Origin of the sequence: Corynebacterium pollutisoli, assembly GCF_900177745.1 — a bacterium.
Taxonomy (GTDB): domain Bacteria; phylum Actinomycetota; class Actinomycetes; order Mycobacteriales; family Mycobacteriaceae; genus Corynebacterium; species Corynebacterium pollutisoli.
This window is the reverse complement of sequence record NZ_FXAR01000005.1, coordinates 113,080-168,843: the sequence shown is the minus strand read 5'-3', so window position 1 is coordinate 168,843 and position 55,764 is coordinate 113,080. Positions and strand designations below refer to the sequence as shown.

57 protein-coding genes (2 of these 57 cut by a window edge) are annotated in these 55,764 nt (G+C 69.9%); 39 read left to right on the top strand and 18 right to left on the bottom strand.

Features of this window, described 5'->3' with window-relative positions:
- The 10 genes from B9Y70_RS08355 to B9Y70_RS08310 all read left to right on the top strand — a co-directional run.
- On the top strand, positions 1-347 hold the end of the coding sequence (locus tag B9Y70_RS08355) for a F0F1 ATP synthase subunit delta (RefSeq protein WP_085549805.1). It extends 472 nt beyond the left edge of the window; 347 of the gene's 819 nt are visible here — the last part of the coding sequence; its start codon lies beyond the left edge, outside the window; it ends in the stop codon at positions 345-347.
- A 59-nt stretch (positions 348-406) separates the two neighbouring features.
- On the top strand, positions 407-2,050 hold the full coding sequence (gene atpA, locus B9Y70_RS08350; RefSeq protein ID WP_085549804.1) for a F0F1 ATP synthase subunit alpha: 1,644 nt from the start codon (positions 407-409) through the stop codon (positions 2,048-2,050).
- Positions 2,051-2,106: 56 nt separating this feature from the next.
- Positions 2,107-3,081: a F0F1 ATP synthase subunit gamma gene (locus B9Y70_RS08345; protein ID WP_085549803.1), complete on the top strand. Its 975-nt coding sequence runs from the start codon at positions 2,107-2,109 to the stop codon at positions 3,079-3,081.
- Between the two features lie 3 nt (positions 3,082-3,084).
- Positions 3,085-4,530, top strand: coding sequence for a F0F1 ATP synthase subunit beta (gene atpD / locus B9Y70_RS08340; protein ID WP_085549802.1), 1,446 nt, complete (start codon positions 3,085-3,087; stop codon positions 4,528-4,530).
- Between the two features lie 12 nt (positions 4,531-4,542).
- The gene (locus B9Y70_RS08335) at positions 4,543-4,914 is read left to right on the top strand and encodes a F0F1 ATP synthase subunit epsilon (protein ID WP_085549801.1); all 372 of its coding nucleotides are present in this window, start codon (positions 4,543-4,545) and stop codon (positions 4,912-4,914) included.
- 371 nt (positions 4,915-5,285) lie between these two features.
- Positions 5,286-5,750, top strand: coding sequence for a DUF2550 domain-containing protein (locus B9Y70_RS08330; RefSeq protein WP_085549800.1), 465 nt, complete (start codon positions 5,286-5,288; stop codon positions 5,748-5,750).
- Between the two features lie 21 nt (positions 5,751-5,771).
- Positions 5,772-6,464 (top strand): endonuclease NucS, encoded by a 693-nt coding sequence (nucS, locus tag B9Y70_RS08325; protein WP_085549799.1) that lies wholly within the window; start codon positions 5,772-5,774, stop codon positions 6,462-6,464.
- Positions 6,464-6,763, top strand: a complete 300-nt coding sequence (locus tag B9Y70_RS08320; protein ID WP_085549798.1) for a hypothetical protein — start codon at positions 6,464-6,466, stop codon at positions 6,761-6,763. The genes nucS and B9Y70_RS08320 overlap by 1 nt, the downstream gene beginning before the upstream one ends.
- Positions 6,764-6,773: 10 nt before the next feature.
- The gene (locus B9Y70_RS08315) at positions 6,774-7,070 is read left to right on the top strand and encodes a thiamine-binding protein (protein ID WP_085549797.1); all 297 of its coding nucleotides are present in this window, start codon (positions 6,774-6,776) and stop codon (positions 7,068-7,070) included.
- 11 nt (positions 7,071-7,081) lie between these two features.
- Positions 7,082-7,993, top strand: coding sequence for a tetratricopeptide repeat protein (locus B9Y70_RS08310; RefSeq protein WP_085549796.1), 912 nt, complete (start codon positions 7,082-7,084; stop codon positions 7,991-7,993).
- A 184-nt stretch (positions 7,994-8,177) separates the two neighbouring features.
- Here the strand turns inward: B9Y70_RS08310 and glgB are convergent, their stop codons facing one another.
- Together glgB and B9Y70_RS08300 are read right to left on the bottom strand one after the other, a co-directional pair.
- A complete protein-coding gene (glgB, locus tag B9Y70_RS08305; protein ID WP_085549795.1) occupies positions 8,178-10,385 on the bottom strand; it encodes a 1,4-alpha-glucan branching protein GlgB in 2,208 nt (735 codons plus the stop codon).
- 104 nt (positions 10,386-10,489) lie between these two features.
- Positions 10,490-12,508 carry a maltotransferase domain-containing protein gene (locus tag B9Y70_RS08300; protein ID WP_085549794.1) on the bottom strand — a complete coding sequence of 673 codons (2,019 nt, stop codon included), beginning with the start codon at positions 12,506-12,508 and terminating at the stop codon, positions 10,490-10,492.
- Positions 12,509-12,602: 94 nt separating this feature from the next.
- On the opposite strand from B9Y70_RS08300, the gene B9Y70_RS08295 reads away from it, so the two are divergent.
- From B9Y70_RS08295 to B9Y70_RS08265, 7 genes are all read left to right on the top strand, one after another.
- The gene (locus B9Y70_RS08295; RefSeq protein ID WP_085549793.1) at positions 12,603-13,463 is read left to right on the top strand and encodes an ABC transporter ATP-binding protein; all 861 of its coding nucleotides are present in this window, start codon (positions 12,603-12,605) and stop codon (positions 13,461-13,463) included.
- 57 nt (positions 13,464-13,520) lie between these two features.
- Entirely contained in the window at positions 13,521-14,336 is an 816-nt protein-coding gene (locus B9Y70_RS08290) for an NUDIX hydrolase (RefSeq protein ID WP_085549792.1), read from the top strand.
- Positions 14,336-15,493 (top strand): THUMP-like domain-containing protein, encoded by a 1,158-nt coding sequence (locus tag B9Y70_RS08285; protein ID WP_085549791.1) that lies wholly within the window; start codon positions 14,336-14,338, stop codon positions 15,491-15,493. The genes B9Y70_RS08290 and B9Y70_RS08285 overlap by 1 nt, the downstream gene beginning before the upstream one ends.
- Before the next feature lie 79 nt (positions 15,494-15,572).
- Complete coding sequence (locus B9Y70_RS08280; protein ID WP_085549790.1) at positions 15,573-16,379, top strand: electron transfer flavoprotein subunit beta/FixA family protein; 807 nt, start codon at positions 15,573-15,575, stop codon at positions 16,377-16,379.
- Between the two features lie 29 nt (positions 16,380-16,408).
- Positions 16,409-17,359: an electron transfer flavoprotein subunit alpha/FixB family protein gene (locus B9Y70_RS08275; RefSeq protein WP_085549789.1), complete on the top strand. Its 951-nt coding sequence runs from the start codon at positions 16,409-16,411 to the stop codon at positions 17,357-17,359.
- Complete coding sequence (locus B9Y70_RS08270) at positions 17,360-18,475, top strand: cysteine desulfurase family protein (RefSeq protein WP_085549788.1); 1,116 nt, start codon at positions 17,360-17,362, stop codon at positions 18,473-18,475. It begins immediately after the preceding gene.
- Between the two features lie 70 nt (positions 18,476-18,545).
- Complete coding sequence (locus B9Y70_RS08265; protein WP_085549787.1) at positions 18,546-19,568, top strand: glycoside hydrolase family 25 protein; 1,023 nt, start codon at positions 18,546-18,548, stop codon at positions 19,566-19,568.
- Here B9Y70_RS08265 and B9Y70_RS08260 read toward each other — a convergent pair.
- Positions 19,543-20,463 carry a spermidine synthase gene (locus B9Y70_RS08260; protein WP_085549786.1) on the bottom strand — a complete coding sequence of 307 codons (921 nt, stop codon included), beginning with the start codon at positions 20,461-20,463 and terminating at the stop codon, positions 19,543-19,545. The genes B9Y70_RS08265 and B9Y70_RS08260 overlap by 26 nt on opposite strands.
- 162 nt (positions 20,464-20,625) lie before the next feature.
- Between B9Y70_RS08260 and mnmA the strand changes: the two genes are divergently transcribed.
- From mnmA to B9Y70_RS08245, 3 genes are read left to right on the top strand one after another with little or no spacing between them, the layout of a single operon-like run.
- Entirely contained in the window at positions 20,626-21,720 is a 1,095-nt protein-coding gene (gene mnmA / locus B9Y70_RS08255; RefSeq protein WP_085549785.1) for a tRNA 2-thiouridine(34) synthase MnmA, read from the top strand.
- A complete protein-coding gene (locus tag B9Y70_RS08250) occupies positions 21,717-22,709 on the top strand; it encodes a uroporphyrinogen decarboxylase/cobalamine-independent methonine synthase family protein (RefSeq protein ID WP_085549784.1) in 993 nt (330 codons plus the stop codon). The genes mnmA and B9Y70_RS08250 overlap by 4 nt, the downstream gene beginning before the upstream one ends.
- A gap of 10 nt (positions 22,710-22,719) precedes the next feature.
- Positions 22,720-23,607: an SLAC1 family transporter gene (locus tag B9Y70_RS08245; protein WP_085549783.1), complete on the top strand. Its 888-nt coding sequence runs from the start codon at positions 22,720-22,722 to the stop codon at positions 23,605-23,607.
- Positions 23,608-23,623: 16 nt separating this feature from the next.
- On the opposite strand, the gene B9Y70_RS08240 is transcribed toward B9Y70_RS08245, so the two are convergent.
- The 4 genes from B9Y70_RS08240 to B9Y70_RS08225 are packed head-to-tail and all read right to left on the bottom strand — an operon-like array spanning position 23,624 to position 26,046.
- Positions 23,624-24,304 carry a 3'-5' exonuclease gene (locus tag B9Y70_RS08240; protein WP_240309180.1) on the bottom strand — a complete coding sequence of 227 codons (681 nt, stop codon included), beginning with the start codon at positions 24,302-24,304 and terminating at the stop codon, positions 23,624-23,626.
- 10 nt (positions 24,305-24,314) lie between these two features.
- A complete protein-coding gene (locus B9Y70_RS08235; RefSeq protein ID WP_085549782.1) occupies positions 24,315-24,590 on the bottom strand; it encodes a hypothetical protein in 276 nt (91 codons plus the stop codon).
- A complete protein-coding gene (locus tag B9Y70_RS08230) occupies positions 24,587-25,579 on the bottom strand; it encodes a serine hydrolase domain-containing protein (RefSeq protein ID WP_085549781.1) in 993 nt (330 codons plus the stop codon). The genes B9Y70_RS08235 and B9Y70_RS08230 overlap by 4 nt, the downstream gene beginning before the upstream one ends.
- A complete protein-coding gene (locus B9Y70_RS08225; RefSeq protein WP_085549780.1) occupies positions 25,579-26,046 on the bottom strand; it encodes an ArsR/SmtB family transcription factor in 468 nt (155 codons plus the stop codon). The genes B9Y70_RS08230 and B9Y70_RS08225 overlap by 1 nt, the downstream gene beginning before the upstream one ends.
- A gap of 65 nt (positions 26,047-26,111) precedes the next feature.
- Here B9Y70_RS08225 and ligA point away from each other — a divergent pair, with 65 nt between their 5' ends.
- Positions 26,112-28,136: an NAD-dependent DNA ligase LigA gene (ligA, locus tag B9Y70_RS08220; protein WP_143337583.1), complete on the top strand. Its 2,025-nt coding sequence runs from the start codon at positions 26,112-26,114 to the stop codon at positions 28,134-28,136.
- A 126-nt stretch (positions 28,137-28,262) separates the two neighbouring features.
- Here the strand turns inward: ligA and B9Y70_RS08215 are convergent, their stop codons facing one another.
- On the bottom strand, positions 28,263-28,616 hold the full coding sequence (locus tag B9Y70_RS08215) for a hypothetical protein (protein ID WP_085549778.1): 354 nt from the start codon (positions 28,614-28,616) through the stop codon (positions 28,263-28,265).
- Between the two features lie 93 nt (positions 28,617-28,709).
- On the opposite strand from B9Y70_RS08215, the gene B9Y70_RS08210 reads away from it, so the two are divergent.
- Positions 28,710-30,731 (top strand): gamma-glutamyltransferase family protein, encoded by a 2,022-nt coding sequence (locus tag B9Y70_RS08210; protein WP_085549777.1) that lies wholly within the window; start codon positions 28,710-28,712, stop codon positions 30,729-30,731.
- Between the two features lie 108 nt (positions 30,732-30,839).
- Here B9Y70_RS08210 and B9Y70_RS08205 read toward each other — a convergent pair whose 3' ends face one another.
- Positions 30,840-31,511, bottom strand: coding sequence for an ACT domain-containing protein (locus B9Y70_RS08205; RefSeq protein ID WP_085549776.1), 672 nt, complete (start codon positions 31,509-31,511; stop codon positions 30,840-30,842).
- 162 nt (positions 31,512-31,673) lie between these two features.
- On the opposite strand from B9Y70_RS08205, the gene gatC reads away from it, so the two are divergent.
- The 6 genes from gatC (at position 31,674) to B9Y70_RS08175 (ending at position 38,376) form a co-directional block, all read left to right on the top strand.
- The gene (gatC, locus tag B9Y70_RS08200) at positions 31,674-31,970 is read left to right on the top strand and encodes an Asp-tRNA(Asn)/Glu-tRNA(Gln) amidotransferase subunit GatC (RefSeq protein WP_085549775.1); all 297 of its coding nucleotides are present in this window, start codon (positions 31,674-31,676) and stop codon (positions 31,968-31,970) included.
- A gap of 5 nt (positions 31,971-31,975) precedes the next feature.
- Complete coding sequence (gatA, locus tag B9Y70_RS08195) at positions 31,976-33,463, top strand: Asp-tRNA(Asn)/Glu-tRNA(Gln) amidotransferase subunit GatA (protein WP_085549774.1); 1,488 nt, start codon at positions 31,976-31,978, stop codon at positions 33,461-33,463.
- Between the two features lie 187 nt (positions 33,464-33,650).
- Entirely contained in the window at positions 33,651-34,832 is a 1,182-nt protein-coding gene (locus B9Y70_RS08190) for a P-loop NTPase family protein (protein ID WP_240309179.1), read from the top strand.
- 109 nt (positions 34,833-34,941) lie between these two features.
- On the top strand, positions 34,942-36,090 hold the full coding sequence (locus B9Y70_RS08185; protein WP_240309178.1) for a DUF1611 domain-containing protein: 1,149 nt from the start codon (positions 34,942-34,944) through the stop codon (positions 36,088-36,090).
- Complete coding sequence (locus B9Y70_RS08180; protein WP_085549773.1) at positions 36,090-37,577, top strand: ABC transporter transmembrane domain-containing protein; 1,488 nt, start codon at positions 36,090-36,092, stop codon at positions 37,575-37,577. Before B9Y70_RS08185 ends, B9Y70_RS08180 begins: the two co-directional genes overlap by 1 nt.
- A 40-nt stretch (positions 37,578-37,617) precedes the next feature.
- A complete protein-coding gene (locus B9Y70_RS08175; RefSeq protein ID WP_085549772.1) occupies positions 37,618-38,376 on the top strand; it encodes a siderophore-interacting protein in 759 nt (252 codons plus the stop codon).
- Between the two features lie 13 nt (positions 38,377-38,389).
- Here the strand turns inward: B9Y70_RS08175 and B9Y70_RS08170 are convergent, their stop codons facing one another.
- On the bottom strand, positions 38,390-38,713 hold the full coding sequence (locus tag B9Y70_RS08170; RefSeq protein WP_085549771.1) for a hypothetical protein: 324 nt from the start codon (positions 38,711-38,713) through the stop codon (positions 38,390-38,392).
- Between the two features lie 51 nt (positions 38,714-38,764).
- On the opposite strand from B9Y70_RS08170, the gene B9Y70_RS08165 reads away from it, so the two are divergent.
- The 4 genes from B9Y70_RS08165 (at position 38,765) to B9Y70_RS08150 (ending at position 43,124) form a co-directional block, all read left to right on the top strand.
- A complete protein-coding gene (locus B9Y70_RS08165) occupies positions 38,765-39,967 on the top strand; it encodes an MFS transporter (RefSeq protein WP_240309177.1) in 1,203 nt (400 codons plus the stop codon).
- A gap of 111 nt (positions 39,968-40,078) precedes the next feature.
- Positions 40,079-41,494 (top strand): DHA2 family efflux MFS transporter permease subunit, encoded by a 1,416-nt coding sequence (locus B9Y70_RS08160; RefSeq protein WP_085549769.1) that lies wholly within the window; start codon positions 40,079-40,081, stop codon positions 41,492-41,494.
- Positions 41,495-41,504: 10 nt separating this feature from the next.
- Positions 41,505-42,536, top strand: coding sequence for a 6-phosphofructokinase (locus B9Y70_RS08155; protein ID WP_085549862.1), 1,032 nt, complete (start codon positions 41,505-41,507; stop codon positions 42,534-42,536).
- 78 nt (positions 42,537-42,614) lie between these two features.
- Positions 42,615-43,124, top strand: a complete 510-nt coding sequence (locus B9Y70_RS08150) for a mismatch-specific DNA-glycosylase (protein ID WP_085549768.1) — start codon at positions 42,615-42,617, stop codon at positions 43,122-43,124.
- Here B9Y70_RS08150 and B9Y70_RS08145 read toward each other — a convergent pair.
- The 4 genes from B9Y70_RS08145 to B9Y70_RS13145 all read right to left on the bottom strand — a co-directional run bounded on the left by B9Y70_RS08145 (position 43,121) and on the right by B9Y70_RS13145 (position 45,102).
- Positions 43,121-44,065 (bottom strand): PrpF domain-containing protein, encoded by a 945-nt coding sequence (locus B9Y70_RS08145; protein WP_085549767.1) that lies wholly within the window; start codon positions 44,063-44,065, stop codon positions 43,121-43,123. The genes B9Y70_RS08150 and B9Y70_RS08145 overlap by 4 nt on opposite strands.
- Positions 44,062-44,379 carry a hypothetical protein gene (locus B9Y70_RS08140; RefSeq protein ID WP_085549766.1) on the bottom strand — a complete coding sequence of 106 codons (318 nt, stop codon included), beginning with the start codon at positions 44,377-44,379 and terminating at the stop codon, positions 44,062-44,064. The genes B9Y70_RS08145 and B9Y70_RS08140 overlap by 4 nt, the downstream gene beginning before the upstream one ends.
- Positions 44,340-44,573, bottom strand: coding sequence for a TRAP transporter large permease subunit (locus B9Y70_RS12795; RefSeq protein WP_275886736.1), 234 nt, complete (start codon positions 44,571-44,573; stop codon positions 44,340-44,342). Before B9Y70_RS12795 ends, B9Y70_RS08140 begins: the two co-directional genes overlap by 40 nt.
- Positions 44,574-44,733: 160 nt before the next feature.
- A complete protein-coding gene (locus B9Y70_RS13145) occupies positions 44,734-45,102 on the bottom strand; it encodes a 6-carboxyhexanoate--CoA ligase (RefSeq protein ID WP_085549764.1) in 369 nt (122 codons plus the stop codon).
- A 96-nt stretch (positions 45,103-45,198) separates the two neighbouring features.
- Here B9Y70_RS13145 and gatB point away from each other — a divergent pair, with 96 nt between their 5' ends.
- The 4 genes from gatB to B9Y70_RS08115 all read left to right on the top strand — a co-directional run bounded on the left by gatB (position 45,199) and on the right by B9Y70_RS08115 (position 48,682).
- Positions 45,199-46,704 carry an Asp-tRNA(Asn)/Glu-tRNA(Gln) amidotransferase subunit GatB gene (gatB, locus tag B9Y70_RS08125; RefSeq protein ID WP_085549763.1) on the top strand — a complete coding sequence of 502 codons (1,506 nt, stop codon included), beginning with the start codon at positions 45,199-45,201 and terminating at the stop codon, positions 46,702-46,704.
- Between the two features lie 438 nt (positions 46,705-47,142).
- Positions 47,143-48,222, top strand: a complete 1,080-nt coding sequence (gene mgrA / locus B9Y70_RS08120) for an L-glyceraldehyde 3-phosphate reductase (RefSeq protein WP_085549762.1) — start codon at positions 47,143-47,145, stop codon at positions 48,220-48,222.
- Entirely contained in the window at positions 48,222-48,521 is a 300-nt protein-coding gene (locus B9Y70_RS12645; RefSeq protein WP_143337575.1) for a GNAT family N-acetyltransferase, read from the top strand. The genes mgrA and B9Y70_RS12645 overlap by 1 nt, the downstream gene beginning before the upstream one ends.
- On the top strand, positions 48,458-48,682 hold the full coding sequence (locus tag B9Y70_RS08115) for a GNAT family N-acetyltransferase (protein WP_159449798.1): 225 nt from the start codon (positions 48,458-48,460) through the stop codon (positions 48,680-48,682). The genes B9Y70_RS12645 and B9Y70_RS08115 overlap by 64 nt, the downstream gene beginning before the upstream one ends.
- On the opposite strand, the gene B9Y70_RS08110 is transcribed toward B9Y70_RS08115, so the two are convergent.
- Entirely contained in the window at positions 48,669-49,361 is a 693-nt protein-coding gene (locus B9Y70_RS08110) for a LysE/ArgO family amino acid transporter (RefSeq protein ID WP_085549760.1), read from the bottom strand. The two genes, B9Y70_RS08115 and B9Y70_RS08110, sit on opposite strands and share 14 nt — an antisense overlap.
- Before the next feature lie 69 nt (positions 49,362-49,430).
- Here B9Y70_RS08110 and B9Y70_RS08105 point away from each other — a divergent pair, with 69 nt between their 5' ends.
- On the top strand, positions 49,431-50,294 hold the full coding sequence (locus B9Y70_RS08105) for a LysR family transcriptional regulator ArgP (RefSeq protein ID WP_085549759.1): 864 nt from the start codon (positions 49,431-49,433) through the stop codon (positions 50,292-50,294).
- Here the strand turns inward: B9Y70_RS08105 and B9Y70_RS08100 are convergent.
- The gene (locus B9Y70_RS08100; protein WP_085549758.1) at positions 50,291-51,370 is read right to left on the bottom strand and encodes a glutathione S-transferase C-terminal domain-containing protein; all 1,080 of its coding nucleotides are present in this window, start codon (positions 51,368-51,370) and stop codon (positions 50,291-50,293) included. The genes B9Y70_RS08105 and B9Y70_RS08100 overlap by 4 nt on opposite strands.
- 68 nt (positions 51,371-51,438) lie before the next feature.
- Here B9Y70_RS08100 and B9Y70_RS08095 point away from each other — a divergent pair, with 68 nt between their 5' ends.
- On the top strand, positions 51,439-52,176 hold the full coding sequence (locus B9Y70_RS08095) for an HNH endonuclease family protein (RefSeq protein ID WP_085549757.1): 738 nt from the start codon (positions 51,439-51,441) through the stop codon (positions 52,174-52,176).
- Positions 52,177-52,254: 78 nt separating this feature from the next.
- Positions 52,255-53,247 carry a DoxX family protein gene (locus B9Y70_RS08090; protein ID WP_085549756.1) on the top strand — a complete coding sequence of 331 codons (993 nt, stop codon included), beginning with the start codon at positions 52,255-52,257 and terminating at the stop codon, positions 53,245-53,247.
- Positions 53,248-53,532: 285 nt separating this feature from the next.
- Here the strand turns inward: B9Y70_RS08090 and B9Y70_RS08085 are convergent, their stop codons facing one another.
- Complete coding sequence (locus B9Y70_RS08085; protein ID WP_240309176.1) at positions 53,533-54,768, bottom strand: glycosyltransferase family 87 protein; 1,236 nt, start codon at positions 54,766-54,768, stop codon at positions 53,533-53,535.
- Positions 54,769-54,778: 10 nt separating this feature from the next.
- Positions 54,779-55,764, bottom strand: partial view of a dihydroxy-acid dehydratase gene (gene ilvD / locus B9Y70_RS08080; protein ID WP_085549755.1) — the 3' portion only. The gene runs 853 nt beyond the window's last position; the window shows 986 of its 1,839 coding nt (coding positions 854-1,839); its start codon lies beyond the right edge, outside the window; it ends in the stop codon at positions 54,779-54,781.

Genomic DNA, 55,764 nt, shown 5'->3' with positions numbered 1-55,764 from the left:
TCGCAAGTGTTCTGTACGGCAAGGTCAACATGATCACCGAGGCGCTCGCGCTTCAGGTCATCGGCCGCCCCGAGAAGAACCCGATCGACGACATCGCCAACCTGGTCGGCACCGCAGCCCAGCTGCAGGGCCGTTCCGTGGCACACGTCGTCTCTGCCGAGCAGCTGAACGAGGGCCAGCAGGCGGCGCTCGCCGACAAGCTGGGACGAATTTACGGTCGTGCGATGTCCATCCACTCTGAGGTTGACCCCAGCCTCCTCGGTGGCATGACCATCCGCGTCGACGACGAGATCATCGACGGCAGCCTGGCGGGCAAGCTCGCCAAACTCCGCGCGAACCTCGCGTAAGACACGACTACAGACGAAATAAAAATATGCTGGAAGATACAACCGAGAGCAGGAAGAACATGGCGGAGCTGACGATCTCCTCCGATGAGATCCGTAGCGCGATAGCGAACTACACCTCGAGCTACTCCGCGGAGGCCTCCCGTGAGGAGGTCGGCGTGGTCATTTCGGCAGCTGACGGTATTGCCCAGGTTTCGGGCCTCCCGTCGGTCATGGCGAATGAGCTGCTTGAGTTCCCGAACGGCGTCATCGGCGTCGCACAGAACCTTGACACCGACACCGTGGGTGTCGTTGTGCTGGGTAACTTCGAGACCCTCGCCGAGGGCGACGAGGTCAAGCGGACCGGTGAGGTCCTCTCCATCCCCGTCGGCGAGGAGTTCCTCGGCCGAGTAATCAACCCCCTGGCACAGCCCATCGACGGTCTGGGCGCCATCGCAGCTGAGGAGAACCGCGTTCTCGAGCTGCAGGCCCCCTCCGTGCTGCAGCGTCAGCCCGTCGAGGAGCCGCTGGCCACCGGTATCAAGGCCATCGACGCGATGACCCCGATCGGTCGTGGTCAGCGCCAGCTGATCATTGGCGACCGTAAGACCGGTAAGACCGCGGTCTGCATCGACACCATCCTCAACCAGAAGGCGAACTGGGAGTCCGGCGACAAGACCAAGCAGGTCCGCTGTGTCTACGTCGCCATCGGTCAGAAGGGCTCCACCATCGCAGCGGTCCGCAAGACCCTCGAGGAGCACGGCGCCCTGGAGTACACCACCATCGTGGCTGCTCCGGCATCCGACTCCGCCGGCTTCAAGTGGCTGGCCCCGTTCACCGGTGCCGCCCTGGCTCAGCACTGGATGTACCAGGGCAACCACGTCCTGGTCATCTACGATGATCTGACGAAGCAGGCCGAGGCCTACCGTGCGATCTCCCTGCTGCTGCGCCGCCCGCCGGGCCGCGAGGCATACCCGGGTGACGTGTTCTACCTGCACTCCCGTCTGCTGGAGCGCGCCGCCAAGCTGTCCGACGACATGGGTGCCGGTTCCATCACCGCCCTCCCGATCATCGAGACCAAGGCGAACGACGTGTCGGCCTTCATTCCGACCAACGTCATCTCCATCACCGACGGCCAGGTCTTCCTCGAGTCCGACCTGTTCAACCAGGGTGTCCGTCCGGCCATCAACGTCGGTGTCTCCGTCTCCCGTGTCGGTGGTGCCGCACAGACCAAGGGCATGAAGAAGGTCGCAGGTTCCCTGCGTCTGGACCTCGCCGCCTACCGTGACCTCGAGGCTTTCGCCACCTTCGCCTCTGACCTGGATGCTGCATCCAAGGCTCAGCTGGAGCGTGGCCAGCGTCTCGTCGAGCTGCTCAAGCAGGCCGAGAACTCCCCGCAGGCCGTCGAGTACCAGATCATCTCGATCTGGCTCGCCGGTGAGGGTGCCTTCGACGTCGTTCCCGTCGAGGACGTCCGCCGCTACGAGACCGAGCTGCACGAGTACATCCGCGCCAACAACCCGGAGGTCTACGACCAGATCGCCGGCGGCGCCGCTCTGTCCGACGAGTCCCAGGCTGCTCTGCTGGCCGCCAACGACGACTTCGCGAAGTCCTTCCAGACCACTGACGGCCGCCCGGTCATCAATGAGCCGGAGGTCGACGCACTGTCCGAGGCTGACCACAAGAAGACCCAGCTCACCGTCCCCCGCAAGACGGCCAAGAAGTAGGGCTTCGATGCCCACTGTCGAAACCGTCAACAATAACGAAGGGAGGAGTGTGAACCATGGCTAATCTTCGCGAATTGCGTGACCGTATCCGGTCCGTCAACTCGACCAAGAAGATCACCAAGGCTCAGGAGCTGATCGCCACCTCGCGCATCACCAAGGCTCAGGCCAAGGTCGAGGCATCCCTGCCGTACGCGCAGGAGCTGTCCGACATGATGGAGCGTCTGGCGTCGGCGAGTTCGCTCGACCACCCGATGCTGCACGAGCGTGAAGACGGCAACGTGGCCGCCATCCTCGTGGTCTCTTCTGACCGCGGCATGGCCGGTGGCTACAACCACAACGTCTTCAAGAAGGCTGCCGAGCTGCAGAAGAAGCTCGAGGAAGCCGGCTACGAGGTCGTCCGTTACGTGACCGGTGGCAAGGCCGTCGGCTACTACAAGTTCCGCGATGACTTCGTCGCGGGCCAGTGGACCGGCTTCTCGCAGGATCCGTCCTGGGACGCCACCCACGACGTCCGCCACCACCTCATCGAGGGCTTCAACGCCGGCTCCAAGGGCGAGGCCAAGTTCCGCGCAGGCGTCAACTCCGACGACCAGCCGGTCCGTGGCTTCGACCAGGTGCACGTGGTGTACACCGAGTTCGTCTCCATGCTGTCCCAGGTTCCGGTGGCGCACCAGCTGCTGCCGATCGAGCCTGTCATCCGCGAGGATGAGCTCAACACCGGTGAGTCCATGCAGGATACCGGCGGCGAGATCGGGCCGGACGTCGAGTTCGAGCCGGATGCAGACTCGCTCATGGACGCGCTTCTGCCGAAGTACGTCTCGCGTCGTCTGTTCGCGATGTTCCTCGAGGCTTCCGCAGCCGAGTCCGCATCGCGCCGTAACGCCATGAAGTCTGCGACTGACAACGCGTCGGCACTGGTCAAGGACCTGTCGCGCGTGGCCAACCAGGCCCGTCAGGCACAGATCACCCAGGAAATCACAGAGATCGTCGGTGGCGCTGGCGCGCTCGCCGAAAGCGGAGAAAGTGACTAGAAAATGACTACAGCTCTCGCAGAGCAGAACGCACAGCAGGCGTCCACCGCCGGCCGTGTCGTGCGTGTCATTGGTCCGGTCGTCGACGTGGAGTTCCCGCGCGGCGAACTGCCGGCCCTGTACAACGCACTGACTGTCGAGGTCACCCTCGAAGCAGTCGCCAAGACCATCACCCTCGAGGTTGCCCAGCACCTCGGTGATAACCTCGTCCGCGCCGTCTCCATGGCGCCGACCGACGGCCTCGTTCGCGGCGCCCAGGTCGCGGACTCCGGCAAGCCGATCTCTGTTCCAGTCGGCGACGTCGTCAAGGGCCACGTGTTCAACGCCCTCGGTGACTGCCTCGATGAGCCGGGCCTCGGCCGCGACGGCGAGCAGTGGGGCATCCACCGCGAGCCGCCGGCATTCGACCAGCTCGAGGGTAAGACCGAGATCCTGGAGACCGGCATCAAGGTCATCGACCTGCTGACCCCGTACGTCAAGGGCGGCAAGATCGGTCTGTTCGGTGGTGCCGGTGTCGGCAAGACCGTTCTGATCCAGGAGATGATCACCCGTATCGCGCGTGAGTTCTCCGGTACCTCCGTGTTCGCCGGCGTCGGCGAGCGCACCCGTGAGGGCACCGACCTCTTCCTCGAGATGGAGGAGATGGGAGTTCTCCAGGACACCGCCCTCGTGTTCGGCCAGATGGATGAGCCGCCGGGAGTCCGTATGCGTGTCGCCCTGTCCGGCCTGACCATGGCCGAGTACTTCCGCGACGTGCAGAACCAGGACGTTCTGCTGTTCATCGACAACATCTTCCGTTTCACCCAGGCCGGTTCCGAGGTCTCGACCCTGCTGGGTCGTATGCCCTCCGCCGTGGGTTACCAGCCGACCCTGGCTGACGAGATGGGTGTCCTCCAGGAGCGAATCACCTCGACCAAGGGTAAGTCGATCACCTCTCTGCAGGCCGTTTACGTCCCTGCCGATGACTACACCGACCCCGCCCCGGCGACCACCTTCGCCCACCTGGATGCCACCACCGAGCTCGACCGTGGTATCGCCTCCAAGGGTATTTACCCGGCCGTGAACCCGCTGACCTCGACCTCTCGTATCCTCGAGCCGTCGATCGTCGGTGAGCGTCACTACAACGTGGCTCAGCGCGTCATCGGTATCCTCCAGAAGAACAAGGAACTCCAGGACATCATCGCCATCCTCGGTATGGACGAGCTGTCCGAGGAGGACAAGATCACCGTCCAGCGTGCTCGTCGTCTCGAGCGCTTCCTGGGCCAGAACTTCTTCGTTGCCGAGAAGTTCACCGGTCTGCCGGGTTCCTACGTTCCGCTGGCCGACACCATCGATGCGTTTGACCGCATCTGCAACGGTGACTTCGACCACTACCCGGAGCAGGCCTTCAACGGTCTGGGTGGCCTGGACGACGTCGAGGCTGCATACAAGAAGATCACCGGTAAGTAGGAGGAGACGCACATGGCTGACATCACCGTTGAACTGGTTGCCGTGGAGCGCATGCTCTGGTCGGGTACGGCCAGCATCGTCACCGCGCAGACCACTGAGGGTGAGATCGGCGTGCTGTCGGGTCACGAGCCGATGCTCGGGCAGCTGCGCGAGAACGGCGTCGTGACCATCCGTCCGACCGACGGCGACAGGCTCGTCGCCGGCGTGCAGGGTGGCTTCCTCTCCGTCTCCCCGGAGAAGGTCACCATCCTCGCGGATTACGCGATCTGGGCCGACGAGGTTGACGCCTCGCAGGCCGAGTCCCAGCTGCAGGACGAGGACGAGTCCGTGCGCGCCCGCGCAGAGGCTTCGCTCAACGCCGTGCGCCGCAAGGCTGAGGGCTAAATCCGAGGCGCCGCCTCTACCTCTCTCAGACCGGCACCCGCCAGCTTCCTGCTGGCGGGTGCCGGTCTTTTCGCTTATCGACGCCCCCTCCGGGCGATAGCCGGTACGTAAGCCGTTCACGGGGGCCCGGATTCCGGGGAACGTACCGGCGATCTCCCTCTTGACGACCGGAAGTGACGTGCGTTACAGTGATCGGACATGCTCCACCGGGAACGACCCCGGAGGAGAAGTGGACCCCGGGTGGTCCGCCGGCTGGCGGGCCCCGGGGTCCGCGCATTTCCGCGCCCGATACGGGGGCGGGTAACCTCACTTCGTAAATCCCCGGGCGGGGACTAGAATAATCCCTTAACCGTCACGAAAGGTGTGCGTCTGTGGAGTTTGTCTTCTGGGCCCTGGTATCGCTCATTGTGCTGGCCATTCTGCTGGCCATCTGGCGCTTCCTCACGCTGCGGTCCCGAGGACAGTCGATACTCCTGCGCCGTCTGCCGGCCTCAGGGGTCCACGGCTGGCGGCACGGCACCATCCGCTACAACGGCGACGACCTGGAGTACTTCAAACTGCGCTCGATCTCCCCGATGGCGGACCAGGTGTTCAACCGGCAGCACCTCGATTTCCATGAGCCGCGGACGCTGACGGCCGAGGAGAAGAAGTTCATGGACGAGCACCTGTCGGTGGCCACGCTGTGTGACGACGGTACGCACTACGAGATCGCCCTCGACACGCACGGCCTCATGGCGCTGACGGCCTGGGTGGAGTCCGCGCCCGACATCCGCCACGAGCGCATCGACCACGTGGCGCTGCGTAACAGGATCACCCGGGGGAAGAACGGGAAGTGACTCCCGGCTAGGGTGGTCTGCATGCGTTTAGTCATCGCCCGTTGCTCCGTGGATTACGTCGGCCGCCTGGAGGCGCACCTGCCCATGGCGGACCGCCTGCTCATGATCAAGGCGGACGGCTCCGTGTCCGTCCATGCCGACGACCGGGCGTACAAGCCCCTCAACTGGATGACCCCGCCGTGCTCGCTCACCGAGACCTCCATCAAGGACATCGATGACGAGGACACCGGCGAGCAGCTGTGGATCGTCGAGAACCCCAAGGGGGAGCAGCTGCGCATCACCATCGAGCAGGTCCACCACGAGACGAACCACGATCTCGGCACCGACCCGGGTCTGGTCAAGGACGGCGTCGAGGCGCACCTGCAGGAGCTGCTGGCCGAGCACATCGGCACCCTGGGTGAGGGCTACTCCCTCGTGCGCCGTGAGTATCCCACGGCCATCGGCCCGGTGGACCTGCTGGCCCGCGACGCCGACGGAGCCACCGTCGCCGTGGAGGTCAAGCGTCGGGGTGGGATCGACGGCGTCGAGCAGCTCACCCGCTACCTCGAGCTGCTCAACCGCGATGAACTGCTGCGCCCGGTGAGCGGCGTGTTCGCCGCCCAGGAGATCAAGCCCCAGGCCCGACTGCTCGCCGAGGACCGCGGCATCCGCTGCCTCACCCTCGACTACCAGGCGCTGCGGGGCATCGAGTCCGACGAACTCCGTCTGTTCTGATGCCGCGGCGTAATCAGCGGCGGGGTGGGCGTCGGGAAGCGAAAAAACCCCGGGAGCTGCCCCGCGACGGCGCGGCCTTCTACGGCACCCAGGCCGTCGAGGGGCCGGGCTGGGCGCAGGGGGAGATGTACCTGTTCCGGCACATGGGCAGCCACGCCGCGACGAAGTTCTACGTGTGTCCCGCGTGCAACAACAACATCCCGCCGGGAGTGGCCCACATCGTCGCCTGGCCCCGGGACACCGGCCGGGGTGCCGACGACCGTCGACACTGGCACCGCCACTGCTGGGACAGGCGGTAGCCTGGTGGGCATGATCATCGCCTTTTCAGTGGCGCCCGCGGTCACCGAGACCCCGGACGCCGAGATGTCCGCCGCCGTCGCCCGGGCCGTCCGCATCGTCCGGGAATCCGGCCTGCCGAATGAGACCAACGCCATGTTCACCCTCGTCGAGGGGGAGTGGGACGAGGTCATGGACGTGGTCAAGCGCGCCACCCTCGCCGTCGCGGAGGTCTCCCCGCGCGTGTCCCTGGTGCTCAAGGCCGACATCCGCCCGGGCCACCAGGACCAGCTGCACCAGAAGGTGTCCTCGCTGGAGAAGCATCTGTAAGGAGTTTTTGAGTGAACAACCAGCACCGTTACGTCTCCGGAGCCATCGACCTCGGGGAGGTCAAGGCCCGCGCCGAGGCCCGTGAGCAGGCCGCCGCGGCCGCCGCCCGCCCCGCCGGATCCGGACCTGCCCCGTTCATCACCGTCACCCCGGAGAACTTCGAGGTCGAGATCGTCCGCCGGTCGACGCAGGTGCCGGTGGTGGTGCTCGTCGGCACCCCGCGCAGCCCCGAGTCCGAGCAGCTGCGCACCGACCTCGAGGCGCTGGCCACCGCCGCCGGCGGCACGTTCATCGTCGGTTACGCCGACGCCGACGCCACCCCGGCCGTCGCCCAGGCCTTCGGCGTGCAGATGCTGCCCACCGTCATCGCCCTCGGCGGCGGTCGCCCGCTTACCCAGTTCGAGGGTGGCCAGCCCCTCGACGCCCTGCGCTCCTGGGTCGACTCCCTCGTCGAGCAGGTCGGCCCCCAGCTCTCCGGCCTGGAGGAGGCACCTGCCGAGGAGGAGCCCGAGGACCCGCGCCTGGAGGCTGCGCTCGCCGCCCTCAACACCGGTGACTTTGACGCCGCCATCGCCGTCTACGACGAGATCCTCGCCGAGACCCCCGGGGACACCAACATCACCCAGGCGCGTGACACCGCCAGGCTGCTCAAGCGCCTCGACCCGGTCAACCAGACCGAAGACCCGATCGCGGCCGCCGACGCCGCCCCGGGGGACGTCGAGAAGCAGTTCCGCGCCGCCGACGCCGAGATGGTCGCCGGTGCCCCCGAGCGCGCCTTCGACCGCCTCATCGGCCTCATGACCGCGCAGCCGGGGGAGAAGGCCCGCGTGCGCGATCGCCTCGTCGAACTCTTCGCGCTGTTCGACGCCGCCGATCCCCGCGTCACCGCCGCCCGCACGAAGATGGCGTCGGCCCTGTTCTAAGGGCCGTTTCGGGCAACCCCGGTATCCCTACCCCGGGAGGGTGGTGATACCGGGGTTCGGCGACCCCGGAGGCACGGGACCCGGGGTGGGGATACCGGGGTAGGGATACGGGGCCCCGGCGCAGATACGCGAACAACCGCCCCCTCGCCGGGAAACGGCGAGGGGGCGGGCGTCGATAAGCGTCCTACCAGCCGCCGCGGTGGCGGTACCACTGCACGGAGTTGGCGGGGATGTGCAGGGTCAGGGAGTGCTCCTGACCGTCCCAGCCCTCGTCCGCGGTGGAGACGACCTGCTCGAGATGGTTGCCGGCGCCCTCGTACTTGGCGTCGTCGGTGTTGAGCACGAGCTCCCAGTCACCGGCGCGCGGGATACCCAGCTTGTAGGCGGGCTGCGAGGTGCCGGAGAGGTTGATCACCGACAGCAGGGCGGAGCCGTCGTTGCCCCAGCGCACGTAGGCGAGGAGGTTGTTGGCGGCGTCGTCGCCCTTGATCCACTGGAAACCACGGGAGTCGTGGTCCTGGGAGTACAGGGCCGGGCTGGAGCGGTACACCCAGTGGATGTCCTTGACCAGATCCTTGATGCCCTGGTGGTACTCGTGGCCCCAGCCCTCGAGGTTGGACCAGTCGATGGAGTAGGCCTCGTCCCACTCGCCGGTCTGGCCGAACTCCTGGCCCATGAACAGCAGGTTCTTGCCCGGGTGGGAGAACATGTAGCCGTAGAGGGCGCGCAGGCCGGCGGCCTTGTTCCAGTCGTCGCCCGGCATGCGGCCCCACAGGGAACCCTTGCCGTGGACGACCTCGTCGTGGGAGAAGGGGAGGACGAACTTCTCGGAGTAGGCGTAGATCAACGAGAAGGTGATGTCGTTGTGGTGGTACTTGCGGTGAACCGGGTCGAGCTTGAAGTACTCGAGGGTGTCGTTCATCCAGCCCATGTTCCATTTGAGGGAGAAGCCCAGGCCGCCGTGCTCGGTGGGGGCGGTGACACCCGGCCAGGAGGTGGACTCCTCGGCGATGGTGAGCACGCCCGGGTGCGCGCGGTGGACGGTGGCGTTCATCTCCTGGAGGAACTGCACCGCCTCGAGGTTCTCGCGGCCACCGAACTGGTTGGGCTCCCACTCGCCGTCCTCGCGGGAGTAGTCGAGGTAGAGCATGGAGGCGACGGCGTCGACGCGCAGGCCGTCGATGTGGAACTCCTCGATCCAGTAGAGGGCGTTGGCGACGAGGAAGTTACGGACCTCACGGCGACCGAAGTCGAAGACGTAGGTGCCCCAGTCCTTCTGCTCACCGCGGCGCCAGTCCGGGTGCTCGTAGAGGGCCGGGCCGTCGAAGCGGGCCAGGGCCCAGTCGTCCTTGGGGAAGTGCGCCGGCACCCAGTCGACGATGACGCCGATGCCCCGGTTGTGGAACGCCTCGATGAGGGCACGCAGCTCGTCCGGGTCGCCCCAGCGGGCGGTCGGGGCGTAGTAGCCGGACACCTGGTAACCCCAGGAGCCGCCGAAGGGGTGCTCGGCGACGGGCATGAGCTCGACGTGGGTGAAGCCCTGCTCGGCGACGTAGTCGACCAGTTCGGTGGTGAGCTCCTTGTATCCCTTGCCCACCATCCAGGAACCCAGGTGCACCTCGTAGATGGACATCGGGCCGTTGATGATGTCGGCCTCGGAGCGCTGGCGGATCCAGTCACCGTCGGTCCAGTCGTAGCGGGAGTCGACGACGACGGAGGTGGTCTCCGGCGGGGCCAGGGTGCCTTTCGCCAGCGGATCGGCCTTGTCGCGGCGGTGACCCTCCTTGGTCTGGATGGCGAACTTGTAGGTGTCGCCCGCGCCGATCTCCGGGATGAACAGCTCCCACACGCCGGAGGAACCGAGGGAACGCATCGGGTACTGGTTGCTGTTCCAGGCGCAGAAGTCACCGACGACGGCGACACCGATGGCGTTGGGGGCCCACACGGCGAAGGAGGTGCCCTTCACGGTGCCCAGGGCAGTCTCGTAGGAGCGGACGTTGGCGCCGAGGACATCCCACAGGCGCTCGTGGCGGCCCTCGGAGATGAGGTGCAGATCCAGGCTGCCCAGGGTGGGCAGGAAGGCGTAGGGGTCGGCCATGACGACCGGCTCCGTGTCCGGCCAGGTGATGCGCAGACGGTAGTCCGGGGTGTAGATGTCCGGCAGGCCCAGGACCCAGATGTCGTCACCGATCGGGGTGGCCTCACGGGCCTCGTTGTGGATGAGGACGTCCACGCGGACCGCTCCGAGCTGGCGGGTGCGGATGACGGAACCGCCCTCGACGGCGTGCCATCCGTAGAAGTCGTGGGGCGCGTGGTGGCTGCAGTTACGCAGGCGCTCCAGGTCCGCGTCCGGGATGAGCAGTTTCTGGTCGAGCCCATAGGCGTCGTGCATGGCTGTACCTCGCAGGTGGAAGGTTGATCGGTTTATCGGGGTGGTGTTGCACCGCCCGGTCACACTCCTGACGCTACAGGAGTGAACCGGGCGGCAGAGGGCGGTCAGGCGCGGTAATCGGTGACATTCCGCCAGGCGAGCGGCTCACGCTGATCAGCGGCAACCGTCGGCAGGACGAGAATGTGGGCGACGTCGACCTCGGGGGTGAGCTGGACGTAGTTGTGCTCACCCCAGGTCCAGGTGGCGCCGGTGACGGCGTCGTGGACCGGGAAGGTCGCACCCGGGTGCTGGCCGAGGGCCGCGAGGTCGAGGTGCACGGTGCCGGCCTGGGTGTGGTAGGTGTCCAGGTTGACCACCACGAGCACGACGTTGCCGGTGACCGGGTCGACCTTGGAGTAGGCCAGGATCTGATCGTTGTCGACGTCGTGGAAGTGCAGGTTGCGCAGCTGCTGCAGGGCCGGGTTCTCGCGGCGGATGTGGTTGAGCAGCGTCAGGTACGGCTCGAGGGAGTCACCGGAGGCCAGGGCACCCTCGAAGTCGCGGGGGCGCAGCTCGTACTTCTCGGAGTCGAGGTACTCCTCGGAGCCCTGGGCGACCGGCTCGTGCTCGTAGAGCTCGTAGCCGGAGTACACGCCCCACAGCGGGGACATGGTGGCCGCGAGGGTGGCGCGGACGGCGAACATGGCGCGGCCGCCGACCTGCAGGGACTCGTGGAGGATGTCCGGGGTGTTGACGAACAGGTTGGGGCGCGAGTAGTCGGCCGCGTCGCGGATCTCGGAGGCGAACTGGGTCAGTTCCTCCTTCGAGGTCTTCCACGTGAAGTAGGTGTAGGACTGCGAGAAGCCGAGCTTGGCCAGGCCGTAGAGTCGCGGGGCGCGGGTGAAGGCCTCGGCGAGGAAGATGACGTCCGGGTCGGTCTCGTGGACCTTGTTGATCAGCCACTCCCAGAAGTTGGCCGGCTTGGTGTGCGGGTTGTCCACGCGGAAGGTGCGCACGCCCAGGTCGACCCAGTGCATGACGACGCGGTAGATCTCGTCGTACACCGCGGTCGGGTTGTTGTCGAAGTTGATCGGGTAGATGTCCTGGTACTTCTTCGGCGGGTTCTCGGCGTAGGCGATGGTGCCGTCGGCGAGGACGGTGAAGAAGTCACGGTGGTCGGTGGCCCACGGGTGATCGGGGGCGGCCTGCAGGGCGAGGTCGAGGGCGATCTCCAGGCCCAGCTCCTCGGCGCGGGCGAGGAGGGCGGAGAAGTCCTCCTCGGTGCCCAGCTCCGGGTGGACGGCGTCGTGGCCGCCCGCCTTGGAGCCGATGGCCCACGGGGAGCCGACGTCGTGCGGCTCCGGGGTGAGGGTGTTGTTGCGGCCCTTGCGGTTGATCTCACCGATGGGGTGAATCGGGGGGAAGTAGACGGTGTCGAAGCCCATCTTGGCCACGCGCTCGAGGGCGGCGGCGGTGGTCTCGAACGTGCCGTGGACCGGGTTACCGTGCTCGTCCCAGCCGCCGGTGGAGCGGGGGAACAGCTCGTACCAGGAGCTGACGAGGGCGCCGCGGCGTTCGACGAGGACCTCGCAGACCGGGCCGTGGGTGAGCAGCTCGCGCAGCGGGTGGCGGTGGAGGACGGCGGTGACGACCTCGGACAGGCCGATCTCGACGCGGCGACCCACGCTGAGGTCCTCGTTGCGCAGGGCCGAGGCGGCGTCGACCAGCACGCCGGACACGGAGTCCGGGGCGGCCTCGGCGGCCTTGTCGAACAGGTCGGCGCCGTGGGCGAGGTCGTTGGCCAGCTCGGCGGCGGACTGGCCGGCGTCCATCTTCTTGGTCACGGCGTTGCGCCAGGTGGCGAACACGTCGGACCAGGCGTCGACGCGGAAGGTCCACAGGCCGGGGGCGTCCGGGACGAACACACCGTGGACACGGTCCTGGTTGTCCGGGTCCGTGGTCATGTGGATGGCGACGGTCTCGCCCTCGGGCGGGGTGACGTTGAGCGTCGCCGCGATGGCGTCGTGCCCTTCCCGCCATGCCAGTGCGGTGACGGGGATGACCTCTCCGACAACGGCCTTGGCGGGGTACAGGCGCCCGGTGATCTGGGGGCGGACGTCATCGATTCCGAGTCGACCGGTCATGTGTTTCACCTTCCACATTTCAGGGGTTGGAATTACCCCAACGAGCCTAGTCCAGCTGTGTCAGTTCCACAGGGGACGCACAAAATCGGCCACAATGGGGGATGTGACTGACTTCAATGCCCAGACCGCCGATTCCGCCGAGACGTCCGGGGACCTGCTGGTTGATTTCCGCGACGTGACCTTCAAGCGTGGGGGACGCAATCTCGTCGGCCCCGTCACCTGGCAGGTGGAGCTGGATGAGCGGTGGGTGATCATCGGCCCCAACGGCGCCGGCAAGACCACCCTCATCCGGATGGCCGCCGCCGAGGAGTTCCCCAGCTCGGGCCGTGCCTTCGTCATGGGGGAGCAGCTGGGCCGCACGGACATGCGCGATCTGCGCGCCTCGATCGGTGTGTCCTCCTCGGCGCTGGGCAACCGGATCCCGCCGGACGAGAAGGTGGGGGATCTCGTGGTGTCGGCCGGTTACGCCGTGCTGGGCCGCTGGCGGGAGGAGTACGAGGAGATCGACTTCGAGCAGGCCAACGAGATCCTCGACCAGGTCGGCGCGTACCACCTGCAGGACCGCACGTGGGGCACCCTGTCGGAGGGTGAGCGCAAGCGCGTCCTCGTCGCCCGCGCGCTCATGACCAACCCGGAGCTGCTCATCCTCGACGAGCCGGGCGCGGGCATGGATCTCGGTGGCCGGGAGGATCTCGTCGGGTACCTCGGTGATCTGGCGATGGATCCGGACGCCCCGGCGATCGTCATGATCACCCACCACGTCGAGGAGATCCCCTTCGGCTTCACCCACGCGATGCTTCTCGACGAGGGCGAGGTCGTCGCCCAGGGCCTCATCAACACCGTCCTGACCAGCGAGAACCTGTCGAAGGCCTTCCATCAGCCGATCGAGGTCTCCCGCATCGGCGAGCGCTACTTCGCGCGCCGCACGCGGCGTCGTCAGAGGCGCCGTTCCTGACACGCGCCTAGACTGTCGGTACACCCGCCCCCACCGTCGAGAAGGAGGTGCACAGCTGTGCCCCAGCGCAAGGCGCCCACCGGCTACGACCAGGCCCGGCTGTCCACCACCATCATCCTCGTCCGCGACTCGGACCAGGGCCTGCAGGTGTGGGCACAGGAGCGGGTGTCGACGATGCGCAACTACCCGGGCATGACCGTCTTCCCGGGCGGCGGCGTCGACCACCGTGATTTCCCCGCGGGCACGTGGGACACTTCGGACCTGTGGACGGGGCAGCCCGTGGAGGAGCTCGCGGCGCGCCTGGGCCTGAGCCCCGAGCAGACCCACGCCGTCGTCTTCGCCGGGGTGCGTGAGCTCTTCGAGGAGACGGGCACGTTGCTGGCGGTCCACGGGGACGGGACCCCCATCACCGACGTCACCCCGTACCACCAGGACCGCGTCGACCTCATCTCGCACCGGATCTCGCTGACGGACATGCTCACCCGCCGTGACCTGCGAGTGTGCTCGGACCTGGCGCGCCCGTGGGCCCGCTGGGTCGGTGGCTGGAAGGACCTGCACTGGTTCGACACCGTCTCCTTCGTCGCCGTCGCGCCGCGCGGTCAGTCCCCGGACGGTGACACCTCGGAGGCCGATGACGCGGGCTGGTTCCCGCCCCAGCTGCTTCTCGACGGCTGGCGGCACGGCCTCGTCCGCCTCGCCATCCCGACGTGGGCGCAGCTGAGCTTCCTCGCCCAGTTCCCCACCGCCGCCGAGGCGCTCGCCGGGGCGGATGCGGCCGATCTCACCCCGGTCGTCGGCGACCCGGTCGATGATCCGCGCTACGCCGAGTACTTCACCACCGCCTGGGTCGACCGGATCCGCCCGAACTTCTGATGGCCTACACCCTCGACGAGGTCGCCTTCCTCGCGACCCACACCGACGACATCGCCGCCGCCACCGCCGGCCTGGCGTTCACCCGTTCCTCCCTGCTTGACGACGTCGCCGTGCTCCGCGCCCGCTTCGGCGAGCACGGCCGGGCCGTCACCGAGCTGGCCCAGGCCCGCCGCTCGGCCACCGCGCACGGCAAGTTCCCCGCCGACTGGCTCACCGACCTCGACGCCGCCCAGCAGGCGACGCCGCAGGTGGTGGCGGCGCAGCGCGCCGCCCGCCTGCGGCGCGTGCTGGGCGCGGACGCGCTCATCCATGATGTGACGTGCTCGGTGGGGACGGAGGGGGCGTCGATAAGCGGGCGCTACCTGGGCAGCGACCTGGACCCGGTCCGGCTGGCGATGGCCCGGCACAACCTGGGGGCCGACGCGTGGCTCGTGCGGGCGGACGCGACCGTGCCGGCGAGCAGGGGAGCGGACGCCATCGTGGCGGACCCCGCGCGGCGGGCCGGGGGACGCCGCATCACGCATCCCGACCAACTGCTGCCGCCGCTGCCGGACCTGCTCGCCGCGTGGCCGGGCCAGGAACTGGCCGTCAAGTGCGCGCCGGGGCTGGACTTCTCCGACTGGGACGGGCTGGTGAGTCTCGTGTCGGTGGACGGCGGCGTCAAGGAGGCGTGCCTGTACACCCCGGGTCTGGCGGACGGTGAGCGGCGCGAGGCGATCGTCATCTCCGGCGGGGAGGTCGACCGGCTCACGGACGCCCAGCCCGATGACGTCGGCGCGGGCGAACCCGGGCGCTACCTCATCGACCCGGACGGGGCGGTCGTGCGCGCCGGGCTCGTGCGGCACTACGCCGCGCGGGAGGGGCTGTGGATGCTCGACGAGCGCATCGCCTACCTCACCGGCGACGACATCCCGGCCGGGCGCAGCGGATTCCCCGTCGAGCAGATCGTGCCGCTGAAGAAGCTCAAGGCGGCGCTGGGGTCGGACGTGGGCTCGCTGGAGATCCTCGTGCGCGGCGTCGACGTCGACCCGGACGTGCTGCGGAAGAAGCTGAAGCTCCGGGGTTCGCGCCCGGCGGCGGTGGTGTGCACGCGGATCGGCACCCAGGGTGTGGCGATCGTGTGCGGGCCGCGGGAGCACCGGCCGGCCCGAAACTAAGGGTTGGCTTGGTTGCACGGGCGGGGCCTAGCGTAGACTCTCTGCAGACTTCCCCCACCCCCAAGAAAGGTGACTGCCGATGCCCGCGATCGTGGTACTCGTCAAGCATGTTCCGGACACCTGGTCCCGGAAGGCCCTCGAGGGCGACCACACCCTGGACCGTGTCAACGTCGACTCCGTCATCGACGAGATCAACGAGTTCGCCATGGAACAGGCCCTCCAGCTGCGGGACGACAACCCGGACGCCGGCTACCGCGTCATCGCGCTGACCATGGGCCCGGCGGGCGCCGACGAGACCCTGCGCAAGGCCCTGGCCATGGGCGCCGACGACGCCGTCCACCTCCTCGACGACGCCCTCGCCGGCTCCGACCTGCTGGGCACCACCTGGGCGCTGACCAACGCGCTCAACACCATCGCCGCCACCGACGACGTCGCCCTCATCGTCGCGGGCAACGCCTCCTCCGACGGCGCCATGGGCGCGCTGCCCGGCATCCTCGCCGAGTACCGCCAGGTCCCGGCCCTCACCGGCGTGCGCTCCGTGGCGCTCGACGGGCAGACCGTCACCGCCGTGCGCGAGACCTCCGCCGGCCGCTACGAGCTCTCCGCCCAGCTCCCGGCGATCATCTCCGTCACCGACAAGGCACCGAAGCCGCGCTTCCCCAACTTCAAGGGGCTCATGGCCGCGAAGAAGCACGAGATCACCGTGCTCGACATCGCTGCCATCGGCGTCGACGCCGCCCAGGTCGGCCTCGCGCACTCCGCCACCGCGGTCACCGCCGCCACCCAACGCCCCGAGCGCACCGCGGGTGACGTCATCGGCGGCGCCGACGGCGAGGCCGCGGCCGCCCGGGTGGCCGCCTTCCTGGCCGACGAGAAGTTCCTCTGACCCCCTCGACCCGTATAAGGAGCATGAGCATGTCCACTGTCTACGTCCTGGTCGAGCACGATGGTTCCCAGGTTGCCCCCGTCACCGCCGAGCTGATCACCGCCGCCCGTCCGCTGGGTGAGGTCACGGCCGTCGTCGTCGGCGCCCCCGGCGTCACCGAGTCCCTCGCCCCGGCCCTGGCCGCCGCCGGCGCCGACGCCATCGTCGCCGCCGAGGCCGCCGACGCCGCCGAGCGTCTCCTCCTCCCGCAGGTCGACGCCCTGCACACCCTCGCCGCCACCACCCCGGGCCCGATCGTCGTGGTCGCCGACCCGGCCGGCAACGAGATCGCCGGTCGCCTCGCCGCGCGCCTGGCATCCGGCGTGCTGTGCGACGTCGTCGGCATCAACGCCGACCGTACCGCCGCCCAGTCCGTCTTCGGCGACCAGATCCAGGTGTCCGCCGCCGTCGGCGGCGCCTGCCCGATCTACACCGTGCGCCCCGGTGCCGTCGAGGCCGCCCCCGTCGCCGGGGCCGGCACCGTCACCGCCCTGGCCCTGCCGGGTGCCACCGCCAAGGACGTCACCGTCACCGGGTTCACACCGGCCGTGCGCGGCGACCGCCCGGAGCTGCCCGCCGCCAAGGTCGTCGTCGCCGCTGGTCGCGGCATCGGCTCGAAGGAGGGCATGGCCCTGGCCGAGGAGCTGGCCGACGCCCTCGGCGGTGCCGTCGGCGTCACCCGCGACATCGTCGACCTCGAGTACTACGACGGCGCGTACCAGATCGGCCAGACCGGCGTCACCGTCTCCCCGGACCTCTACATCGGCCTCGGTGTCTCCGGCGCGATCCAGCACACCTCCGGCATGCAGACCGCGAAGAAGATCGTCGTGATCAACAACGACGAGGACGCCCCGCTCTTCCAGATCGCCGACCTCGGCGTCGTCGGTGACCTCTTCGAGGTGGTCCCGGCGCTCATCTCCGAGATCAGGGCGCGTCAGTAGGTGCGTCACTTTCTCGATCACGCGGCCACCTCGCCCATGCGGCAGGTGGCTGTTGACGCGTGGGTGGAGCACTCCGGCATGCTCAACCCGGGCGGCCAGTACGCTGCCGGGCGCGCGGCCCGCCGGGTGCTGGACGATGCACGCGAGCTCATCGCCTCGCTTCTCGACGCCGACCCCGTCGAGGTCATCTTCACCGGTTCCGGTACGGAGGCCGACAACCTCGCGGTGACGGGCCTCTACCGGGCGTCGGACGCCACCCGCGTGGTGGCCTCGCCGCTGGAGCACTCGGCGGTGCTCAAGTCGGTGCAGGCGCTCGGCGCCGACGTGGAGTGGCTGCCCGTCGCCGACGGCCGGGTCAGTGACCTCACGGCCCTCGACTCCCCGGCCGCCCTGGCCGCGTGCATGTGGGCCAACAACGAGACGGGCGCCATCCAGCCGGTGGCGCAGATCGTCGAGCGGGCCGCCGCCGCGGGCACGCCCGTGCACGTCGACGCCGTTCAGGTCGTCGGCCACCTGCCCGTGTCGTTCCGGGAGCTGGGGGCCACGACCCTGGCGGCCAGCGCCCACAAGTTCGGTGGTCCGCGCAGCGGCGGGCTGCTGCTGGCCCGCCGTTCCCCGGCCCCGACGCCGATCCTCTTCGGCGGCGGGCAGGAGCGGGCGATCCGCCCGGGCACCCTCGACGTGGCGACGGCGGCGGCGACGGCCGCCGCCCTCGAGGAGGCGGTGGGGGAGATGGCCGCCGAGGAGGCGCGCCTCACCGCGCTGCGCGACCGACTGCGCGCGGGGATCCTGTCCCGGGTGGAGGACGTGGTGGTCCACACCACCGAACCCGCGCTGCCGGGGCACCTGCACCTGTCCTTCCCCGGGGCGGAGAGCGACAGCCTCATCATGCTTCTCGACGCCGCCGGCATCGAGGCCGCCACCGGCTCCACCTGCGCCGCCGGTGTCAACCGGGTGAGCCACATCCTCGAGGCAATGGGCGTCCCCGAGCGGGTGGCGCGGGGCGCGGTGCGGTTCACCGTGGGGCGGACGTCGACCGAGGAGGACGTCGACGCGGTGCTCGCGGTGATCGCGGACACGGTGGAACGGGCCCGTCTGGCGGGGATGGCCGGCTGATGCGGGTGTGACTCGTGTGATTTGAGTGAAAGAAGTGACGGCTGAGGTTTCTTAAGTTATCTTGAGAACCATGCGTGTTCTCACCCGCCTCAGCTCCGTCATCGCCTCCACCGCACTGGCCCTCACCCTGGCCGCGGTCCCTGCCACCGCGTTCTCGTCGATCGCCCCCTCGGGAGTCGACGTCTCCGGCCACCAGCGGGGCAACGGCTCCATCCGCTGGCAGGAGGTGGCCGCCGACGGGCAGAAGTTCGCCTTCGTCAAGACCACCGAGGGCGAGACCTGGGTGAACGAGCACTACCTCGAGGACGTCCACGCCGCCCATCAGGCCGGACTGCTCGTGGGCACCTACCACTACGCCCGCCCCGCCGGTGACGCCCGCCAGCAGGCCGCCCACTACGCCGCCACCCTGGCCACCGTCCCGCAGCACTCCCTGCCGCCGGTCCTCGACATCGAGGTCGCCGAGGGCCTCGATCCGGAGCAGCTGCAGAACTGGGTCCGCGACTTCCTCCACGAGACGCAGCGCCTCACCGGCCGCACCCCGATGGTGTACACCTACCGCTACTTCTGGCGCGAGCACCTCAACGACACCCACGAGTTCGCCAACTACCCCCTGTGGCTCGCCGCCTACCAGAACCACGCCCCGGAGCCCGTCGGCGGCTGGAACCACCTCACCTTCTGGCAGCGTTCGGAGACCGGGCGCGTGCCGGGTATCGACGCCCCCGTCGACCTCAACCTCTTCAACGGCACCGAGTCCCAGCTCGGCGACTTCGTCGCCGGCAACCACGTCAACCTCGGGGCAGCATTCCAGGAGATGGCCACCCCGGACAACGGGGTCCTGGAGACCCTCGGCGGCGACAACGCGGCCCTCGCCGGACTCATCCTCGCCGCCCAGACCGGCATCCTCCCGGAGGGCGCCCTCGAGGCCGCCGCCCCGCAGCTGGGCATCGAGCCCGTGCTCATCGACGACATCAGCCGCCGCGTCGGGGAGCTCATCGCCACCGGTGATCTGCCCGTCGAGGATCTCCAGGTGATGGTGGACAACCCCGACTACAGCATCGGCGATCTGCTCATCCTCCTGGCGAACGCCGGCTGATCACGTCAGCGGCACCATCGTGCCGCGTGTCCAGGGTGCGGGGCACGGTGCCGTCGAAAAGCGCGCGGGCCCAGCGCTCGTCCTTGTAGTGGGCGGGGACGGCACCACCGAGCAGCACCCGGGCCAGCTGGGCGGCCTCCGGGGAACCCTCGGCCGGAAGCTCGGCGTCGGAGCCGATGAGGATCATGTTGCCGTAGCGGCGGCCCTTGAGCATCGGCGGATCGGCGATGACGGCGACATGGTCGAAGACCTCCGCCATGCCCGCCAGCTCCGTTTTCGAGCCGAGGAGGCTGGAGTAGTCGCCGCAGTTGGACACGTACAGCCCGCCCGGGGTGAGCGCGGAGTGGACGGCGCGGAAGAAGTCCGGTGTCGTCAGGTCGAGGGGGGTGCGGTTGCCGGCGAAGACGTCCCGGATGATCACCTCACGGCTGCCCGGGTAGAAACCGCGGGTGACCTCCCCGGCCTCCCCGACGCGGATCTTCACGGTCGGGGCGCGGGGGATGTCGAACCATTCGCGGACGTGGTCGGCCAGCTTCGCGTCGAGTTCGACGACGGTGTGCCGGGACTGCGGCCACAGGTGGGCGAAGTAGCGGGCGAGCGAACAGGCCGCGCCCCCGAGGTGCGTCACGCGGAGGGCGGTGGGGTCGAAGCGGGCGTCGGTCTGCTGTTCCACGATCGCGGCGATCCAGCGCATGTACTCGAACTCGAGGACGTCCGGGCGCCCGATCTGCACGTGTGAGCTGGGGACCCCGTTGATCATGAGCGTCCACGCGTCCGGGTGGAAGGTGTCCGGGACGAGTTCGGCGGTACCGGTGGAGATCTCGTAGGTGCCGGCCGCCGCCCCGGTGGTCGGGGTGTCGGTGGGGCGGGTGCGGTTCCTGCGGGATCGGGCCATGAGTGGTCATCGTAGCCTGTCGGTGTCGGGAAACGTCAGACGGTGTCGCCGGGGCGGCAGGGGGCGACCTGGGGATATGTTCCGCGCACCCGCCCGGGCGTCTGACGTTTCCGGAATAACGGCCCCGGCTACTACGCTGCACACCTGAGAGAGGGAGGAAGCATGCGCGTACTGGCAGCGATGAGCGGCGGCGTCGATTCGGCGGTCGCCGCAGCGAGGATGGTGGAGGCGGGCCACGACGTCGTCGGCGTGCACCTGGCGTTGTCCCGCGACCCGCAGGCGGTGCGCGAATCCTCCCGCGGCTGCTGCTCGCTGGAGGATTCCGCCGACGCGCGCCGGGTGTGCGACAAGCTGGGCATCCCCTTCTACGTGTGGGACTTCTCGGACCGCTTCCAGGCGGACGTCATCGATGACTTCGTCGACTCCTACGCCCGTGGCGAGACCCCCAACCCCTGCCTGCGCTGCAACGAGAAGATCAAGTTCGCCGCGCTGCTCGACCGCGCGGTGGCGCTCGGTTTCGACGCCGTCGCCACCGGCCACTACGCGCTCATCGACGACGCCGGGCACCTGCGCCGCAGCGTCGACCCCGCGAAGGACCAGTCGTACGTCCTCGGCGTGCTCACCCGCGCGGAGCTGGACCGCTGCCTGTTCCCGGTGGGCAACACGGAGAAGCCGCAGATCCGCGAGGAGGCCGCCCGCCACGGGTTCTCAGTGGCGAAAAAGCCGGACTCCTACGACATCTGCTTCATCCCGGACGGCAACACCCAGGCCTTCCTCGGGGCGCGGATCGGCCTGCGCCCGGGTCTGGTCGTCGACACCGAGGGCCGCGAGCTGCGTGACCACGACGGCGCGTGGAACTTCACCATCGGTCAGCGCAAGGGACTGGACCTGCGGGATCCGGCCGCCGACGGCCGCCCCCGCTACGTCACGGACATCGACGCCTCGACCGGCACCGTCACCGTCGGCCCCCGCGCGGCGCTGTCCGTCGGCGTCATCCACGCCGACCGCCTCAAGGTGCTCCACCCCGGGATGGTCGGCGAGATCGACGCGCACGTCCAGGTTCGCGCCCACGGCGGGGTGGTGGCCTGCCGCGCGGTCGTCGACGGTGACACCCTGACGCTCACCCTCGCCGAACCGCTGCAGGGCGTGGCCCGCGGCCAGGCCGCCGTGCTCTACCTGCCCGACCCGGACGGGCAGGGTGACGTCGTGCTCGGCTCGGGCACGATCTGCGGGACGGAGGCGGTGGCAGCACCGTGACCGCCTACGGCCTCGGCCCCCTGCCCGGCACCTCGCTTTCCGACGCCGCCGACGTCGTCCACTCCGAGACCGGTGACCTCCCGCACGTCCCCGACCTGCCCGCCCGCGGCCTCGGCGCGGACGGGGTGGGCCGCACCGCCGCGCTGCTGGAGGCGGTGAGCGTCGACCGCGGCCCGCGCTCCTGGATCATGACCGACCGCCCGCAGCTGCTCACCCGCCGCACCCGCGACCTCCTCGACCGCGACCTCGACCAGCTCGAGGAGGCGTGGGGCACCACCGTGCCGCAGCTCAAGGTGCAGGTCACCGGACCGTGGACGCTGGCCGCCTCCATCGAGCTGGCGAGCGGGCACCGCGTCATCACCGACCCCGGTGCCCTGCGGGACCTCACCGAGGCGCTCGTCGAGGGCGTCAACGCCCACGCCGCAGAGCTCACCCGCCGCTTCCGCGCGGACGCCACGGTCCAGCTCGACGAACCGCTGCTGCCCGACATCGCCGCCGGCCTGCCCGGCGTCACCCGCTTCCACCCCGTCCGCCCGGTCAACCCGAAGGATCTCGCCGAGCGGCTCGCCGGGGTCGTCGAGAAGCTGGACGCCGAGCGGGTTCTGCTCAACCAGACCGGCTACGCCCCGTTGTGGGATGTCGCCCGCGACTCCCGTGCCGATACCGTCCTCGTCTCCCTCGACCTGGTGCAGGGCACCGCGCAGTACGACGGCTTCGGCCACACCGTCAGCGCCGGCACCCGCATCGGCCTCGGCGTCACCGGCCCCGGTGACCACGTCGACGAGCTCCACGCACGCCCCCGCGAACGGGCCGTCGCCGTCGCCCGCTTCTGGGAGCGCCTCGGCCTTGACCCGCAGTGGCTCACCGAGCGTGTCGACGTCCACCCCCGCGCCGGCCTCACCGAGGGCACGCTTCTCGACGCCGCTGGTGCCTACGCCATGGCCCGCGCCGTCGACCACATGCTGCGCACCGACGCCGGAGACCTGTGAGCAGGACGCCATGACCCGGTCTCCTCCCGCCGGCCCCGCGTGGGCCGGCTCCCTCATGGGGACGTCGATCGCCGCGACGCTGTCCCTCATGCACGGCCTGGTGTGGCCGGGCCTGGCGCTCCTGGCCGTCGCCAGTGTCCTCCTGCCCGTGTTCGCCGTCGGCTGGCTGCGCCACCGCAACCCCGGCTTCACCCAGGAGTTCATGGGGCCGTGGGGCATGGTGTCCATGGGCGTCATGGCGCTGGGCAGCGCGTGGACCGCCGCCACGGACCTCCTCGCCCCGCAGCTCCTCGCCTGGCTCATCGGCCTGCCGCTGGCCGTGGTGGTGTGTCTGTGGCAGCTGCGCCGCTTCAGCGGTGCGCCGAGTTTCCCCTGGGGCCTGGCGGTCGTCTCGCCCATGGTGGCCGCGACCTCCGGCGGACAGCTGGCGCTCCAGCTCGACGGCCCGGGGGCGCAGGTCATCCCTGCGATCGCGCTGGGGTGTTTCGCCCTCAGCCTCGTCACCGGCCTGCCGCTGTTCGCGCGCATCTACGCCGCGCGCCCGCGCATCCCCGCATCCTTCGCGGGCACGGCGTGGATCCCGCTGGGCATCGTCGGCCAGTCGACCGCCGCGGCCCACGTGCTTCTCGACGCCCCCTTCGCCCACACCTACGGCCTCGTCATGGCCGCCCTTGGCGTGCCGATGATCGCCTACGCCGCGTGGCACTTCTGGGGCCGCGCGGTGCGCACCTGGGCGGAGTACTCGCCCGGCTGGTGGGGTTCGACCTTCCCGGCGGGCACGCTGTCGCTCGGTGCCGCCTACCTGGGGTGGGAGCAGGTGAGCGCGACGTTCCTCGGGCTACTGCTCACGCACTGGGCGCTGTGCGCGGCGCGCTTCGCCATCCGTCACAGGCGGTAGTCCCTGGTCGCCGGGCCTACCCCTGCATCGGCCAGGCCGTGCTCACGTCGGAGGCGTCCTTGCCCTGGCCCTGCAGGTACCGCGCGAAGTCCATCTGCCGGTCGTGGTGGCCGACGGCCTGGAACTCCATGAGCTCCCCCTCGTCCATGCGCGTGAGCTCCGGCCATTGACGGGCCTGCTTCCACGCGATGCGGGCGGCGGCGAGAGCGTCCGAGGTGGCCTCGTGCGCGTTGCCGAGCTCGACGCCGTAGTGCTCGGACATGGCCCCCAGGTTGCGCTTGCCCCGGCGGTAGGGGTCCTTCACCCGGTCGACCACGTAGGGGTCGAAGACGGGGCCGGTGACCACGAAGTCCCCGGTGAGCTGGCGCAGGACGGTGAGGTCGTAGCAGGCGTTGTAGACCACCAGCGTCAGACCGTCCTCCCACGCCTTCCTGATCGCGGCGACGGTGTCGGCCAGCACCTCGTCGTGGGGGCGACCCTCCGCGCGGGCCTTCTCCGTGGAGATGCCGTGGATCTTCGTGGCCTCCTCCGGGATCTCCACCCCGGGGTCGGCGAGGTGCTCGACGGCGTCGACCTGCCGGCCGTCGATCCGCACCAGCGCCGAGGTGACGATGCGTGCCTCCCTGGGGAACCGTGACGTGGTCTCGAGGTCGAAGGAGAGCATGCGGGAGGCGTCGAAGCCGCTGAATCCGGTCATGGCTTCCACCCTAGACGGCCACCCGGACATGAAGGACACGGAAGGTGACCACCCCGGCCAGAACACCCAGCAGACCTGCGATGATCCACCACACCGGCACCGGCAGGGCCGTGTTCCACGACATGGTCGTCAGACCGCCGACGAGGACGGCGAGGGGGAGGATGCCGAGCGCGGCGTCGATAAGCAGGGTCCGGCGGGACTGTCCTCCCCGCAGGGCGCGGCGGATGGACTGCAGGACGGACAGGATGAGGAAGACGACGAGGCCCCAGGCGATGTAGACGCTCACGGCAGCTCCGCGTGGAGGGCATCCGCGACGGTCTCGACATCGTGCTCGGTGTCGCCGGCGACGAAGACCGCGCGCCCGGTGTCCGGGTTGACCAGCAACGTGGTGGAGAAGCCGTAGGTGCCCCCGTTGTGGCGACGGGTGCCGTCGTCGTCGACGCCCCAGGCGAGGTCCGGGACCCCGTCCTCGAGAAGACGCGTGGCGTAGCGGGCCATGTCGGCCGGGGTGGAGCGCAGGCCGCCGGCCGGGAGGTAGCCACCCATCTCCCAGGGTTCGGCGTGGTCACCGGTGGACTGCAGTCCGCGGGGAGCGGTGGGGGAGACGGAGCCGTCGGTCATCGGGTAGGTGTCCGTCATGCCGAGGGGCGCGAGGTGGTGCTCGGCGAGCAGCTGCTCATAGGGGGTCCCGGCCTCGAGGGCCAGGAGTTGTCCCAGCAGGGCGGAGCCGAGGTTGGAGTAGGAGTACCCGCCGCGGTCGGAGAGTGGGGCTCCCAGAGCGGCGTCGATGACGTCGTCGCGGGTGATCCCGGCGTAGGGGTTGCCGCCGGTGAGCGCGGTGGTGAACATCGTCCACCACCCCAGCCCGGCGAGGCGGGGGAGCCCGGAGGTGTGGTCGGCGAGTTCGCGGAGGGTGACGTCGGCGATGTCGGAGCCTTCCGCCGCGATGATCTCCCCGACGGTGGTCTCCTCCAGGCCGCGGTCGGCGAGGATGCCGGCGGTGAAGGTCTTGGTGAGGGAACCGATCTCGAACTCGTCGTGCTCGTCGGCGCCGAGCCCGGCGAAGGTGGTCTCACCGCCGTCGATGGTGAACGCGGCGAGGCGGTGGTGCCCGGTGGTGGCGTGCCCCGCGAGGCGGGCCGCGAGCTCCGGGTCACCGGTGCGCTCGGTGGACGGGGTGATCCGGTCCGGCCCGGCCCACACGGCGGTGGCGGTGACGGCCAGCCCGACGGCGATGGCGACGATGACGGCGGCGGTGAGGTTGCGGGTACGCATCAGTGGTCCTCCGTGGCGGCGATGATGGTGAGCAGGGGGACGACGCGGGCGGTGCGCACGCTCCAGCGCCCACCCGCCTCCTTGGCGATCCAGCCCCCGGCCTGCAGCGCGCCGAGGTGGTGGTAGGCAGTGCCGGTCGAGGTGGCGACCTCGTCGTCGACGAGGTCGCCGACGGTGGCGGGGGCGTCGAGAAGCCGACGCAGTATGGCGCCGCGTACCGGGTGGGCGAGGGCGGCGAGGCGGTCGAAGTGGGGGGACCAGTCCTCGTCGAGAAGCAGGGTGGTGGGGCGCTGCCACTGGTACTGCGCGTGGCCGGCGTCGGTGCGGACGTCGCCGGCGAAGATGACGGAGTCGGCGATGTTGTCGAGGGCCCACAGGTCGCCGCCCGTCTCCCTGCGTGGCGACGCCCCGCCCTCCAGGGCGGCGAGACGTTCTTCGATGGCGTGCAGCCGGGCTTCCGTTTCCATAATTCCAAATATACAGAAACTTGGAAAGTTGGGCTGCGGCTAGAATCTCCCCTGTGACTGACCCCGTGATCGACCCCGACCTGCGCCGCCGGTGGAACGACCTGGCTGAGGAGGTCCGCCGCCACCGCGACCTCTACTACAACGACCAGCCGGAGATCCCCGACGCCGACTTCGACGCCCTCTTCCGCGAGCTCCAGCAGCTCGAGGAGGACCACCCCGAGCTCGCCGTCCCCGACAGCCCCACCATGGAGGTCGGCGCCCCCGCCGTCGTCAGCTCCACCTTCGACAACGTCGAGCACCTCGAGCGCATGATGAGCCTCGACAACGCCTTCGACGAGGACGAACTCCGCGAGTGGCTCACCCGCACCCCCTCCGACACCTACCTCACCGAGCTGAAGATCGACGGCCTGTCCATCGCGCTCGTCTACCGCGACGGCCGCCTCGAGCGCGCCGCCACCCGCGGCGACGGGCGTATCGGCGAGGACGTCACCGCCAACGCGAAGGTCATCGACGACATCCCGCACGAGCTCACCGGAGACGACATCCCCGCCCTGCTCGAGGTCCGCGGCGAGGTGTTCATCGCCGTCGAGGACTTCGACGAGGTCAACGAACTCCGCCAGGCCGAGGGCGGCAAGCCCTTCGCCAACCCGCGCAACGCCGCCGCCGGCTCCCTGCGCCAGAAGAACCCGGAGGACGTCCGCAAACGCCGCCTGCGCATGATCGCCCACGGCATCGGCGCCCGCGAGGGCTTCACGCCCGCCTCCCAGCACGAGGCCTACACCGCACTCGCCGGGTGGGGGCTGCCCGTCAGCCCGTACACCGAGCAGGTCCACTCGGCCGACGAGGTCGTGGAGAAGGTCCGTCACTGGGCCGAGCACCGCCACGACGCCGCCCACGAGATGGACGGCCTCGTGGTCAAGGTCGACTCCTACGCCGAGCAGCGCGCGCTGGGTGCCACCTCGCGTGCCCCGCGCTGGGCCATCGCCTACAAATACCCGCCGGAGGAGGTCGCCACCCAGCTCATCGACATCCAGGTCGGCGTCGGCCGCACCGGGCGCGTCACCCCCTTCGCCATCATGGAACCCGTCTTCGTCGCCGGCTCCACCGTCTCCATGGCCACCCTGCACAACCAGACCGAGGTCAAGCGCAAGGGCGTGCTCATCGGTGACACCGTGGTCATCCGCAAGGCGGGTGAGATCATCCCCGAGGTGCTCGGACCGGTCGTCGAGAAGCGGGACGGCAGCGAGCGCGAGTTCATCTTCCCCACACTGTGCCCCTCGTGCGGCACCCGGCTGGCCCCGCAGAAGGAGGGCGACGCCGACTGGCGCTGCCCCAACACCCGCTCCTGCCCGGCGCAGCTGTCCTCCCGCCTGACGTACCTCGCCGGCCGCGGCGCCTTCGACATCGAGGCGCTGGGGGAGAAGGGAGCCCAGGACCTCATCCGCACCGGCATCCTCAGCGACGAATCCGGGCTCTTCGACCTCACCGAGGCCGACCTCGCGGCCTCGAAGGTGTACACCACCAAGGCCGGGAAGGTGAACGCGTCCGGCCGCAAGCTGCTGGACAACCTGGCCACCGCCCGCGAGACCGACCTGTGGCGCGTCATCGTCGCGCTGTCCATCCGCCACGTCGGCCCCACCGCCGCCCGCGCCCTGGCCGGTCGCTACCGCTCCCTGCCCGCGCTTATCGACGCCCCCGTCGACGACATCGCCGACACCGACGGCGTCGGCACCATCATCGCCGAATCGTTCCGGAACTGGTTCGAGGTCGACTGGCACCGCGCGCTCGTGGAGCGCTGGGCCGCCGCGGGCGTGACCATGGAGGAGTCCGGGGAGGACCTCGCGGAGCAGACCCTCGAGGGGCTGACCATCGTGGTCACCGGCTCCCTGGAGGGGTTCACCCGCGACGGCGCCAAGGAGGCCATCCTCTCCCGGGGTGGCAAGGCCTCCGGCTCGGTGTCGAAGAAGACCTCCTACGTCGTGGTCGGGGAGAACGCAGGCTCCAAGGAGACCAAGGCCCGCGAGCTGGAGCTGCCCATCCTCGATGAGGCCGGGTTCGTCCGTCTCCTGGAGACCGGCTCGCCGGAGTAGGTCCGGCTCGCCGGAGTAGGTCCGGCGCGGCGGAGTGGGTCCGGCGCGGCGGAGTGGGTCCGGCGCGGCGCGGTTTGGCCACTTCCGGGGTGTTCAAACAGCCCGGAAGTGGCCAAACCGCGCGGTTCAGCGCGCGAAACCGCGCCGGGTGGCCGGCAGCAGGGCCGCCACGAGGTAGATGACCACCGCGAGAGGCGGGAACAGGACGCCGATGACGTTGACGGTGTCGTCGGTGCGGCCCGGGTCCAGCGCCCACAGCACCAGCCACGATCCCCAGCCGATGAGCGCGGTGAGTCCGGCCGCCGTGCCCACCCACAGCGGTGCGACGGGGCCGTTACGGATGAGCGCGATGAGCCCGACGGTGAGTGCTGCGGCCACCCCGATCCCGGCCAGGAGCATGACGTCGATCGGCAGGGGTAGCCAGACGCCGGCGACGAGCACGGCGTGCACGGCGGCGGCGGTGAGGAAGAGGGTGCGCACGGGGGATTCCTTTCTGCGGACATCGTCCTTTCCCGCGACCGTACCCACGGAAAAGTACTACCGCATTTATGTGAGCTGCATTACATTTGGAATATGAGAACCATCTTCCATTCCCGCGCCCGCACGGTGACGGCCGTCCTGGGGGCCTCGGCGCTGGTGCTCGTGGCCTGCGCCGAGGACGGCTCCGGCACCGCCACCACCGAGACCGAGACTACGACCGCCACCGAGACCGCCACCGAGACCACCACGGACACCTCCGCCGCGGCCGCCGCCGAGGTCACCACCATCACCTCCAGCAACTGCGAGTTCGATGACGCGCCCACCGACGAGGGGACAGGGGAGACCTCCGGCGGGGATAGCGACCGTGACATCACCACCAACCCGGAGATCGCCACCGGCTTCCGCGCCGGGATGCAGGCCGTGGAGACGCAGAACTTCTCCGTCGCCACAGCCAATCCCGTCGCCACGAAGGCGGCCTGCGACGTTCTGCTCGCGGGTGGTACCGCGGCTGATGCCGTCGTCACCGCGCAGTTCGTCCTCGGGCTGACGGAGCCGCAGTCCTCCGGGCTCGGTGGCGGCGGGTACATCCTCTACCACGACGCCGCCACCGGCGAGATCGTGGCCATCGACGGCCGCGAGGTCGCGCCCCTGGCCGCCGACGAGAACTACCTGCGTCACATCTCCGCCGAGGACCAGAACGCCCCGGTCCCGGACGCCCGCCGCTCCGGCCGCTCCATCGGCGTGCCCGGCATGGTCGCCGCGCTCGGCACCCTCCACGAGCGTTTCGGTGCCCGCGAGTGGGCCGAGAACCTCACCCCGGCCAGCGACATCGCCACCCAGGGGTTCGAGATCTCCCCGCGCATGGCCGCCTCCGTCGAGTCCTCCGCCGAGGACCTCGCCCGTGACCCCGCCGCCCGCGCCTACTTCCTCGACGACGAGGGCGACGCCAAGGAGGCCGGCACGCTGCTGCAGAACCCGGAGTATGCGGCGGTCGTCGATACGCTTGCGAGCGACGGGCCCGACGCCTTCTACACCGGCGAGATCGCCCAGGGCATCGTCGAGAGCGCGACCTCCGACGCCGACGGCATGACCCCCTCCCTCATGACCACCGCTGACCTGGCCGGATACACCCCCGTCGTCCACGAGGCGCTGTGCGCGCCCTACCGTGACACGCTCGTGTGCGGCATGCCGCCGTCCTCGTCGGGCGGCGTGGCGGTGCTCGAGACACTGCGGCTTCTCGACGCCCACGACCTCGCCCGGTTCGCCCCGGACGAGGCCGGTCCTGACGGCGCCCTGCCCGACCCCGAGGCCGTGCACCTCGTCTCCGAGGCGCAGCGCCTCGCCTACGCCGACCGGGACACCTACATCGCCGACCCCGCCTTCACCGACATCCCCGGCGGCGTTGAGGTGTTCCTCTCCGACGACTACATCGACCGGCGCGGCGAGCTCATCGACCCCGGCACATCCATGGGCACCGCCCAGCCCGGTGAGCTCGTCCCCGCCATGGCCCTCGGCGCCGACCTGCCCGAGCAGGGCACCACGCACATCAGCGTCATCGACGCCGACGGCAACGCCGCCTCCGCCACCACCAGCATCGAGGCCGGCTTCGGCTCCTTCCACATGACGCAGGGCTTCCTGCTCAACAACCAGCTCACCGACTTCTCTGCGGAGCCGGTGTCCGAGGACGGCGAGCCCGTGGCCAACCGCGTCGAGGCCGCCAAGCGCCCGCGCTCGTCGATGTCCCCGCTGCTCGTCTTCGACCGCGGCGAGGGGGAGGCACCCGGTGACCTGCGGATGGTGCTGGGTTCCCCGGGCGGTTCGCTCATCATCCAGTACGTGACGAAGACGCTCATCAACATCGTCGACTGGGACATGAACCCGCAGCAGGCGGTCTCCGCCCCGAACTTCGGTGCCCGCAACACCCCCGAGACCGGCCTCGGCGGCGAACATCCGCTCATGTCCGACGCGGATGACCTCGTCTCCGCGCTGGAGGACCTCGGCCACGAGGTCACCGAGGACGACCAGTCCAGCGGCCTGTCCGCCCTGGTGGTCACCGACACCGGGATCATCGGCGGCGCCGACCCCCGCCGCGAGGGCATTGTCCTGGGTGGGTAGCCACCGGCCACCGCACCCCGCTCAGGTGGCGCGCCCGGCACGCCCGGAGCGGGTGCGGGGACTTGACCCCGCGCAGCCCCCGGACAACCACGCGCGGGTCGACACCGTCTAGCTCAGGATCGCGCCCACGATGCGGCCCAGCTGGCCGAGGTGCTCGACCTCGCTGGCCAGGAAATCGGGCCCGCCGGTGCGGCCGACGATGAGGACCATGCCGGTGGAGCCCAGGGGGGTGGCCGCGAGCGAGGAGTCGAGCAGACCCCAGGTCTCGGGGATCCAGTCCTCGGCGTCCGCGTCGAGGATGCGGGCGGCGGTGATGTCGATGTCGTTGGGGTGCGAGCCGTCGTCCTCGGGTGCGGCCATGGAGGCGGCGACGCGGGAGATCTCGTCGGCGGAGGCCTTGTCGTCGAGGACGATCGCCCAGGAGGCGGTCATCGACCGGGGGGTGACGGTGACCAGTTCCTCCATGGCGCGCGGGATGTTGCGGGCGTGCGCGGCGACCTCGGCGAGCATCTGGATCTGACCGCGGCGGTCGACGCGCCCGGAGAAGGGGCGGATGGAGTCGACCTCGACGCCGTCGATGGTGTCGGCGGCGGTGATGAGGGAGTCGGCCATCGCACCCTTGGGCAGGGAGACGACGATGTCGTCCATGACCGTGCCGTCGGGGAAGGACTCGACCACGTCGACGGACTCGATGTTGCCGTCGACAAGCCCGATCGCCTCCGCGAGTTGTCCGAGGCTACCCGGGGTGTCGGGGAGCAGGACGCGGATGAGATAAGACATGGGGGAGTGGCCGACCTTTCGGAAACATATTGCAATGGAGTGATTTCAATCATAGATAACATCACGTCACGACAGTGCAGATACCTCAGATAAGTTTCGGCCGGGGCCCTGCAGTAGCATGGATGAAGTTCATTTAACGATGCGTAAAGGATGAATTCCGTAGTGTCCGACATTTCGCGCGAAGAGGTCGCCCACCTCGCCATGTTGTCCCGCCTCGCGCTCAGCGAGGACGAGCTCAAGCAGTTCGCCACCCAGATCGACGAGATCATCGGTGCCGTCTCCGCCGTCCAGCAGGTGGACACCGAGGGTGTGGAGCCGATGAGCCACCCGCACTCGATCGCCACCTCCATGCGTGAGGATGTCCTCGTCCCCACGCTCACCGCCGAGCAGGCCCTCGACCAGGCCCCGGCGGCCGAGGACGGCCGTTTCATGGTTCCGCAGATTCTGGGCGAGGAGTGACCCACATGACCACCTACACCGTTCCCGAGTCCGGGCTGACCTCCCTGTCCGCCGCCGAGCTGGCCGAGAAGATCCACTCCCGTGAGGTCACCTCGCGGGAGGTCGTCCAGGCGCACCTGGACCGCATCGCCGAGACCGACGGCGAGCTCAACGCCTTCCTGCACATCGGCGCGGAGGCTGCGTTGGCGGCCGCGGACGACGTCGACAAGCGTCTCGACGCCGGGGAGGCCCCCGCCTCGCCGCTGGCCGGCGTGCCGCTGGCCCTCAAGGACGTCATCGTCACCACCGACGCCCCGACCACCGGTGCCTCGAAGATCCTCGAGGGCTGGATGAGCCCCTACGACGCGACCATCACCCGCAAGCTCCGCGAGGCCGGCATCCCGATCCTGGGCAAGACCAACCTCGACGAGATGGCCATGGGTTCCTCCACGGAGAACTCCGCCTTCGGCGCGACGAAGAACCCCTACGACCTCACCCGCACCCCGGGTGGTTCCGGCGGCGGTTCCGCCGCGGCGATCGCCGCCGGCCAGGCCCCGCTGGCGATCGGCACCGACACCGGCGGCTCGATCCGCCAGCCGGCCGCACTGACCAACACCGTCGGTGTCAAGCCCACCTACGGCACCGTCTCCCGCTACGGCTTCCTCGCCGCCGCCTCCTCCCTGGAGCAGGCCGGCCCGACCGCCCGCACGGTTCTCGACGCCGCGCTTCTCCACGAGATCATCGCCGGCCATGACCCGTTCGACGCCACCACCGTCGACCGTGAGCTGAGCAGCGTCGTCGACGCCGCCCGCGAGGGTGCGCAGGGTGACCTGACGGGCGTCAAGGTCGGCGTCGTCAAGCAGCTCAACCGCGACGAGGGCTTCCAGCCGGGCGTCCTGGCGAGCTACCGCGCGTCCCTCGACCAGCTCGCCGAGCAGGGCGCGGAGATCATCGAGGTCGACTGCCCCCACTTCGACGACGCCCTCGCCGCGTACTACCTCATCATGCCGTGCGAGGTCTCCTCGAATCTGGCGCGCCTCGACGGCATGCGCTACGGCCTGCGCGTCGGCGACGACGGCACCCACTCCGCCGAGGAGGTCATGGCCCTGACCCGCGCCGCCGGTTTCGGCCCGGAGGTCAAGCGCCGCATCATCCTGGGCACCTACGCCCTGTCCGTCGGCTACTACGACGCCTACTACCTGCAGGCCCAGCGCGTGCGTACCCTCATCGCGCAGGACTTCGAGAAGGCCTTCGGCGAGGTCGACGTCCTGGTCACCCCGACCACCCCGACCACGGCCTTCAAGCTGGGCGAGAAGGTCTCGGATCCGGTCGAGATGTACAACTTCGACCTGTGCACCCTGCCGCTCAACCTGGCGGGCCTGTGCGGCATGTCGGTGCCGGCCGGTTTCGCCGCGGACACCGGCCTGCCGGTGGGCCTGCAGATCATGGCCCCGGCGTTCGCCGACGACCGTCTCTACCGCGTCGGCGCGGCCTACGAGGCGGGTCGGAACTGACGTCGTTTACCCCCTCTGACCACGGTGGATAACAATTTGTGCCACCGTGTTCCCACGCAGTAGCAGCTGATGTTACATTTTCTCAGCGGCTACTGCGTTTCCCTTTGGTGGGGCGTCGGTGTCGTCACCCCGGAACGGTCACCCGACCGCCGGGGTCCGTTGTTTCCTGACGAAAGGCTTCTATGCCATGACCCTCCTGACCCCCTCCTCGACCGCCGCCACGCCGGGTGGCGCGGTCGGGAACCCCGCCACCCCGGTCGCCGAGATCGCCGTGGCCCGTGCCGAGGCGGCACGGGGCCCGCTGCGCCGTCTCCCGGTGCCCGAGCGGGTCCACTCCTGCTACAGCACCCGTTTCGTCGGCGCTGCGCTGGAGGCGGACCGGGCGGCGTTCCACCTCTCCGCGGGCGAGCATGTGGCGCCGCAGGTGGGTGACGTGGTCGTCGCGAGGGTCACGAAGATCCGCAGCCACAAGCAGATCGAGACCCCGGAATCCCGCAAGGCCACACTCTTCGAGGATGGGCTCGTGCTGCTGGCCTACGGCCACCGCTACGCCGCGGACTTCTTCCTGGCCCATGTCCCGGACAGCCTCGACCACTGCCACCTCGTGGCCGCCGGCGGTGTCGCCGGGGTGGTCACCGAGGTGCACGGGGCTGTGGACTCCCCGACGGAGATCGAGCCGCTCGGCCTGCTCGCCACCACCGACGGCGTGGTCAACGTGCGCAGCTACGGCTCCCACCGCAACCCGCTCGACGTGTACCCGCGGGCGAGCCGTCCCCGGGTCATCGCGGTGCTGGGCACGTCGATGAACGCGGGCAAGTCCACCGTCGTCGCCTGCCTGGTCAACGGCCTGAGCCGCGGGGGTCGCCTGGTCGGCGTCGGCAAGATCACCGGTACCGGCGCGGGCAACGACCGCATGCACTACCAGGACGCCGGGGCGCACGCCGTCATCGACTTCACCGACTTCGGCTACGCCACCACGTTCCGCACCCCGTTCGAGGACATCCGGGCGTTGTCGCTCAACATGATCTCCGCGCTCACGGACACGCGCGCGGACACCGTCATCGTGGAGATCGCCGACGGCATCTACCAGCGGGAGACCGCCATGCTGCTGCGCGACCCGGCCTTCCAGGCCAGCGTCGACCAGGTCGTCTTCGCGTCCTCCGACGCGCTCGGCGCCCGCGCCGGTGTCACCGAGCTCCTCGACGCCGGCCTCACCGTCGCCGCCGCCTCCGGCATCATGACCCGCTCCCCGCTGGCCACCGCCGAGGCCCGCGAGGTGCTCGGCCGGTTCGGCGTGCCGGTCGTCGGCTCCTACGAGCTCACCGACCCGGCGACCGCCACCCGGATCGCGCAGGTCACCCGCGCGTAGCGGCACATGAGGAAGCCCTCACCCGGGCTTCATCGTCTTTTCACAGCCGCGGCCTTTCATGGAGTGGTACCCGGACAACCCCCGGGACCGACTCCTGAAAGGCCCCGCCATGACCACCCTCGCCCACCTCACCCGCCAGGTCCCCGCCGTCGCCGACCTGCTGGACACCACCGCCCCCGCCGCCGCGGCGTGCGGGCCGCTGCGCCGCCTGGAGGTCCCGGCCCGGGTGCAGGGCAGCTACACCACGCGCTTCGTCGATGAGCGGCTCGCGGCGGACCCGACCGCCTTCCACCTCATCGCGGGCGCCGACGTGTCCCCGCGGCCGGGGGACGTCGTCCTCGCGCGGGTGGGCGAGATCCGCCAGCACCGGCGCGTCGAGACGCCCGACTCCCGCAAGGCCATCCTCTTCCCGGGGGCGCTCATCCTCCTCGCCTACGGGCACCGCTACGCCGCCGACCAGTTCCTCGCGCACGTCCCGCCCACCCTCGACCACTGTCACCTCGTCGCGGCGGGCGGCATCGCCGGCGTGGTCACCCACACCCACGACCGGGTCGACGAACCGACCCTCATCGAGCCTCTCGGCCTCCTGGCCACCCGCGACGGCGTGGTCTCCATCGCCGACGCCGCACCCCTGTCCAACCCGCTCGACGCCACCCCGCGCACCGACCGCCCCCGGGTCATCGCCGTGCTGGGCACCTCGATGAACTCCGGCAAGTCCACGGTGGCGGCGTGCCTGGTCAACGGTCTGAGTGCCGAGGGCCACCGCGTCGGCGCCGGCAAGATCACCGGCACCGGGGCGGGCAACGACCGCATGCACTACCACGACGCCGGGGCGCACGCCGTCCTCGACTTCACGGACTTCGGCTACGCCACCACCTTCCGCCTCGAGTTCGCCGACATCCGCGCGCTCACCCTCAACATGATCCACGCCCTCGCCGACACCGGCGCTGACACCGTCATCGTCGAGATCGCCGACGGCGTCTACCAGGAGGAGACCGCCCGCCTGTTGCGCGACGCCACGTTCCGCGCCTCCGTCGACGCGATCGTGTTCGCCGCCACCGATGCCCTCGGGGCCCGGGCCGGCGTCGCCGTGCTTCTCGACGCCCACCTCCCCGTCACCGCCGCCGCCGGCGTCATGACCGCCTCCCCGCTGGCCACCGTCGAGGCGTCCATCGTCCTCGGCGAGCTCGGGGTGCCGGTCGTGGGCACGTACGACCTGACGGACCCGGCCGTCGCCCGCGGCGTGCTGCCGCAGTGATGCCGCGCGTCTGGTCCGGCGACCGCCGCCTCCACCTGGTCCACCTCGCGGGCCTCGGCGTCGTGCAGGCGGCGCTGGCGCTCCTCCTCGCGCTCGGGGTGACGCGGGTGCTCGCCGGCGACGGCCGCCCCGAGCTCATCGCGGTGCTGGCGGCCTCGGTGCTCGGCATCGGGGTGGCACGTTGGGTGGAGCGGGTCGTCGCCGAGCAGCTGGGGCAGGACTACGTCCACGAGCAGCGCCGCCTGCTGCTCACCGCCGCGCTGCACCCGCAGGACCGAGCCTCCCTCGGGGTGACCGTCACCCGCGCCAGCAACGACCTCGCCGCGGTGCGCAACTGGCTGAGCCTGGGCATCGTCCCGCTGGTCACCGGGGTCCCGCTCATCGTCGGGGTGCTCGCGGGCCTGGCGCTGCTCGACTGGCGGGTGGCGGTGGCCGTCGCCGCGCCGCTGGTCGCGGCCGGTGGGGCCCTGCCGTTCCTCGCCCGGGCGACGTACCGTCGCTCCCGTGCTCTCCGCCGCCGCCGGGGCCGCCTGTCCGCCCGCATCGCCGACGTGGTCATCGCCCGCGACTCCGTGCAGGCCAACGGTGCCGTCTCCCGGGAGCTCAACGCCTTGTCCCGCGACTCCCGGCGGGTGGTCGATGCGGCGGTGCACCGCTCGGTGGTCACCGGGTTGACGCGCGCGGTGACGGCCGGTGCCGCGTCGCTGTCGACCGTCGCGGTGGTGTGGTTGGCCGCCGCCGGACACCTCGACCCGGCCGGCGTGGCCGGGGCCATGACCCTGCTCGGCGTGCTGGCCACCCCCGTCACCGACCTCGGCCGGGTCGTGGAGTACCGGCAGAATCACCTGGCCGCCGCCCGCATCCTGCGCCCCCTCAACGAGCGGGCCGCCGAGCACCGGGAGGCCGAGGACCGGCGTGCCGCGGAGTGGACCCCGGTGGGGGAGCACACCGGCATTGTCGAGGTGCCCGGGGAGCTGGTGGCCTTCCCCGGCGACCGGGTGCACGTGCACAGTGCGGATCCGGCCCGGGTGGACGCCGCCGTCGCGGCCCTCGCGCGCGGGGAGGTGTCCGTCGGCGGCGCCGATATGCGGGCGGCCCCGGGGAAGGTCCGCCGGGAGCTCATCGGTGTGGCCGTGACGGGCATGGCGGTGGAGCGCGGCTCCGTGGCGCGGCTGGCCGGGCTGCGGGTCCCGGGGGCCCGCCCCCTGGAGCTGCGCCGGGTCATCGAGCGCGTCGGCCTGCGGCCCAGCGTCGCCGCCGCGGACCGGGGGATGGGCACCACCCTGCGCAACGGCGGGTCGCCGTGGTCCCCGGAGGAGGTCGACCGCCTGAAACTCGCGCGGGCCCTGCTGCGGGAACCGCCGCTGCTCGTCGTCGACATCGCCACGGTGCCCCTCGACGGGATCCTCGCGAACTATCCGGGGGTGGTCGTCAGCACGACACCCCTGCAGGATGGGAACACCATTGATTGGAACCTGGACACCTGATAGCTTAGGGTGACCTAACCCGATTGAGGAGCCTACGTCCGTGACCGCACCTGCCCGCAAGAACCGCCCCGCCCGCACCGCCACCGTCACCGGTGTCGAGCGCCTCACCCCCGAGCTCGTGCGCATCAGCTTCGACTGCCCGGACCTTATCGGCACGGAACTCCCGCACACGGACCACTACATCAAGATCGTCTTCGGTGAGATGGTCACCCGCACCTACACCTTCCGCCGCATCGACACCGCGACCGGGCTTTTCGACGTCGACTTCGTCACTCACGGCGACCAGGGCCTCGCCGGGCCGTGGGCCCAGCGGGCGCAGGTGGGGGAGACGATCACCTTCCGTGGGCCGGGCGGGGCCTGGCACCCGGAGGAGGGCTACGGGCACTTCGTGTTCGCCGGCGATGAATCGGCGGCCCCGGCGATCGCGGCGGGCGTCGAGAAGCTCCCGGAGGGGGCCACCGCCGAGGTGTTCATCGAGATCGCCGACGCCGACGCCACCTTCGACATGCCGCAGCCCGCGGGCGTCACCCTGCATTGGGTGACCCGCGACGGCGCCACCCACGGCACCGCGCTCTCGCAGGCCGTGCGCGAGGTGAGCACCCCGGACACCCGCACCGGCTGGTTCATCCACGGTGTCGCCGAGATGATCAAGGAGCTGCGCCGCCACCTGTTCATCGACCGGGGGGTCGAGCGCGGCGACGTCTCCATCTCCGGCTACTGGCGCATCGGCATGACCGAGGACCAGTGGCAGGCCTCCAAGCGCGAGTTCAACGCCGAACTGGAGGCCGACCTGGCCTGATCCTCCGGCCTGATCACTTCAGGTCGGAGAGCACGCACGCCGCGCCACCGGCGACGGCGGTGACCCCGAGCACGGCGGGCCACGAGCCGATCTTCTTGGCCAGCGGATGCGAGGCACCGAACGCGCCGACATACAGTGCGGTGAGGCCCGCGGTGGTGAGCGGATCGGTCTTGGCCAGCCAGGAGCGGGCGGCCCAGCCACCGGCGGCGGCCAGGACCGCGCCGCCCAGCGGACGGATGCCGGTCTCGCGTGCCGTCAGCCAGCCGCCGATGAGACCGAGCGACACGACGGCCGCGGTGGAGACGTTCTCGGGGTTCTTGATGTCGATCATTGCCATGTGTTCAGACTACGCCAGCCGGGGGAGCGGGCCCGTAGGATGAGTCCGGTGATGGTCTGGATCTATCTGGCGTCCGCGGCGACGTCCATGCTGGGCAACGCGGTGGCCACCATCGTGTGGCCCTGGCTGGTGCTCGAGCGCACCGGCAACCCTGCGGCGGCGGGAGTGGTGGCGGCGGCCATCGCCGTGCCCTCGCTCGCGGTGGCGTTCCTCGGCGGGCACCTCATCGACACCCTGGGACGCAAGCCGATGTCGATCATCTCGGACGTCATCTCCGGCCTGTCGGTTGTCGGCGTCATCCTCGTCGACCAGGCTGTGGGCTTGACTCTGGCGTGGTTCATCATCCTCGGGATCATCGGCGCGGTCGGCGACATCCCCGGCATGGCCGCCCGCTCGGCGCTGGTCGGCGCCGTCTCGCGGACCTCCGGGCGCACCGTCGACTTCATCGCCGGCCTCAACCAGTCCATCGGCGGCATGGCGTGGCTCATCGGCCCGGCGCTCGCCGGCTTCCTCATGGCGGCGCTGCCCATCGAACTCGTCCTGTGGATCACCGCCGGCTGCTCCCTGCTGGCCGCCGCGCTCACCGCCCTGCTGCGCCTCGTGCCCGCGGAAGAGGAGGCGGAGGAGGCGGAGGCGGCCGTCGACGTCCCCGACCTGGGCGCCCTGCGCTCCTGGGCCGAGGTCGTGCGTCCCGCCCCGATCCGCCTGCTCGCGGCTGTCACATTCATCTCCGCGGCGCTGGTGAGCCCGTACCTGGCGGTCCTCATGCCCGCCCACTTCCAGTCCATCGACGCCCCCGTCCGGCTGGGCCTCGCCATGTCCGCCTACGCCGTCGGCATGATGCTCTCCGGCTTCCTCGTCGCCGCGGTGGGCATGGACCGCCGCCGGACCATCTGGGTGGCGTCGATGCTGCTGTTCTCCGTCGGCTTCGCGCTGATGGGGGCGCTCGGGTACTCCTGGCTCGTCGTCGTCGGTATGGCGGTGGCCGGGCTCGGCGGCGGCCTCATGGGGCCGCTGCAGATGGTCCTGGTCACCGAGATCATCCCCGAGAAGCTCCGCGGCCGCGCCTTCTCGGTGTTCATGGCCATCGGCCAGTTCTCCGCCCCCATCGGGCTCATCACCGCCACCGGCCTGCTCACCCAGGTGTCCATCTACGTGACGGCCGCCGTGCTGGCGGTCGCGTGGGTGCTCATCTCGGTGTGGGCGATCTGGCGCGGGGTGCGGGTGCTCAGGCCGCCGGTGCCCGTCGATTAGCGGCCGGGTGCACTTACACCCCCACCGTTCGGTGCTGAAAGGCCTTGGTGACAGCTACTCAATGCGGGTGATAGTGCAGCTGTCCACGCTCCCGGGTCTAGAGTCGACACAATGAGCTCCACCGTCCTGCCCCCGGCCCAGGCCTGGCGCGCGCTCGCCGCCCTGTGCCTGGGGTTCTTCATGATCCTCCTCGACCAGACGATCGTCGCGGTCGCCACCCCGGGGATCATGGCGGATTTCGACGCCCGCCTCGACCAGGTCGTGTGGGTCACCTCCATCTACCTGCTGTGCCTGCTCGTGCCGCTGCTGTTCACCGGCCGCCTCGGCGACCGCTTCGGGCAACGCCACCTCTTCCGCCTGGGTATCACGGTGTTCACCCTCGCCGCCCTCGCCGCGGCCCTCGCGCCGACGCTGGAGCTGCTCGTCGCGGCTCGCGCGGTGCAGGGTCTCGGGGCGGCGATCCTCACGCCGCAGACCATGAGTGTCATCAACCGGGTGTTCCCCCGCGAACGCCGCGGTTCGGCCCTCGGCGTGTGGGGCGCGGTGGGGTCGGTGGCCACGCTCGTCGGCCCCGTGCTCGGTGGGTTCATCGTCGCGGGCGTCGGCTGGCGCGGCGTGTTCCTCATCCACCTGCCGGTGGGCATCCTGGCGGTGGTGCTGGCCACCCTGTGGGTGCCGCGCCTGCCCACCTTCGCCCGGCGTATCGACGCCCCCTCCGTCGCCGTCTCCTTCCTCGGCATGACCGCGCTCGTCGTCGCCGTGCAGCAGGGCCCGGGCCTGGGGTGGCCGGCCTGGGCGATCGTCCTGGGCGTCCTCGGACTGCTGCTCATCGTGCTGTTCGTCCGTATGCAGGCGACGGCGGCGTCGAGAAGCACGGAACCACTGGTGCCGCTGGAGATGTTCCGCAACCGCAACTACTCGATCGGCGTGTTCTCCATCGCGACGATGGGCTTCACGGCGTCGTCGATGATGCTGCCCGTCATGCTGTGGCTGCAGGACGGGCAGGGGCTGAGCTCCCGCGACGCCGGGCTCATGCTCATCCCCATGGCGGTCGTCGCCGCGATCGCGTCGCCGCTCATCGGCCCCGCCGCCGACCGGCTCGACCCGCGGCTGCTGTCGGTCGGCGGTTTCGGCACGATGATGGCCACGCTGCTGCTCATCGCCTGGCTCATGTACGCCGGCGGGCCGCTGTGGATCTTCCTGGTGGCGGCGGGCCTGCTGGGCGTCGGTAATGCGCTGGTGTGGGCGCCGAACTCGGCGACCGCGATGCGCACCGTCGACATCGCCTACATGGGGGCCGCCGCCGGCGTGTACAACACCGGGCGGCAGACGGGTGCGGTGCTCGGCGCGGCCGGCGTCGGCGCGGCGATGCAGGTCGGTGCGGTCTCGCTCGGGTTCGTGCCGGGGCTCGCGGTGTCCCTGCTGCTGCCGGCCGCCGTGCTGGGTCTGGGGCTGGTGGCGGTGGCCTTCTTCCGGCCCGAACCGCTGGTCGAACCACAGGGTGCCGAACCTTCCCACGGGGGCTAAAGTGGACCCCATGCGACTTGCCACCCTGACCTCCGGCGGCGACTGCCCCGGCCTCAACGCCGTCATCCGCGGCATCGTCCGTACCGCCAGCGCCGAGTTCGGTTCCACCGTCGTCGGCTACGAGGATGGCTGGGTCGGCCTCCTCGAGGACCGCCGCGTCGACCTCTACGACGACGAGCACATCGACCGCATTCTCCTGCGCGGTGGCACCATCCTCGGCACCGGTCGCCTGCACCCGGACAAGTTCAAGGAGGGGCTCGACCAGATCAAGGAGAACCTCGCCGATGCCGGGATCGACGCCCTCATCCCCATCGGCGGCGAAGGCACCCTCAAGGGTGCGAAGTGGCTGGCCGACAACGGAATCCCGGTCGTCGGCGTCCCGAAGACCATCGACAACGACGTCAACGGCACGGACTACACCTTCGGCTTCGACACCGCCGTGGCCGTCGCCACCGACGCGGTCGATCGCCTGCACACCACCGCCGAGTCCCACAACCGCATCCTCATCGTCGAGGTCATGGGGCGCCACGTCGGCTGGATCGCCCTGCACGCCGGCATGGCCGGTGGCGCCCACTACACCGTGATCCCCGAGGTGCCCTTCGACATCTCCGAGATCTGCAAGAAGATGGAGCGCCGCTTCCAGATGGGTGAGAAGTACGGCATCATCGTCGTCGCCGAGGGCGCCGCCCCCAAGGAGGGCACGATGGAGCTCAAGTCCGGCGGTGTCGACCAGTTCGGCCACGAGGTCTTCACCGGCATCGGCCAGCAGATCGCCGACGAGATCCACTCCCGCCTGGGCCACGACGTGCGCACCACCGTCCTCGGCCACATCCAGCGCGGCGGCACCCCGACCGCCTTCGACCGCGTCCTGGCCACCCGCTACGGCGTCCGCGCGACCCGTTCCGCCCACCGCGGTGAGTTCGGCACCTGTGTGGCCCTGCGCGGTGAGCGGATCGAGAACATCCCGCTGCAGGAGGCCGTCGGCCAGCTCAAGACCGTCCCCATGGACCGCTGGGTCACCGCCCAGGCGATGTTCGGCTAAGAGGGTATTCGAGTCAGGGCATTGACCGGGCAGGTCCCGCGCCCTCCTCGACTTCTGCCCTCACCCGAATACCCCCTCATGCGTGACCTCAACCTCGAGCACTGCCGCCTCCTCATCGTGGGCATCAACCCGGGTCTGGTCTCCGAGGCGGTCGACGCGCCCTTCGCCCGCCCGGGGAACCGTTTCTGGCCGGCGCTCCACGCGGCGGGCATCACCGGGACACTCATCGACGCCCGCGCCGGGCTCACCCCCGCCCACCGCGCCGAACTGCGCCGGGCGGGCCTGGGCTTCACCAACATCGTGCCCCGCGCCACGGCCGTCGCCTCGGAGTTGAGCCGCGCGGAGTACGTCGAGGGCGGCCGGGTGCTGGCGGAGAAGGTCGCCCGCCACGGCCCCAAGGTCGTCATGGTCGCCGGGATCGGTGCCTACCGCCTCGCTTATCGACGCCCCCGCGCGACCGTCGGCCTCCAGGAGGAGTCCATCGGCGGGGCCGAGACCTGGGTCGTGCCCAACCCCTCCGGCCTCAACGCCCACGAGACGGTCGACTCGCTGGCGCGCGCCTACCGTGAGGTGTGGGAGCGCCTCTAGAGGTAGGCCTGCCCGCTGAGCAGGATCCGGGCGGTGCGGGGGAGCGCCACCCATTCGAGCTCGTCGCCCGCTGCCTGCGCGGAGACCTCGACGTCGCCCTTGAAGTGCTGCAGGGTGAGCGCTTCCCGACGCCCCTCCAGCACGTCGTCGATGACGGTGCCGCCGAGGGCCACTGCCGCCGCCAGCGCGAGAATCCCCGTGCCGGGCAGGGCATGGTGGACGCGCCCGACCGAGGTCATGATGACGCGCAGGTCCTCACCCGGGGCGACCATCGCCACGCGGGGGATGACCTTCGACGGTTCCAGTCCCATGGCTTGACCCGCGGCCACGCGCAGCCGTTCCAGCCGCGCCAGCAGCTCCGCATCCGCGTTGAGCGCGGCCATCCCCAGGGAGGGATCCACGCCGACATCCGCCGCGCGGGTGATCACGACGGGGTTGGCGACGTCGATGAGCGAGACCTCGAGGCCGTCCACCTCGCAGCGCCGGCCGGCGGGAAAGATGGCCCCGCACTTCTCGCCGCCGGGGCGGAGGAAGCGCATGTCGACGCGGTCGTCGGCACGCACGAGCTCGAAGAGCGCCTGTGAATTGAGGTTCCACACCCGCGCCCGGTCGCCGCTGAACATCCCGACGTGCTCCGCATAGTGGAGGACGGCGGAGGAGATGTTGCCGCAGTTGCCCGACCAGTCGACGTGGGCCTCGGTGGGGGAGACCTGGGCGAAGAGTGTCTCCACGTCGGCACGGTCGGAGGGGCCGACGAACATCACCTTCGAATTCGAGCTCACCCCGCCACCGAGGCCGTCGACGGCCTGCGGATCCGGGGAGCCGATGAGGCGCAGGCACAGCTCGTCGCGCTCGGCCTGCCCGGCCGGGAGCGCGGACATCGGCAGGAACACGGCGCGGCTGGTGCCGCCGCGGATGACGGAGACGGGGACGGTGCTCATGCGGCCAGCGTAGACGCCCGCCTCACGCGGTGACGCAGAATCACCACCCCGAGGAGCGCCACCCCCACACCCGTGAACCAGCCGGGTGGGAGAAGGAGCAGCAGGCCTCCGGCCCCGAGGAACAACCGCTCCCACCAGGGTCGACTGGTGCCCAGCGCCAGCGCCAGCGCCGGGACCCCCACCACCGCGAGGATGACGGCGAGGAACACCTGCCCGCTGCCCGACTGCGCGACCAGAGCCGGATTGAGGACGAAGGCGAACGGCAGCAGGTACTTCACGGAGGCCAGCCGCGTGGCCTCGACAGCCGTGCCCACGGGCGGGCCCCCGAGATCCCGGAGGCGGCGAACGCCGCCAGCACCACCGGCGGGGTGAGATAGGACGCCGAGGCCCAGTAGATGACGAACAGGTGGGCGGCGAAGAGATCGACGTCCAGGGACAGCAGCCCGGGCACGAGGACGATGTCCAGCAGCACGTAGGCCGCCGACACCGTCAGTCCCATTCCGAGCAGGAAAGGAAGCAGGTCACCGCGCCGGCGACCAGCAGGAGGAGGACGTTGTCCCCGACGAGCCCCACCAGGTCGCTCGCCAGTCAGAGCGCGACGCCCGTGGCCGACAGCCCACCGAGGACGAGGCCGACGCCCGCCATGATGCCGATGATCTGCCCGATGGTCATCCCCAGGTCGAGGAGGAGACGGGGGAGGTGGAGGCGGCGTCGATAAGCAGGGCGCCGGGGAGGTCGACGACGCCGAGCAGGGCGGCGAGCACGCCGGGGGAGAGCAGGCGGGCGACCTCGGCATGGGCCTGCGCGGGAGTGGTGGTGTCGCGGACCGTGACCGGCAGGGCCGTCAGGTGGCGGATGTCGGCGGGGTGGACGGCGCGGACGGTGACGTGGATGTCGTCGGGGATGCCGCGGGGATGGTGGAGGGCGCGGGCCACGAGGGTCCGGGCGATGTCGGGGGCGGTCGTGGCGTCACTGAGGCGTTCGGCACCGGAGATGTTTCTGCCGTCGCGGGTGGCCCGCATCCTGATGTTGAGCACGGGGGGAGACGCCAGCAGAGTTCTTGAACGGTGTTCGATGATGTGTCGGGGAGGTCGTGGGCAGCGGCCGCGGGACGAACAACTAGACTGTTCCGCATGACTGCCGCGATTCACGACCTGATGGACTTCGACGAGGTCCTGGAGAAGTTCGACCCCGTCATGGGCCTCGAGGTCCACGTCGAGCTGGCCACGGAGACCAAGATGTTCTCCACCAGCTCCGCCCACTTCGGTGCCGAGCCGAACTCCAACGTCGACCCCGTCTCCCTCGGACTCCCCGGCGCACTGCCGGTCGTCAACGCCAAGGGCGTCGAGTGGGCCATCAAGATCGGCCTGGCCCTGAACTGCCAGATCGCCGAGTCCTCCCGTTTCGCGCGCAAGAACTACTTCTACCCGGATCAGCCGAAGGGCTACCAGATCTCCCAGTACGATGAGCCGATCGCCTACGACGGCTGGCTCGACGTCGTGCTCGACGACGGCACCGAGTGGCGCGTCGAGATCGAGCGAGCCCACATGGAGGAGGACACCGGCAAGCTCACCCACATCGGCGGCGTCTCCGGCCGCATCCACGGCGCGACCGCCTCCCTGGTGGACTGCAACCGCGCGGGCGTGCCGCTCATCGAGATCGTCACCAAGCCGATCGAGGGCGCCGGCGCGCGTGCCCCGGAGATCGCCCGCGCCTACGTCACCGCCCTGCGTGAGCTGGTCAAGGCCATCGGCGTGTCCGACGCCCGCATGGACCAGGGCTCCATGCGCGTCGACTCCAACGTCTCCCTGCGCCCCCTCGGCCAGGAGGAGTACGGCACCCGCACCGAGACCAAGAACATCAACTCGCTCAAGTCCGTCGAGCAGGCCGTGCGCTACGAGATGATGCGCCAGGCCGCCGCCATCGAGAACGGCGAGGAGATCATCCAGGAGACCCGCCACTACCAGGAGCTCGACGGCTCCACCCGCAAGGGCCGCCGCAAGGAGTCCGCCGAGGACTACCGCTACTTCAACGACCCGGACCTGCCGCCGGTGCTGGCCCCGAAGGAGTGGGTCGAGGAGATCCGCGCCACCCTGCCGGAGCTGCCGTGGGTGCGCCGCGCCCGCCTGCAGGAGGAGTGGGGCATCTCCGACGCGGAGATGCGCGACCTCGTCAACGCCGGTGCCCTCGAACCGATCCTGGCCACCGTCGAGGCCGGCACCACCGCCGACGAGGCCCGCGCCTGGTGGGTCAACTACCTCTCCGCCGCCGCCCGCGAGCAGAACGTCGAGCTCGAGGCCCTGGCCATCACCCCGGCGCAGGTCGCCGAGGTCGTCGGCCTGGTCAAGGAGGGCAAGCTGACCACCAAGCTGGCCCGTCAGGCCGTCGACGGCGTCCTCGCCGGTGAGGGCACCGTCTCCGAGGTCGTCGCCGCCCGTGGCCTGGAGGTCGTGCGTGACGACGGCGCCATCGAGGCCGCCGTCGACGAGGCCCTGGCCGCGAACCCGGACATCGTCGAGAAGTACCGGGCCGGCAACACCAAGGTCGTCGGCGCCATCGTCGGTGCCGTCATGAAGGCCACCCGCGGCAAGGCCGATCCGGCGCAGGTGAACAAGCTCATCGCACAGAAGCTGAAGTAGCTTATCGACGCTGTGTCAGGGGCGCGCGGGCCGTTTCGGGCTGCGCGCCCCTCGTCGTATTTACGACGCACGTAATTACGTTGTTCGGGGTGCTCGTTCGACGCCTGAAGTGCCAGGTCAGATCTCATATGCTCTCGGCGTTATGGTCGTAATTACGAGTCTCGTAATTACGAGTCGCGGCCCGGCAACCCAGAACGCCTGGCTCGCACCGGAGATCGACCGGTTCAGGGCATGGGTCATCGGGGCCGACGGCGGCGGGAACTTCTTTGTGCTGGACCGGACCCTGCTCCACGGAGGACTGCGAGGGGCGGAACCTGCACCTGTTCCGGGACTCTCTCGAGGAGTTTCTCGCACTCCTGGCGTCGAAGACACAGGGGATGGATCACGTGCTGAATGAAGACCAGCCCGGCTGAGCCTGATCGGGGGCACAATGGATCCATGAGCACCTACCTTCCCGCCCCTGACCGCTACACCGCCATGCCCTACCGCCGCGTCGGACGCTCCGGCCTCAAGCTGCCCGCCGTCTCGCTGGGCCTGTGGCACAACTTCGGCGATGACAAGCCGCTGGAGACCCAGCGCGCCATCCTGCGCCGCGCCTTCGACCGGGGTGTGACGCACTTCGACCTGGCCAACAACTACGGCCCGCCGGCCGGGTCGGCGGAGAGCAACTTCGGCCGCCTCCTGGCCGAGGACTTCCGGCCCCACCGCGACGAACTCATCATCTCCTCGAAGGCCGGCTGGGACATGTGGGAGGGACCGTACGGTTTCGGCGGCTCGCGCAAGTACCTCATGGCCTCGCTCGACCAGTCGCTCGACCGCATGGGCCTGGACTACGTCGACATCTTCTACCACCACCGCCCGGACCCGGACACCCCGCTGGAGGAGACCATGTACGCCCTGCGGGACATCGTCGCCTCCGGCAAGGCGCTGTACGTCGGCATCTCCTCCTACGGCCCGGAGCTGACGAGTGAGGCCGCGGAGTTCATGGCGGAGGAGGGCTGCCCGCTCATCATCAACCAGCCGAGCTACTCCATCGTCAACCGGTGGGTGGAGGAGCCGGGTGAGGACGGCGACTCCCTGCTCGCCTCCGCCGCCGACTCCGGCCTGGGCATCATCGCCTTCTCTCCGCTGGCGCAGGGTCTGCTGACCAACCGTTACCTCAACGGTGTGCCGGAGGATTCGCGCGCGGCGGCCATGAAGTCGCTGTCGAACGACATGCTCAGCGCCGAGAACCTCGAGATGATCACCCGCCTCAACGACATCGCCCAGGAGCGCGAGCAGTCCCTGGCGCAGATGGCCATCGCCTGGGTGCTGCGTCAGCAGGGCGAGTACGGCGTGGAGACGGTCGCCTCGGCCCTCATCGGAGCCTCCTCGGTGGCGCAGCTCGACGAGAACCTCGACTCCCTGAACAACCTCGAGTTCTCCGACGCGGAGCTGAAGGCCATCGACGACGTCGCGCGCGACGCCGGCATCAACATCTGGGCCGGTGCCACCGCTTCCCGACGCCACGCCGACTGATGCGCACCCGGGTCCGTGAGGCCACGCCCGCGGATGTTCCGGGCATTCACGATCTCATCAGGCAGCTCGCCTATTACGACCGGGAGTCGGAACTGTTCACCGCCTCCGTCGCCGACCTGGAGGAGGCGATGTTCGGCGATGACGCGATCCTCCACGCCCTCGTGGCGGAGGGGGAGGACGGGCTTGCCGGTGTGGCGACGTGGTACCTGCGCTACGGCACCTGGGAGGGCGGACGGTGTGGCTCGAGGACCTCTTCGTCGCGCCGGAGGCGCAGGGATGCAACGTCGGCGGTGAGCTGATGGAGGAGCTGGGGCGACGGGTCGTCGATAAGCGGTACCTGCGGCTGGAGTGGACGGTGCTGAAATGGAATGAACCGTCGATAGGCTTCTATCGACGGTTCGGGGCGCAGGTCGTGGGCGAGGAGCGCCACACGATGCGGTGGACCCCTACATCAGGATGAGCTTGAGCGCGAGGCCGCACATGACCACGCCGATGCCGATGTTGAGCCAACGCCACACGTGCGGGCGGGACAGCGGCTTGCGCAGGAGAGCTGCGCCGTAGCCGACGAGCGGGAACCAGATGAGGGCGGCGATGAACGCGCCGAGGGCGAAGAGCCAGCGGCCGTCGGTGCCGTACTGGTTGGCGATGCCGCCGACCATCACCACGACGTCCACGTAGGCGAGCGGGTTGAGCCAGGTCAGGGCCAGGGTGGTGCCGACGGCGGCGAGACACGTGGGGCGGTGGGTGGGGCGCTTGAGGCCGGTGGTCGGGCGGGTCCGGGTGATGACGGCGCCGCCGCCGGTGCCGGAGGTGTCGTCGTGGGGGCCGATCGGCTCCGTCTCGACGACCGTGATGGCCCCCGGGGTGGCGGCGTCGCGGAAGTTCGTCCAGGCGAACCACAGGAGGTAGGCCGCGCCACCCCAGCGGAGGATCTCCAGGAGGAGGGGCTCGGAGTCGACGAGCACGCCGACGCCCGCCACGCCGGCGGTGATGAGGAAGATGTCGGAGATGATGCAGGTGAGCACGACGGCGGTGACGTGCTGACGCTTGATTCCGGACTTCAGCAGAAAGATGTTCTGCGGTCCGACGGCGATGATGAGGGAGAGTCCCAGAAAGATACCCGCAACAATGATTGACATGACCTCATTGTGCGCCTCGATCGAAATGAAGTCCAGTTAATCGAACTACATCTGATTAAGATCAGCTTCATGAACCCGTTGCACCTGGAATCGCTCCTCGCCATCGTCGACGAAGGTAGTTTCGAGCACGCCGCGCACAGCCTCGGCATCACGCCCTCGGCCGTCAGTCAGCGGATCAAGGCACTGGAGAGGGACACCGGCCGGGTGCTCGTGCGGCGCTCCACCCCGGCCACCGCGACCGAGGCGGGGGAGGTCCTCGTCCAGGCCGCCCGCCGCATGCGCCTGCTGCAGGCGGAGACCGACGCCCGCCTCGAGGGCCGCCTGGGGCGCGTGCCGCTGAGCATCGCCGTCAACGCCGACTCCCTGGCGACGTGGTTCACGCCGGTGATGTCGGACGTCGCGGGTTTCGACGGCGCCACCCTCCGCATCCGCATCGAGGACGAGGCCCGCACCCTCGCCCTCCTCCGGCGGGGCGACGTGCTCGGGGCGGTGACGCGCGAATCGCGGCCCGTCTCCGGCTGCGAATCCCTCCCGCTCGGCGTCGTGCGCTACCGGGCCGTGGCCACCCCGGATCTGGCGGCGCAGTACCCGGGGCCGGACTGGTCCCGCATGCCCACCCTCCGCTTCGGGCCCGGCGACGCCCTGCAGGCCGCCGACCTGGAGGAGAGGCTGGGGGAGAAGCAGCAACGCCCCCGGATGTCGGAGATCCCGTCATCGGAGGCGTTGGCGCGCGCGACGCTGCGCGGGCTGGGGTGGGGGCTCATGTCGGACCTGCAGGCGGACATCCACCTGCGGCGCGGGGACCTGGTCACACTCGACGACCGCATCATTGACGTCCCCCTGCACTGGCAGCGCTGGCGCCTGGAGTCGGAGCTGCTGGAGAAGCTCACTGATTCGGTGCTCGCGGCAGCGCAGCAGCTCCCGGCGGTCTAGCCGAACAGCTCGACCTGGAACGGCTCGGGGTTCTTCACGTGCTCACCCTCCGGGACGGCGCCCGGCAAGGTGACGCCGTCGGCGAAGGGCTGGCTGCCGAGGGCCTCGCGGCCGTGCGGGCTGGCCAGGCCGGCCAGGTCCGGGCCCTGCGGCACGATCTGGGTGGGGTTGACCTCCTTGTGCACGATGAAATAGTGCTCCTTGATCTCCCGGAAGTCGGTGGTGTCGCCGAACCCGGGGATCTGGAAGAGCTCGCGCAGGTAGCCCCACAGGGCGGGCATCTCCGAGATCTTGTTGCGGGAGGTCTTGAAGTGGGAGTAGTACACGGCGTCGTGACGCACGAGGGTGACGAACAGGAAGATGTCCGCGAAGGTGATGTGCTCGCCGACGAGGTAGCGGCGGTTGGTCAGGCGCTCCTCTAGCCAGTCCATGGTCTTCCAGAAGCGGACGTAGGCGTCGTCGTAGGCATCCTGGGTGCTGGCGAAACCGCAGCGGTAGACGCCGTTGTTCACCTCGGTGTAGATGCGCCTGGCGATCTCGTCGATCTCCTCCCGGTGTTCGACCGGGTAGAGGTCCGGGGCGCCCGCGCGGTGGAACTGCGTCCACTCGGTCTGGAAGTCGCGGACGATGGACGGGTAGTCGTTGGTGACCACCTTCTTCGACTCCACCTCCACGACGGCCGGGACGGTGATGCCGCGCGGGTAATCCGGGAAGCGATTGAAGTACGCCTCCTGCAGCCGGCGCAGGCCGGTGGCCGGGTCGACGCCGTCCGGGTCGAGGTCGAAGACCCAGGAGCGGACGTCGTGGGTGGGGCCGGCGAGGCCGAGGGAGATGACGTCCTCGAGTCCCAGCAGGCGACGCGTGATCACCGAGCGGTGCGCCCACGGGCACGCGCGGGCGGCCATGAGCCGGTAACGGTCGGCCTCGACCGGCCAGTGGACGGTGCCGTCGTCCTGCGGGGTCGTCTCGCTCACGTCAGCGGTGATGCGGTCATTGATGTACGTTGCGTCGCGCACGAACTCTCCGTCGGTGGATGCGTTCTGCGGGTCGCCTGCCCAGTCCTCATTCGCTGTCATGTCAACAACCCTAGCGTTCGAACCCGGCGACGTCAACGTCCGGGGGCCTTGCTACCTTGAGATCCATCATGAAACGTCTCGCTGCCGTGCTCGGTGCGGGCATCGTCGCGGTCATCGGCTCCGCCCTGCTTCTCGACGCCCCCTCCGCCCTCACCCGTCCCCCGGTGGTCACCCCGACGGTCACCGAGATGGTGACCGAGGTGGTCACCGAGACCGTCGAGGTCGCCCCGGAGCCGACCTCCCCGGCCCGCGAACTCCTGGCCACCCTCGAGGTCAAGGGCCGCGCCCCCATGACCGGCTACGACCGGGCACTCTTCGGCCAGGCCTGGAGCGACGACGTGCGCGTCCCCGGCGGACGCAACGGCTGCGACACCCGCAACGACGTCCTGCGCCGCGACCTCCACGACACCGTCATCCGCCCCGGCACCCACGGGTGCCTCGTCGAGTCCGGCACCCTCCTCGACCCCTACTCGGGCGAGACCCTCGAGTTCGTCCGCGGCCCGCGCAGCGCCGAGATCCAGATCGACCACGTCGTTGCGCTTGCCGACGCCTGGCAGAAGGGTGCCCAGGCCTGGGACGAGGACACCCGCCGGGACTTCGCCAACGACCCCGCCAACCTCCTCGCCGTCCGCGGTGACCTCAACCAGCAGAAGGGGGCAGGCGACGCCGCCACCTGGCTCCCGCCCGACACGAGCTTCCGGTGCGACTACGTCTCCCGCATCATCGGGGTGAAGGCGACCTACGGTCTGTGGGTCACCGAGGCCGAGCAGGAGGCGCTGTCCCGCGAACTCATGCGGTGTCCGTGATCGGATTGTTGGCATTTCGCCACGCGGCTCGCGGCCTCAAGGCCGCCCGGCGCCTGATATCTGCCTTAATCTGGCAGCATGACCGACAAGAACCAGACCCCCGACCGTGCGGGCTCGTACGACGCCGACGGGCTCGACGTGCCCACCTACAACAAGGACACCCACGCCGCCGACCCGGCGCCCCGCTCCTCGGGGGCCGGTTCCACGCCGCTGAGCAAGGCTGACGCCGGCTCCGTGCCCGGCGGCAACGACGCCACCACCCAGTTCCCCCAGACCTCCAACGGCCTCTTCGACCGCACCGGCCGCGCCGCCCCGCAGGAGATCAAGCCGCAGGCCACCCCGCAGCCGACCTACGCCGACCAGGACTTCGCCCCGACCGGCTCCCACGAGACCTACGAGACCCACCAGACCATGGCCTACGACCGCCCGGCCTCCCAGCCGGCCGCGACCGCGGCCGCCGCCCCGGCACCGGCCCCGGTGGCCCCCGCCGCCGTGCCCGCCGATTACGACCACCCCACCGCCACCGCAGCGGACGAGCCGACCGTGCGCGACCACCGCCGCGGCACCATGGACTTCGGTCTGCTCATCATCCGCCTGCTGCTCGGCGGCTGGCTCATCCTCGAGGCCGTGGGCACCTTCTTCCGCCTCGGCGGCAACCCGGGCATCTCCGGCCTGGAGGCCGACTACGCCAACTACCTGGCCCCGGGCGGCCTGGCCATCATCATCCCGTCGCTGCAGCTGGCGGCCGGCGTGTTCCTGGTCCTCGGCCTCATCACTCCGCTGTTCGCGATGGTGGCGACCATCGTCACTTCCTTCACCGCCCTCCACGAACTGACCACCTCCGGTGCCGGCGCGAATATCTTCGCCTGGCCGGAGTCGGTGTGGCTGTCCATCGTCATGCTGGGCATCTCCCTGGCGCTGCAGTTCACCGGTCCGGGCCTGGTCTCCCTGGACTTCGGCCGCAGCTGGGCACGCCGCCCGCTGGTCAGCTCCTGGATCTTCATCCTGCTGGCCATCGCCGGTGCCGTCGCCCTGTGGTGGTTCGGCGCAGGCGTCAACCCGCTCGCGTAGTACTCCACATCACCGACGGCCCCGCCCAGTGCGGGGCCGTCGGCGTCTCCGGGCACGCCGGGACGCGATATCGTCGTACACCCGCGCGCTCTTAGGACCGGCTCTCCGGTCCTAACAGCGTCCGGAGCGCCCGGGCTGTCTGACGATAGTGCGAACCCGCGCCCAGCGGGGCGCTGACAGAGCGAAGCGCGATTTCGTCGTACACCCACGCCCTCTCAAGCCCGGGTCTCAGGTCGTAGCAGGGCCCGGAGCGCCCGGGCTGTCTGACGATAGTGCGAATCCGCGTCAGCGGCGCGGCACCGCGCGCAGCGCCCACGCCCACGCCACCAGCACCGCGATCCCCAGCCACACGAAGTCACTCACCAGGAGCTTCTGCCAGAAGCCGAGCGCGTGGATGTCGATGGAGTCGCCGTACCACCACTTCGGCGGCTGGGTGATCACCAGCGCGGTCCACGTGAAGACCAGAGCGCCGAGCACCACGGGGCCGCGGAGGACGGTGAGGCAGCGCCATGCCACGACGGGCAGGAGCAGGGTGAGCCAGATCCAGTGGTGGGACCAGGAGACGGGGGAGATGAGGAGCATGATGACGGCGTTGACGAGGGCGGCGTCGATAAGCATGTCGCGGCGCATGAGCGCCACCATGAGCCACCCGCCGAGCACGATGGTGAGCAGCGAGAGCCCCAGCCACAGGCCGTTGACCAGGGTGGAGTGCGCGTCGAGCGCATCCGCGGAGGTGAACCAGCGCATGATCATGCCCTTGAGGGAGCTGTTGGACTGGTAGACGGTGTTGACGCCGAACTCGGAACTCGAGCCCATGTCGAGCAGCACGGAGGTGTAGAACTCCTTCGTCGCGTCCCAGCGGAACAGCGCGGCCACGCCCGTGGCCAGCAGCGCGGAGACACCGGCGATGAGGATGGAGCGGATGTCGCGGCGCAGCAGGAAGAACAGCAGCATCGCCAGGGGAGTGAGCTTGATCGCCGCCGCCAGCCCGATGAGCCAGCCCTGCGGCAGACGGCGTTTCCGCGGCACGAGGTCGAGCACCACCAGCGCCATGAGCACGATGTTGAGCTGCGCGAAGCCGGAGTTGAGCCACACCGGCTCGATGAGCAGCATCACCGGCCACACCGCCGCGGTGAGTGCCGCCAGCATCCAGCCGCGCAGCCGCGTCGCCGCCTGCAGCACGAACCACAGGCACACGAGCACCAGCCCGGCCGAGAGGATGATCATGAGGTCGCCGGCGAGATCCGGTTCGAAGCCGACGAAGGGTACCATGACCAGCGCGCCGAACGGCGGGTAGATGAACGGCAGGGCAAGGTCCCCGGCGTACATGGGCACGGAGTACATCTCGCCGCCGTCGAGGAAGGCGCGCACGCCCTCGAGATAGATGATCATGTCGACGGGGAAGTCGGTGATCATCATCTGGCGTCCGATGACGCCGAAGCCCGCGACCAGTCCCAGGGCCACCACCATCTGCAGGACGGCGGTGAGGGACGGGGTCGCGGGCTTCGAGAGGTCAGTCACCCGGACGATGTTAGTCGACCCGGCGGACGGCTCCCTTATCGGCGGAGGTGGCCATCGACGCGTAGGCGCGCAGGGCCTTGGAGACCTGGCGCTCGCGCTGCGGGGTCCACGGCTTCTCCGAGGCCTCCATTGCTTCTCGACGACGCGCGATCTCCTCGTCCGGCAGGTCGAGGGACAGGCGGCGGGTGTGGACGTCGATGGTGATCGGGTCACCGTTCTCGATCAGTCCGATGAGTCCACCGTGGGCGGCCTCGGGGGAGATGTGGCCGATGGACAGGCCGGAGGTGCCGCCGGAGAAACGACCGTCGGTGATCAGGGCGCACTTCTTGCCCAGGCCCGCACCCTTGAGGAAGGACGTCGGGTGCAGCATCTCCTGCATGCCCGGGCCGCCGGACGGGCCCTCGTAGCGGATGACCACGACCTCGCCCGGCTGGACCTCGCGCTTGAGGATGATGGAGACGGCCTCCTCCTGGCTGTCGACGACGCGGGCCGGGCCGGTGAAGGTCCACAGCTCCTCCTCGACGCCGGCGGTCTTGAGCACGGAGCCGTCCGGTGCCAGGTTGCCGCGCAGGACCACCAGGCCGCCGTCGGCGGAGTGGGCGTGCTCGACGTCGTGGATGCAGCCGTTGACCTGGTCGGTGTCCAGGGAGTCCCAGCGGTTGTCCGTGGAGAAGGGCTCGGTGGTGCGCACGCCACCCGGGGCGGCGTGGAAGAGCTCGGTGGCGGCGTCGATGGCCTTGCCGCCGCGGATGTCCCAGTCGTTGAGCCAACCGTCGAGGCTGTCGTAGACGACGGAGTGGACGTCCTCGTTGAGCAGGTCGGCGCGGCGCAGCTCACCGAGGATGGCGGGGATGCCGCCGGCGCGGTGGACGTCCTCGATGTGGTAGACGCCGTTGGGGGCGACCTTGGAGATGCACGGCACCTGGTGCGAGATCTCCTCGATGTCGGCGAGGGTGAAGTCGACCTCACCCTCCTGCGCGGCGGCCAGGGTGTGCA

Bases quoted from the DNA above. Each gene is read 5' to 3' on its own strand.
- atpA (WP_085549804.1), top strand. From the start codon at position 407: ATGGCGGAGCTGACGATCTCCTCCGATGAGATCCGTAGCGCGATAGCG.
- B9Y70_RS08345 (WP_085549803.1), top strand. From the start codon at position 2,107: ATGGCTAATCTTCGCGAATTGCGTGACCGTATCCGGTCCGTCAACTCG.
- atpD (WP_085549802.1), top strand. From the start codon at position 3,085: ATGACTACAGCTCTCGCAGAGCAGAACGCACAGCAGGCGTCCACCGCC.
- B9Y70_RS08335 (WP_085549801.1), top strand. From the start codon at position 4,543: ATGGCTGACATCACCGTTGAACTGGTTGCCGTGGAGCGCATGCTCTGG.
- nucS (WP_085549799.1), top strand. From the start codon at position 5,772: ATGCGTTTAGTCATCGCCCGTTGCTCCGTGGATTACGTCGGCCGCCTG.
- B9Y70_RS08320 (WP_085549798.1), top strand. From the start codon at position 6,464: ATGCCGCGGCGTAATCAGCGGCGGGGTGGGCGTCGGGAAGCGAAAAAA.
- B9Y70_RS08315 (WP_085549797.1), top strand. From the start codon at position 6,774: ATGATCATCGCCTTTTCAGTGGCGCCCGCGGTCACCGAGACCCCGGAC.
- glgB (WP_085549795.1), bottom strand. From the start codon at position 10,385: ATGCACGACGCCTATGGGCTCGACCAGAAACTGCTCATCCCGGACGCG.
- B9Y70_RS08300 (WP_085549794.1), bottom strand. From the start codon at position 12,508: ATGACCGGTCGACTCGGAATCGATGACGTCCGCCCCCAGATCACCGGG.
- B9Y70_RS08295 (WP_085549793.1), top strand. From the start codon at position 12,603: ATGGGGGATGTGACTGACTTCAATGCCCAGACCGCCGATTCCGCCGAG.
- B9Y70_RS08285 (WP_085549791.1), top strand. From the start codon at position 14,336: ATGGCCTACACCCTCGACGAGGTCGCCTTCCTCGCGACCCACACCGAC.
- B9Y70_RS08280 (WP_085549790.1), top strand. From the start codon at position 15,573: ATGCCCGCGATCGTGGTACTCGTCAAGCATGTTCCGGACACCTGGTCC.
- B9Y70_RS08275 (WP_085549789.1), top strand. From the start codon at position 16,409: ATGTCCACTGTCTACGTCCTGGTCGAGCACGATGGTTCCCAGGTTGCC.
- B9Y70_RS08265 (WP_085549787.1), top strand. From the start codon at position 18,546: ATGCGTGTTCTCACCCGCCTCAGCTCCGTCATCGCCTCCACCGCACTG.
- B9Y70_RS08260 (WP_085549786.1), bottom strand. From the start codon at position 20,463: ATGGCCCGATCCCGCAGGAACCGCACCCGCCCCACCGACACCCCGACC.
- mnmA (WP_085549785.1), top strand. From the start codon at position 20,626: ATGCGCGTACTGGCAGCGATGAGCGGCGGCGTCGATTCGGCGGTCGCC.
- B9Y70_RS08245 (WP_085549783.1), top strand. From the start codon at position 22,720: ATGACCCGGTCTCCTCCCGCCGGCCCCGCGTGGGCCGGCTCCCTCATG.
- B9Y70_RS08240 (WP_240309180.1), bottom strand. From the start codon at position 24,304: ATGACCGGATTCAGCGGCTTCGACGCCTCCCGCATGCTCTCCTTCGAC.
- B9Y70_RS08230 (WP_085549781.1), bottom strand. From the start codon at position 25,579: ATGCGTACCCGCAACCTCACCGCCGCCGTCATCGTCGCCATCGCCGTC.
- B9Y70_RS08225 (WP_085549780.1), bottom strand. From the start codon at position 26,046: ATGGAAACGGAAGCCCGGCTGCACGCCATCGAAGAACGTCTCGCCGCC.
- B9Y70_RS08210 (WP_085549777.1), top strand. From the start codon at position 28,710: ATGAGAACCATCTTCCATTCCCGCGCCCGCACGGTGACGGCCGTCCTG.
- B9Y70_RS08205 (WP_085549776.1), bottom strand. From the start codon at position 31,511: ATGTCTTATCTCATCCGCGTCCTGCTCCCCGACACCCCGGGTAGCCTC.
- gatA (WP_085549774.1), top strand. From the start codon at position 31,976: ATGACCACCTACACCGTTCCCGAGTCCGGGCTGACCTCCCTGTCCGCC.
- B9Y70_RS08190 (WP_240309179.1), top strand. From the start codon at position 33,651: ATGACCCTCCTGACCCCCTCCTCGACCGCCGCCACGCCGGGTGGCGCG.
- B9Y70_RS08185 (WP_240309178.1), top strand. From the start codon at position 34,942: ATGACCACCCTCGCCCACCTCACCCGCCAGGTCCCCGCCGTCGCCGAC.
- B9Y70_RS08180 (WP_085549773.1), top strand. From the start codon at position 36,090: ATGCCGCGCGTCTGGTCCGGCGACCGCCGCCTCCACCTGGTCCACCTC.
- B9Y70_RS08170 (WP_085549771.1), bottom strand. From the start codon at position 38,713: ATGGCAATGATCGACATCAAGAACCCCGAGAACGTCTCCACCGCGGCC.
- B9Y70_RS08165 (WP_240309177.1), top strand. From the start codon at position 38,765: ATGGTCTGGATCTATCTGGCGTCCGCGGCGACGTCCATGCTGGGCAAC.
- B9Y70_RS08160 (WP_085549769.1), top strand. From the start codon at position 40,079: ATGAGCTCCACCGTCCTGCCCCCGGCCCAGGCCTGGCGCGCGCTCGCC.
- B9Y70_RS08155 (WP_085549862.1), top strand. From the start codon at position 41,505: ATGCGACTTGCCACCCTGACCTCCGGCGGCGACTGCCCCGGCCTCAAC.
- B9Y70_RS08150 (WP_085549768.1), top strand. From the start codon at position 42,615: ATGCGTGACCTCAACCTCGAGCACTGCCGCCTCCTCATCGTGGGCATC.
- B9Y70_RS08145 (WP_085549767.1), bottom strand. From the start codon at position 44,065: ATGAGCACCGTCCCCGTCTCCGTCATCCGCGGCGGCACCAGCCGCGCC.
- gatB (WP_085549763.1), top strand. From the start codon at position 45,199: ATGACTGCCGCGATTCACGACCTGATGGACTTCGACGAGGTCCTGGAG.
- mgrA (WP_085549762.1), top strand. From the start codon at position 47,143: ATGAGCACCTACCTTCCCGCCCCTGACCGCTACACCGCCATGCCCTAC.
- B9Y70_RS12645 (WP_143337575.1), top strand. From the start codon at position 48,222: ATGCGCACCCGGGTCCGTGAGGCCACGCCCGCGGATGTTCCGGGCATT.
- B9Y70_RS08110 (WP_085549760.1), bottom strand. From the start codon at position 49,361: ATGTCAATCATTGTTGCGGGTATCTTTCTGGGACTCTCCCTCATCATC.
- B9Y70_RS08105 (WP_085549759.1), top strand. From the start codon at position 49,431: ATGAACCCGTTGCACCTGGAATCGCTCCTCGCCATCGTCGACGAAGGT.
- B9Y70_RS08100 (WP_085549758.1), bottom strand. From the start codon at position 51,370: ATGACAGCGAATGAGGACTGGGCAGGCGACCCGCAGAACGCATCCACC.
- B9Y70_RS08095 (WP_085549757.1), top strand. From the start codon at position 51,439: ATGAAACGTCTCGCTGCCGTGCTCGGTGCGGGCATCGTCGCGGTCATC.
- B9Y70_RS08090 (WP_085549756.1), top strand. From the start codon at position 52,255: ATGACCGACAAGAACCAGACCCCCGACCGTGCGGGCTCGTACGACGCC.